A 57249-nucleotide genomic window follows, 5' to 3' on the forward strand; every position below is an offset into this window, starting at 1 on the left:
CGGCTGGACGCCCAGCCGGTCCCAGTCGACGATCGCGGTGGGTTCCGTGCCCCGGTACAGCACATTGAGCGGGTGGAAGTCGCCGTGCACCCAGCCGGCGGGGGGTTCCGCGCCCGGGGCCGGCCGGCGGTGTGCCTGCTGCGCCAGCAGGGCCCGGCGCTCCAGCAGGCGGTGTTCGGCGAGCTCGTCGAAGCTGGTGCGCGGCCGGGCGCCACGGGCCAGGGCCAGCAGCTCGTCGATCGTTTCGAAGGTCCGCTCGGGGTCGGCGCCGGCGTCCGCGCAGGGGGGCCGGGGCGGATGCGGTTCGTCCGCCATGACCTCCTCCAGTGCGGTGTGTGCGAGCCCGAGCAGGGCGCCGAGCCGCCGGGACTGGTCGCGGGTCAGCGCGGCGCCGCCGAGGTGGCGGCCCTCGACCCAGGGGTGCAGCGCGTAGCAGCGGCCGTCGAGGACCGTGACGGTGCGGCCGTCCGTATGGGCGACGGGTGGGGCGACCGGCAGTCCCAGCGCGGCGAGGCGGTAGGTGGCGCGGTGCTGGCGGGTGAGGGCTGCGTGGTCGCCGTCGAGGTGGTGCTTGAGGAAGTAGCGGCCGCGGGTGGTGGCGAGGAAGTAGCCGTGGTTGAGCAGGCCCTCGGCGACGGGTTCACAGGACAGCGGCGCACCGGCGCCTGCGTAGTGGCGGAGCAGGGATCCGAGGGTGTCTCTGTCGGGCGTCGCCGCCGTCCGGACTACAGATGAGCGCAGCACGCGCCAGATGTTAGATCAACTACGCCCGTCGGAGTGGGTGTGCCGGAAGGCCTTACGCAGAGTGCGCGTGGGGGCGGAAGGCGCCTCGGCTCGCATTCTGCGGGGTGTGCCGGTGGCTGTGGTCGCAGGGAATCCGCGGGATGGTGCGCCGGGGTGCGCGCCGTCATTCCGCGAGCTGTTCAGTGCCGTTCCGCCTGCATTCGGGCGACATAGGCGGCGGCCTGGGAACGGCGCTCCATTCCGAGCTTGGACAGCAGACTGGAAACGTAATTCTTGATCGTTTTCTCGGCGAGATGGAGCCGTTCGCCGATGGCGCGATTGGTCATTCCCTCGCCGATCAGATCGAGGATCCGGCGTTCCTGGTCGGTGAGGCTCGCCAGCCGGTCATCGCCCTTCGCGGCGTTGCCGTCGCGCAGCCGCTCCAGCACCCGGGCGGTGGCCACGGGGTCGAGCAGTGACTTCCCGGCCGCCACCTCGCGTACCGCGGAGAGCAGTTCGTTCCCCCGGATGGCCTTGAGGACATATCCGGACGCACCGGCCATGATCGCATCGAAAAGGGCCTCGTCATCCGCGAACGAGGTGAGCATCAGGCATTTGATGTCCTCGTCCTGCGAACGGATCTCGCGGCAGACCTCGACCCCGCTCCCGTCCGGCAGCCGGACATCGAGCACCGCCACGTCCGGACGGGTCGCCGGGATCCTGACCAGGGCATCTGCGGCAGTGCCGGCCTCGCCGACCACCTCGATGTCCTCCTCGACCGAGAGCATTTCGTGGACGCCGCGCCGGACAACTTCGTGGTCGTCGAGCAGGAATACCGTGATTTTTCCGTCTTCGTGCACCCCACCAGTCTCACACATCAACCCTTCCCGTGCTCCAGGTCACCGATATAACGTGCCGTTGTCCCGGCGGCCTGCAACGCTGTGACCAGGAGTTGTTCCAAACCTTCGCGATTTACTTGGAAATCCAAGCAAAATCGCAGGTCAGCGCCGTTTCCACTTCGGCTTTGACAATGGGTAACGTGCAATGAGCAGGCCACTGTCCGGGAGCTTTGTTCCACCCGGAGCCGGCCGCGATCGCACACACCCCGTGCGCCGTATCGGATACCGGGTGAGCCGCAATACGGCCACCGGCGGACCCCGGGGGCCGGACAGACGGAGGAGCAGCACGTGACCGTGGAAGGCACTGCGCAGCGGAAAAACGCCCGCGGCAGCAGCAAGCGCACCACCGCCAAAAAGGCGACGTCGGCAAAGAAGGCGTCCCCGGCCAAGGCCCGGAACTCCGGCCGGCCGGACGAGGCGGAGCAGGATCAGCTCGTACAACTGCTGACGCCCGAAGGCAAGCGGATCGAGCACCCGGATTACTCGATCGACCTTTCCGCCGAAGAACTGCGCGGCCTCTACCGCGACATGGTGCTGACGCGGAAGTTCGATGCCGAGGCGACCACCCTCCAGCGCCAGGGCGAACTGGGTCTGTGGGCCTCGCTGCTGGGCCAGGAGGCCGCTCAGATCGGCTCCGGGCGCGCGCTGCGCGATGACGACTACGTCTTCCCGACCTACCGCGAGCACGGTGTGGCGTGGTGCCGCGGAGTCGACCCGACGAACCTGCTGGGCATGTTCCGCGGGGTCAATCACGGCGGCTGGGACCCCAACAGCAACAACTTCCACCTGTACACGATCGTCATCGGCTCCCAGACGCTGCATGCCACCGGCTATGCGATGGGTGTGCAGAAGGACGGCGCGGATTCCGCGGTCATCGCCTATTTCGGTGACGGTGCGTCCAGCCAGGGTGATGTCGCGGAATCCTTCACCTTCTCCGCGGTCTACAACGCCCCGGTCGTCTTCTTCTGCCAGAACAACCAATGGGCGATTTCCGAACCCACCGAGAAGCAGACCCGGGTGCCGCTCTACCAGCGCGCCCGCGGGTTCGGCTTCCCCGGCGTACGGGTCGACGGCAATGACGTACTGGCCTGTCTGGCGGTGACCAAGGCGGCGCTGGAGCGGGCGCGCACCGGCCAGGGTCCGATGCTGATCGAGGCGTTCACCTATCGCATGGGCGCGCACACCACCTCCGACGACCCGACGAAGTACCGGGCGGACGAGGAGCGGGCGGCCTGGGAGGCCAAGGACCCGATCCTGCGGCTGCGGACGTACCTGGAGGCCGAGGGCCTGGTCGACGAGGCGTATCTCGCGTCGATCGACGAGGAGAGCGAGGCCCTGGGCAAGCGGGTCCGCGATGCCGTACGCGCCATGCCCGACCCGGACACCATGGCGATCTTCGAGAATGTCTATGCCGACGGGCATGCGCTCGTCGATGAGGAGCGCGCGCAGTTCGCCGCGTACCAGGCGTCGTTCGCCGATGCCGATCTTGTCGCGGAGGGGAACTGACCATGGCCGTCTTCGAGAAGATCACCATCGCCAAGGCGATCAATGAGTCGCTGCGTGCCTCCATGGAGGCCGACCCCAAGGTCCTCGTCATGGGCGAGGACGTCGGCAAGCTCGGCGGCGTCTTCCGCGTCACCGACGGACTGCAGAAGGACTTCGGCGAGGACCGGGTGATCGACACCCCGCTCGCCGAGTCCGGCATCGTCGGCACCGCCATCGGCATGGCGCTGCGCGGCTACCGCCCGGTCGTCGAGATCCAGTTCGACGGCTTCGTCTTCCCCGCCTACGACCAGATCGTCACCCAGCTCGCGAAGATGCACGCCCGCGCGCTGGGAAAGGTCAAGGTGCCGGTCGTCATCCGCATCCCGTACGCGGGCGGCATCGGTGCGGTCGAGCACCACTCCGAGTCCCCCGAGGCGCTCTTCGCGCATGTCGCGGGTCTCAAGATCGTTTCTCCCTCGAACTCCTCCGACGCCTACTGGATGCTCCAGCAGGCCATCGCGGGCGACGACCCGGTCATCTACTTCGAGCCCAAGCGCCGCTACCACGACAAGTCGCGGCTGGACACCGAGTCGATCCCGGACCCGCTGCACAAGGCCCGGATCGCCCGGAGCGGCTCCGACCTCACGCTGGCCGCCTACGGTCCGATGGTCAAGGTCTGCCAGGACGTCGCCAATGTCGCGGCCGAGGAGGGCAAGTCGCTCGAGGTCATCGACCTGCGCTCGCTCTCCCCGATCGACTTCGACACCGTGCAGTCCTCGGTGCAGAAGACCGGCCGGCTGGTCGTCGTCCACGAAGCCCCGGTCTTCTTCGGCGCCGGTGCCGAGATCGCCGCCCGGATCACCGAGCGGTGCTTCTACCACCTGGAGGCCCCGGTCCTGCGGGTCGGCGGTTTCCACTCCCCGTATCCGCCCTCCCGTCTGGAGGACGAGTACCTTCCGGGACTGGACCGGGTGCTCGACGCCGTTGATCGTGCGTTGGCGTACTGAGGGTTTGAGGAGAGTTCGTGACCATGACTGCAAGTACCGCCAACGCTCAGCGCTTCCGCGAGTTCAAGATGCCCGACGTCGGTGAGGGGCTGACCGAGGCCGAGATCCTCAAGTGGTACGTCCAGCCCGGCGACACCGTCACCGACGGCCAGGTCGTCTGTGAGGTCGAGACCGCCAAGGCCGCCGTCGAACTGCCCATTCCCTACGACGGGGTGGTGCACGAGCTGAACTTCGGCGAGGGCGTCACCGTCGATGTCGGCACCGTCATCATCTCCGTGGACACCGACCCCGGTGCCGGGCCCGCCACGGCACCGGCGGCGGTCGAGGCGCCGCAGGAGGCCGCCAAGGCCGAGGAGGAGGCCGAGCCGCAGGGCCGGCAGGCGGTGCTGGTCGGCTACGGCGCTGCGCCGTCCTCGACCAAGCGCCGGGCCCGCAAGCCCCAGCCGGGGGTTCCGGCCCAGCCGGAGCCCGTGAGCGCCGCGCTCCAGGCGGAGCTGAACGCGCGCACGGCGCCCGCACCGGCCGCGCCCGTGGCGCCGGCTGCCAACGGCACGAGTGCCGGGTCCGCAGGCCGGCCGCTGGCCAAGCCGCCGGTGCGCAAGCTGGCCAAGGACCTCGGGATCGATCTGGCGACGATCGTCCCGAGCGGGCCGGACGGCATCATCACCCGCGAGGACGTGCACGCGGCCGCCGCCCCGGCCCAGGCTCCGGCCGCACCGGCCGAGGCTCCGGCCACCGTGGCCGAGGCGGTCGCCCCGGCGGAGACCGGGGTCGTCAACGCCGCCGCCCGTGAGCGGCGGGTGCCCGTCAAGGGCGTACGCAAGGCCACCGCTCAGGCGATGGTCGCCAGCGCCTTCACCGCGCCGCATGTCACGGAGTTCATCACCGTCGATGTGACCCGCACGATGAAGCTCGTCCAAGAGCTCAAGCAGGACCCGGACATGGCGGGGCTGCGGGTCAATCCGCTGCTGCTGGTCGCCAAGGCCTTCCTGGTGGCCCTCAAGCGCCACCCGGAGGTCAATGCGGCCTGGGACGAGGCGCGGCAGGAGATCGTCTACAAGGACTACGTGAACCTCGGGATCGCGGCGGCCACCCCGCGCGGGCTGATCGTCCCGAACATCAAGGACGCCGGAGTCAAGACACTGCCCCAACTCGCCGCGGAACTGGGCGATCTGATCGCCACCGCCCGCGAGGGCAAGACCTCGCCGGCGGCGATGACCGGTGGCACGGTCACCATCACCAACGTCGGCGTCTTCGGCGTCGACACCGGTACGCCGATCCTCAACCCGGGGGAGTCGGCGATCCTCGCCTTCGGCGCGGTCAAGCTCCAGCCGTGGGTCCACAAGGGCAAGGTGAAGGCCCGCCAGGTCACCACCCTCGCGCTGTCCTTCGACCACCGGCTCATCGACGGCGAGCTGGGCTCCAAGCTCCTCGCGGACATCGCGGCGGTGCTGGAGCGGCCCAAGCGGCTCATCACCTGGGGATGAGCCGGAATGCGGGGCCGGGCGGTTCGGAGCGGCGTTTCACGTGAAACGCCGCCTCGGGTCCGCGCCGGCCCTGTGGACGAGCAGTCGTGCGTGCGCCCCGCGTCGCCGCTCCAGCCATACGTCAGCGAGTACGCCGGATACCGGCAGGCCGGGCTGCCGCCGGGCCGGCACCGTGGGCTTCCCTCACCCCGGCTGACCCTGATCTTCACCCTCGATGAGCCGCTCACGCTGGCCGGTCACCCCGACCCCGGGCAGGCCCCTGGCACCTACGAGACCCTCATCGGCGGTCTGCACACCCGCCCTGCGCTGATCGACCACCAGGGCCGCCAGTCCGGCATCCAGATCGGTCTGCATCCGCTGGGCGCCCGCGCCCTGCTGGGGCTGCCGGCCGGCGAGCTGGCGAGCCTCGACCTCCCCGCGGAAGCCGTCCTCGGACGATGGGGCGCGGACCTCGGTGAGCGGCTGCGGACGGCCCGCGGCTGGCCGGAGCGGTTCGCGCTGCTGGACGCCGCTCTGCTGCGCCGCCTGTCGCGGGAACCGGGCGGCCCCGGCCCCGGACCGTCGCCCGAAGTCGTCCGCGCCTGGCAGCTGCTGGCGCGGTCGCGGGGCGCCGCACCGGTCGCGACGCTCGCCGAGGACGTCGGCTGGAGTGCGCGCCATCTGACCGCCCGCTTCCGGCAGGAGACCGGTCTGACGCCCAAGGCTGCCGCCCGGGTCATCCGCTTCGACCACGCACGCCGGCTGTTCGGCGCCGAGGCCCGTACCGGCCGCCCACCGCTGCTGGCCGATCTGGCCGTGCGCTGCGGCTATTTCGACCAGGCCCATCTCGCCCGGGAGTTCCGCTCACTGGCCGGCTGTCCGCCCAGCCAGTGGCTCGCCGAGGAGTTCCGAAACGTCCAAGCCGCTGGGGACGCCCTCGGGGAACGCTGAAGTCGGCGGCCCACCGGGGGCCGCCCACCGACCCAGGAGGTCCGGCGATATGCCCGAGAACCAGTCCGACACCACCCCCGCACCCCAGGTATGGCCGACGCTGCGGGCTCGCGATGCCCGTGGGCTGATCCGTTTTCTGGTCGAGGCCTTCGGCTTCGAGGAGACCGTGGTCCACGGAGCGGGCGAGCGCGTCGAGCACGCCCAGCTTTCCTGGCCGGAAGGTGGCGGCATCATGCTCGGCTCCGTCAGGGAGGCCGAGGACGACCACTGGCCGCTGCGGCCCGGGACGTTCGGGGGCTATGTCGTCACCGACCGCCCCGATGAACTGTGCGCCCGCGCCAGAGCTGCCGGAGCGGAGATCATCGAGGAGCTGAACGACACCGACTACGGCTCGCGGGGCTTCGGCGCCCGCGATCCCGAGGGCAACCTCTGGTCGTTCGGTACGTATCGCGGCGAGCCGCGCAAGGTGTAGCCGGGGCCGTGCACGACCGGCGGGCCGGTCAGCCGCGGATGAGCTCCACCGCGCGGCTGAAGTGGCCCACCGGCCCGCCCGGACCGGATCCATCGGCGCGTGCGGCGCCGCGGGTCAGGGCGATGCCCGCCCACAGGCCGGCGACGATCAATGCCAGCACGACGGTGTTCCGCGTACGGCGGCCGGCGTTCGTCCTGGGCTGCATGGTCCACTCCCCTTGGGTGTCGGAGCCTCCCCGGCTCCCTGCCTCTATTCACCCATGAGATTCACCGCGGTCCGTACGCGCCAGGTACGGACTCCTCTCCGACTTGAGGTGGACCCGACATCCCTCTGGAGTTCCCCTGCGCCGGTGCCCGGGAAAGGGTTTGCCGCGGTCGGCCGCGCTGTTTACGGTCGGCGAAATGAGCAGCGAAATGATCATCAGGCCCTATCGCCCCTCCGACCAGGAAGTGGTTACCGATCTGTGGTCCCGGGCCGCGCGCGAGGCGCACCCGTTCCTCGACAGGGAGGGCGCGGGCGAACGGGCCCGGCTCCTCCGTGAGGTGTACCTGGTCCAAGCGGAGAATTGGGTGGCCGAACGCGAGGGCCGCGTCATCGGGCTGCTCGGACTGCTGACCGGCCGGCCCGGGGACGGGGACCTGGCCGGGGCCGAGGTCGGTGGGCTGTTCGTGGCGCCGGAGGCCCAAGGAGGCGGAGCCGGGCGGGAGTTGCTGGAGCATGCGGCGGCCCTGCACGGCGCGCTGACCCTGGAGGTCTTCGAGGGCAACGGCCGGGCCCGCGGTTTTTACGCGCACCTCGGCTTCACGGAGCGCGGGCGGCGGACGGACGAGGAGACCGGCCATCCGCTGATCGCCCTGGAGCGCGGCGCACCGCTGAAGTCGGTGAGCTGGCTGCATCTGCGCGAGGGGCGGCTGCTGAGCGTACGGACGCGTGGGAACGACACCTTCTATCTCCCGGGCGGCAAGTACGAGCCCGGCGAGACCGCCCGGGAGGCGCTGTCGCGCGAGCTCGGTGAGGAACTCGGCCTGGAGGTGCCCGCCGAGGAGCTGTCGGAGGCCTTTGTCATCCATGCCGTCGCCCACGGGAAGAACGGGCGGCGACTGCACATGACCTGCTTCACCGGCGGGCCCCAGGACATCGCACCGGCCCCCGGCCGGGAAATCGCCGAGTACGCCTGGTTCGACCGCCAGGAGGCGCGGGAGCGCTGTGCCCCCGCACATGCGCAGGTCGTGAACCGGTTGGTCGCGCAGGGGCGGATGCCGGGCTGAGGCCCCCGGCGGCGGACGGGCCGGGGCGCACATCGGGCGCTGACCGGCCCACCGCCGCCATGACGCCCCACAAAGCCTCCACCAGCGAAAACGTGCCCGTCCTGTCCGGATCGCGGACTGCGGTGTCGAACGCATACCTGTTGTATCTATCCTGTGTGCATGCCCTCAGCGCCCACGCCCACCGCTCCTGCCAGAGAGTCCGCCGCCAAGCAGCCACCCGCTGCCGAGCGGGTCTACGCCCATATCAAGGACGCCGTCCTGGAGCGCCGCTACGAGGGCGGCATGCTGCTCACCGAGGGCGAGCTGGCCGACGCCGTGGGGGTGTCGCGGACTCCGGTGCGCGAGGCGCTGCTGCGGCTGGAGGTCGAGGGGCTGATCAAGCTCTATCCCAAGAAGGGCGCGCTGGTGCTGCCGGTCTCCGCGCAGGAGATCGCCGATGTTGTCGAGACCCGGCTGCTGGTGGAGAAGCACGCCGCGGCCAAGGCGGTGCCCGCCAGTGAGGCGCTGGTCGGTGAGCTGACGGAACTGCTGGAGACGATGCGGGAGCAAGCCGCGTCCGGTGATCTGGCCGCCGTGTCCGTCACCGACCGCGCCTTCCACGCCGCCATCGTGCGCAGCGCCGGCAACCAGATCCTGGACCGGCTCTATGAGCAGCTGCGCGACCGTCAGCTGCGGATGGGCGTCGCGGTGATGCATGCCCACCCGGACCGGATCGCCAAGAACATCACCGAGCATGCGGAGATCCTGGAGGCGCTGCGCGCCGGTGACGCGGACGCCGCGACCGACGTCGTGCAGCGCCACGTCAGCTGGGTGCGCAACCTCGCGCAGGGGGAAGTGCGATGAGCGCCGGCAGCGGAAGCGCCGGTGACTCCCTCGGTTCGGACGGCGCCGGCGGCTCCGGTATAGGCGGCGGCACGGCCCGGCTGATGCCCGCGGACCCGCCCGGCGGCCGCCGGGCGATGGCGGTCTGGGGCATCGGCGTCGCTGTCTACTTCGTCGCGATCACCTACCGCACCAGCCTCGGCGTGGCCGGGCTGGACGCCGCCGACCGCTTCCACATCAACGCCTCGGCGCTGTCGACGTTCTCGATCCTCCAGCTGCTGGTGTACGCGGGGATGCAGATCCCCGTCGGTCTGCTGGTCGACCGGCTCGGCGCCAAGAAGGTGCTGACGCTCGGCGTTGTGCTCTACACCGTCGGCCAGTTCGGCTTTGCGCTCTCCTCGTCGTACGCCATGGCGCTCGGTTCGCGTGCGCTGCTCGGCTGCGGGGACGCGATGACCTTCATCAGCGTGCTGCGGCTGGGCGCCCGGTGGTTCCCCGCCCGCCGCGGCCCGATGATCGCCCAGATCGCCGCGCTGGTCGGGATGGCGGGCAACCTCGTCTCCACGCTCGTCCTCGCCCGCTTCCTGCACTCCTTCGGCTGGACCCCGACCTTCGCCGCCAGCGCGGCCGGCGGCATCGTCGTGCTGATCGTGCTGCTGCTCTTCCTCAAGGACCACCCCGAGGGCTTCGAGCCGCCGCCCGCGTCCGCCGCGCACACCGGCGCCGGGTTCGTGCGCCGGCAGATCGCGGACGCCTGGCGGGAGCCCGGTACTCGGCTGGGCATGTGGGTGCACTTCACCACCCAGTTCCCCGCGATGGTGTTCCTGCTGCTCTGGGGCCTGCCGTTCCTCGTCGAGGCACAGGGGCTGTCCCGCGGCACCGCCGGTGAACTGCTCACTCTCGTGGTGCTCTCCAACATGGCGGTCGGGCTGGTCTACGGCCAGATCATCGCCCGCCACCACGCGGCCCGTACGCCGCTGGCACTGGGCACCGTGGGCGCCACGGCGCTGATGTGGGCGCTCGTGCTGGCCTGGCCGGCCGATCATGCCCCGATGGCACTGCTGATCACGTTGTGTACGGTGCTGGGCGCCTGCGGCCCCGCCTCGATGATCGGCTTCGACTTCGCGCGGCCCGCCAACCCGCCCGAGCGCCAGGGCACCGCCTCGGGCATCGTCAACATGGGCGGCTTCACCGCCTCGATGACGACCCTGCTCGCCGTCGGAGTGCTGCTGGACGCGACCGGCGACAACTACCGGATCGCCTTTGCCTCGGTGTTCGTCCTGGAGGCGCTCGGCGTCTCGCAGATCCTGCGGCTGCGCCGGCGTGCGGCGCGACGCGAGCGCGAACGGCTGGTCGTCAGCCGGGTCGAGGCAGTTCACGTGCCGGCCTGAGGCGGCCGAGCGGTCGGCGGCCGAGTCCGTTTCACGTGAAACGGACAGGGCTGTTTCACGTGAAACGGCTCATACTCCGGGGCCGGCTCTCTTTCTCCGGCCGGCTGACGGGCAGCGGCGCGGAGAGGCGGATACCCGCCGGGAGGCCGTCCGCCCACCTCTGGTGCTACGGCGTGACCGCGAAGTGGTCCAGGATCGCCGCGGCCAGTTCGGCATCGCCATCGATCTTGATCTGCTCGGTGACGGCCGACGGACGCACCCGGCCGCAGGCGAGCTGGTGGAAGGTGTCCCAGTCCAGGGCGAGCGTCAGGGTCGGGCCGAGCGAGACACTGCCGTCGATCGTGGCGTTGCCCTCGCCGTCGATCCGGACCGTCCGCAGGAATTCCAGCGGCCCACTGACGTCGAAGACCACCGCTGAATCGGCGGGCGCCTGGGCCCGCTTGGCGACGATGCCGGGCAGCACCTTCACCAGCAGATCGCGCGTCACATGCGCGCCGGGAGAGTCGAGATTGCCGGGCTTTCCGAGCGCCCGGCGCAGGTCCTGCTCATGCACCCAGACATCGAACGCCCGCTGCTGAAGCACGAATTCCAGCGTACGGTCCTCGCCGAGCGGGCTGCGCACCTCGGCGTCCGGCTGGCGGGTCTCGTTGCGCAGCTGCCGGGAGCGGCGGATGACGGTGTATTCGAGCTCGCTGAGCATCTCCGGCGCGGTGTGGTGCCGACGGACGTCGACCTGCACCTCCATCCGCCGCGCCGACTCGCTGCGTACGTGGTAGAGATCGCGCGGCAGCGTGTGAATCGGCCGTGGGTCGCCCAGCATTTCGCATTCCAGGCCGATGACATGGGAGACCACATCACGCACGGACCATCCTGGGAGGCCCGTCGCCCTGTTCCACTCGCCTTCGACGAGCGGAGTCACCAGCTCGGTTATCGCTTCTATGGAGTGAGTCCAGGCATCGATGGAGGACTGAAGGCTGGGATGGACGGTCACGGGACCCCTCGGACGGTTCGTACGCGGGCTGCTGTCTGTGCAGTTAAGTTACGCTGCGCACGGGCACCCCGGCAGTGCTTTCGGACGACCATCGTAGGCCGATGTTTCCCGGCCGCAGAGGGGTGCGCCGTACGCCCGGAACGCGTGCTTCTCAGTCCTCCCCGCGCTCCCGCTCCGCCAGCCGGATCACACACACCGCGATGGCGATCAACAGCGGCGGATCCGCGTCCTCCCGGACGACATTGACCGCATAGGTGTCGCGCACGGTCAGCCAGCGCCGCGAGATCTCGGCGAGCAGTTCGCCCTCGTACTCGATGGCGAACTCCCGGTCCAGGATCTTTCCGCTGACGTCCAGCTCGGTGCCGTCCACCAGCTCGACGCGGTAGTGGTTGCGCAGCAGCGAGAGCCGCTTGCGCCGGATCGTGGCCAGCGGTTCGTCGCCCCGCTCGATGGTCATCGTGTCGCGCAGGCTGAGCATCTTCTTGCGGATGGTGATCAGCACCCGCCGTTCGGGGTCCTTCAGCTCGAAGGTCTCCCGCAGCCGCAGTGCTTTCCCGTCCACCAGGTAGGCGTGCCGTCCGTGCTCGTCCTCGATCCAGTAGTCGTCACCGATGCCGAAGATGCGGTCACGAACCACGTACTTACCCCTGCGCGGGGACCCGTCCCCGGGAGATTGCTGCATGGCTGACGTGTTCCCCCGGGGCCCTGCGGAATGCGCACGCACTGGAGTGACGTTGAATGTCCACATGGCTTCACGTGCACGCGTCCGCGCCCCCGAGCTGACCGGCAAGGGCGGCTGGCTGAACACCGGCAACAAGGATCTGACCCTCTCCGACCTGCGAGGACGCATTGTCGTCCTGGATTTCTGGACCTTTTGCTGTGTGAACTGTCTGCATGTTCTGGACGAGCTGCGGGAGCTGGAGGAGCGGCACCGCGACACCGTCGTGATCATTGGCGTGCACTCCCCGAAGTTCGTGCACGAGGCCGAGCACCAGGCCGTCGTGGACGCCGTGGAGCGCTACGGCGTCGAGCACCCGGTCCTCGACGACCCCGAGCTCACCACCTGGAAGCAGTACGCGGTACGGGCCTGGCCGACGCTCGTGGTGATCGACCCCGAGGGGTATGTCGTCGCCCAGCACGCCGGCGAGGGCCATGCGCACGCCATCGAGAAGCTCGTCGAGGAGCTGGAGGCCGAGCACGAGGCGAAGGGCACCCTGCACCGCGGCGATGGTCCCTACGTACCGCCGGAGCCGGTGGCCACCGATCTGCGTTTCCCGGGCAAGGCGGTCCGGCTGCCGGGCGGCAGCTTCCTCGTCTCGGACACCACCCGGCATCAGCTGGTGGAGTTGGCGGCGGACGGTGAGCGGGTGCTGCGCCGGATCGGTACCGGCGAGCGCGGGCTGACCCCGGACTCCTTCAACGAGCCGCAGGGCCTGGCGCTGCTGCCGGACGGCAAGGTGGCCGTCGCCGACACGGTCAACCACGCCATCCGCGTCCTCGACCCAGATAGCGGCGCACTGGAGACGGTGGCCGGCACCGGCAAGCAGTGGTGGCAGGGCTCGCCGACCTCGGGTCCGGCGCGCGAGGTGGACCTCTCCTCGCCATGGGACCTCGCCTGGTGGGAGGACCGGCTGTGGATCGCGATGGCCGGGGTGCACCAGCTGTGGACGTACGACCCGGCTGCCGGCACGGTCGAGGTCGCGGCCGGCACCACCAACGAGGGCCTGGTGGACGGCCCGGCCGCCGAGGCGTGGTTCGCCCAGCCGTCCGGGCTCGCGGCGGCCGGCGACCGGCTGTGGATCGCGGATTCGGAGACCAGCGCGGTCCGCTGGGTGGAGCCCGCCGAAACGGGCGACGGTTATGTCATCCGGACGGCCGTCGGCACCGGCCTGTTCGACTTCGGGCACCGCGACGGCGCTGCCGACCAGGCGCTGCTACAGCACCCGCTGGGGGTGACCGCGCTCCCTGACGGCTCGGTCGCCATCGCGGACACCTACAACCACGCGCTGCGCCGCTTCGATCCCGCGAGCGGCGAGGTGACGACGCTGGCGAAGGATCTGCGCGAGCCGTCCGACGCGGTGCTCGTCGACGGCGACCTCGTGGTGGTGGAGTCGGCGCGGCACCGGCTGACCCGGCTGCGGCTGCCGGAGGAGGCGATCCGCGTCGAGTCGGTGGCGCATCGCACCCAGCGCGCGGCCACCGAGGTCGCTCCGGGCGCGCTGCGGCTGGAGGTGGTCTTCCAGGCCCCGGCCGGCCAGAAGCTCGACACGCGCTACGGTCCCTCGACGCGGCTGCTGGTCAGTGCGACACCGCCGGAGCTGCTCGCCGAGGGCGCGGGTGCCGGCACCGACCTCACCCGGGATCTGGTGCTCGCGGACGGTATGACCGAGGGCGTGCTGCATGTCTCGGCGATGGCCGCGTCCTGTGACGACGCCCCGGACATCGAGTACCCCGCCTGCCATGTGCACCAGCAGGACTGGGGCGTCCCGGTCGAGATCGCCGAGGGCGGGGTGGCCCGGCTGGGTCTCGTCCTGGCCGGGCTGGACGCCGAGTAGGAGCGAGCGCCCCGGGACCGTCGACCGGGCCCGGGCCGAAGCCGGCCGGCCGTCATCCGGGGCCGGTCGGCGCCGCGGCTACTTGCCGACGCCGCCCGCCAGCTGCGCCCCGTGAATGCTGGAGCTCCAGTTGGTGACCTTGCTCTTGCCGACGGAGATGTGGAGCCGCTTCTCCGCGAAGTCGACGGTGACCGGGCCGTGCGTGACCGAGCTCGCCGAGATGCCCATGAAGTCGATGGTCACCGACTTCTGCTCGGTGCCCTTGGTGGCCGCGGTGTTGGTGGGAATGACCGCGTAGGCGTAGCCGTGGGCGGGCACCGTGATGCGGGTGCCGTCGAGGTGGCCGGGCGTGCCCTGGAGCAGCGGCAGCGGCTTCTTGGCGTTGTTGAAGCGCAGCAGCGGCGCGTTGTAGAGCTTGCAGTCGCGGCTGGTGGAGTTCTTGAACTTCACGGCCACATGGCTCTTCGGGCCGGTCTGCTGGGAGAACGTGACCTTGTACGTGCTGGGGTAGCAGTCGGGCACCCGCTGCGATGCCGCTCCCGCGCCCGCCGCGGCCGCACCGCCACCGATGATCTTGCGCTTCTTGCTCTTGGAAGACGAGGAGGACGACTTCTTCGACTTCTTCGAGGAGTGGCTGTTGCAGCCGGTCAGCGCGAGCGAGCCGGCCAGCCCGAGGGCCAGCGCGGCGTATGCGGCGGAGCGGTGGCGGGAGCGGCGTGCGGTCATGGGTGGTTCCCCCAGTGAGTTGCTGCGGTATCAGCGAGGTGTGTCTGTCATGGCACGGCCACGATATCCATTGCCGGTGGATGCGCCAGGGTGGGTTTGTCGGAGGCCCCGGCGATATGGCGTTATCGCAGGTCATAGCGGGTGTATGAGGGTCGGCGCCGGCCCGCGACGGGGGTGAAGATCAACCTCTGGGTGGCGAAGCTCCGGTCCCGAACGGGGCGTCGAAACGTCAGTCCGGGCAGCCGGGCAGCGTGGTGTTCTCGACCTGTTCCGGGCGGATGCGGATGGCCGGCAACCACACCTGATCGCCGTCGTGCTCGACCCGGAACCACATGCTGCTGTGGCCGCCCACCTCATCCGTGACCGTGATCCCGTTGGCGATCCGGCAGACCGCGCGCAGCACCTCGCCGTGCCAGACATGGCCCACGACATTGGAGCGGCGATAGAGCCGGTACGGATCGCGGGCCAGCCCGAGTGCGCAGTTCTCGGTCCGCCGGTGCTGACAGTCCCGTTCGACGTTGTGGACGGTGAGCCGGGCGGAACCGGTGGCTGACGCGGCGCTCTTCGCGCCCGGCGCCCGGCCGTCACTGCCACTCTCCGGCGACCCGTTCGAGCTGGTCAGCGCCGGTACGGCCAGCGCCGCGGCGGTGAGCACCGCGGCGGTCCCGAGCCCGGCGAGCACCAGCCGCCGGCGCCGCCCGCCCGTCGCCGCGGCCCCGCCTTGCGTCTCCACGTCGGCCGAATCGTCGGCGCCCGCCCGGGCCTTCCCGCCGGGCGCACCGCCCCGCTCCGTCGCCCGCGCTCCCGCGTCCGCTGCTTCCTGGGCGCGGTGCAGCAGGTCGACGAGGGCGGGCAGCCGGTCCTCACCGGTGAGGGAGAGTGTGCACCACTGCACCAGCAGCCGTTCGTCGGGCAGGCTCTGACCGCGCAGATAGCGGGAGAGGGAGGAGCGGCTGGCGGGCAGCCGGCTCTCCAACTCCTTCAGGCTGTAGCCGAGTTCGCCGTGCATACGGCGTAAGGAGCTGACGAAGTCCCGTACCGGGCCGGAGAGTTCGTCGGGAAGAGGGGCCAATGGCTTACGGCGGACACGATCGGCGTGGTTCTGGTGGCCAGGCACGTCTCGCATTCCAGCACAGCGGGCATGCGCGCGCGAGGGGCACTTCCGCTCCCCTGTGCCGGAAGTGCCCCTCGTTACACGATCCGGATCGCGCCCGGATCAGATGGTGACGTTTCACGTGAAACAGCGTGAGATCTTCCCTCGGACCTCAGACCTCGCGCCGCCGGTGAGCGTCAGTCGCCGAACTTCACCGGACGGTAGGGCTTGAACTCGGCGTCGCCGCCGGGCAGGCCGTAGGTCAGTGTCCGGTGGTCGGTGCCGTGGTCGCCGCGCTGTTCGTAGGCGGTGTACGAGGTGTGGGCGTCGTCGTTCCACTTCTCGAAGATCACTACATGGCGGGTGTTGTTGTCGCCGGAGGCGTCGATGAGCAGGTCACCGGGCTTGAGCTCGTCGAGGGAGATCGGGCGGGTGATGCCGCGGTCGGTGGCCAGCCCCACGGTGTTGGTGCCGGGCGTCGGCAGCCCGAGCGCCATCGACACATAGCCCGAGCAGTCCTGGCGGTAGCCGTCCTTCCAGACCTTGGCCTGGCTGTACGGGACCTGGGCGCCATTGTTGGCGGTCAGCCAGGTGGCGGCGCGGTTCAGCATCTCCCCGCGCGAACCGCCGGGTTGTGGCTGCGGCTGCCCGCCGCCCTGGACCGGTACGCCCGGCAGCCGGTCCTGCGCGATGTCCACCGCGACCACGCTGAGGAAGCCGCTGACCGGCCCGGTGAGGTGTGCCATGAACGTCGAGCAGGAGCTGCCTTCGCACACCTTGCGGCCGGTGTCGACCTGGTAGTCGGCGGTGATCCGGTCCTGACCCGGCGCCGTCTTGTTGATCATTCCGACGGCGGGGGAGCCGGTGTCCGCGGTGGCGTGCACCACCCAACGGGTGCCCCACGTGGGGAAGTCGGCAGCGGCGGCCTGCCGTACGGAGTGGGCGCGGGCGGGGCCGTCGTGGGCGCGCCCGGTGGTGGCGGCGGACTGCCCGCCGGTGGTCGCGCTGCCCACGTCACTGCCGTGGGCGAGCCCCGCGAACCCGGTCACGCCGATGCCGGCCGCAGCCACCGTGGGCAGGACCCTGCGCCACACGGTCCTGCGGAATGGGGACCGCCGACGCGTCGTGCGGGCGGTCTGGTCCGTGGGGGTGGTGGTGTCCGCCGGGTGCGTGCTGCTGTGCTCGTACATGCCGATTCCCCTCCGTTTAGGGCCGGTTGGCCGGTCGGTACGCCGCCGGTCGGTCTGCTCACGGCGACGGGGACCAGCGTGGAGCGGGGCATCGCGGCGGCCCGGAGGTTCCTCGTCCCTTGGGATGTCCCAGCCGTACGCACACCTGTGACCTGCAAAGACGTCAGGAGCCCGGGACAGGGCGGGGCGCGGGATGAGACATGACGGGACAGCGGCGGCGGACAACGAAAAGGGCGCCCGCTGGGGGATGCGGGCGCCCTGGTTCAAGGGGGCTCTGCGGCCGGTCTCTTCAGCCTGCGTCAGACGGCTGACGGCCTGCCGGGCACGGGGTGACCGGGCCACGGCTCGCAGAGCGCGAAGTGACGCGTCACCGGACGGGGCTCACCACGCCGTCGCGGCGCTCACGTCCGACTGCCAGTAGGTCACCCAGGCGCTGTCGTCGAGGTACACGGAGCCGCCGGGCAGCGCCACCGTCTTCGAGCCGCCGATGCTGCCCTTGCCGTCGCGGCCGGGGAGGCTGACGGACAGCGAGGTCATGGTGTGGCCGTTCGTGCCGGAACCGTCGGCGGACGAGGTCATCACAGCGGCGTAGCCGGACTGGCCGGGGGCGAGGGTGACCACGGACTGCGGCTTGCTGTCCGGCAGTTCGGCCAGCGGGCTCTGGGCCTCGTCGAAGCGCAGGTAGGGGGAGTAGTAGAGATCGCAGGTGGCGCCGGAGGTGTTGGTGGCTTCCAGCAGAAGATGGTTGACCGGCCGCTTCAGCGGCTTGGCGACGATCTGGATCTTCGCGGCGTCGCAGGCGGTGTGCCGGGTGCCGGCGGTGCTGCCGCTCTTGCCCGCCTTGCCGGCGCTCGCCCCGGTGCCGCTCGCCCCGGTGCCGCTGGCTCCGGCACCCGCCTCGGAGCCACCGTGCCGGGCCGAGGTCTGCTCCGCGCGGCCGCCGTCGGGCCGGGTACCGCCCTGGGGGTCGCCGTCGCCCTTCGCCACCGGCTCCTCGGCGCCCTGCGGCGCCGGGTTGTACGGCTTGGCGGCGCCGGTCTGGAGCGGGTTGTCCTGGCCGCCGCAGGCGGTGAGCGTGAGCGCGGCGACGGCGGTGAGGCCCGCCGCGGCGACCCGCAGCGTACGGCGGCGGACCGCACGGGACGGCCGGGAGGCGCCGGTCTCGATGACGGTCTCGGAGCGGTGGTGGCTGCGCGGCATTCCGGTCTCCCCCGGTCGGTGGCCCGTGCCGCGCCGGCGCTACGCCCTGCGGTCTGGCCTGTGGTCTGTCCTGCGGTGTGACCACCACCTTGCCGCTCGCCGCTGGCGTGCCACTAACGTGCGCCTAACGCCCCCGCACAAGGACGGCCGCGGGTTCGGCCGCGCCCGTCACTCCTTGCTCCCGTCACCCGTACCGTGCTTGCCCCCTTCGCCGCTCTCCCCGCGCTCGTCCCGTGCGAACAGCTGGGTCAGCGTGCTGATCGTGTAGACATCGGTGGCCTCCTCGTCCACCAGATGCATCTCCGCGAGCCGGTCCAGACCGTCCTGGGTGCGCTCCGGGTCGTATCCGGCGAGCGCCGCCGCCAGCGACGCGTTGAGGTGTCCGTCCGCGCTGGTCGCCAGCGCGCTGAGCAACTGTGCGTCGTCGGCCGACAGCCGGGCGACGGACATCCGCAGGGCCGCCGCGATGCCGGTGTCCTCCGCGGACAGCAGCGCCAGCCGCCGCCGCTCGTCCCGCAGCGCCGCGGCCAGCCGGGCCAGCCGCCAGCGCGGCCGGGCGGTCAGCTGGGCGGCCGCGGCCCGCAGCGCCAGCGGCAGCCCGTCGCACAGATCGACCAGCTCACGTGCGGCTGCCGGGTCCTCGGCGACCCGCTCCGGGCCGAGCATGGCACCGAGCAGCGCCGCGCCCTCCTCGTGGCCGAGCGTCTGGAGGCCGACCGGCCGGGCGCAGTCGGTGGCGACCAGCCCGTCGAGACGGCTGCGGCTGGTGACAACCGTGGCGCAGTGCGGGCCGCCGGGCAGCAGCGGCCGTACCTGCGCCGAGCTGCGTGCATTGTCGAGGACGACCAGCAGCCGGCGCTCCGCGACCAGCGATCTGAACAGCGCGGACGCGGCCTGCGCCGAACCGGGCACCCGCTCCGGCGGTGTGCCGAGCGCCAGCAGGAAGTCCCGCAGGATCTCGGCCGGCGCTGCCTCGTCGCCCTCGCCGAAGCCGCGCAGATCGGCGAAGAGCTGGCCGTCGGGGAAGGCGTCGGCGCGCAGATGCGCCCACTGCACGGCACAGGCGGTCTTGCCGACGCCTGCCGGTCCCGCCACCACTGCGAGCGGGCTCTCCCCGGTCCCACCGTCCGTCAACACGGCCGTCAGGGCGGCGAGTTCCTGCTCCCGTCCCAGGAAGCGGGCCGGAGCCCGGGGCAGCAGCCGCGGCGCCGCACTGGCCCGTCCCGAGCCGGCCCGGGTGCCGTCCGTCGCGCCCGTCCGCGCCCCGTCGCCGCCTGGCACGGCACCAGGGACGTCCACCGTGCCGGTGCCGTCCGGTACGGGTCCCCGGTCCGCGCCCGCAACGGGCCGCGGCCCACGGTCCGCCGCGGAACGGCTTCCTCCGGGAGCCCCGGCGGCCCCGGCGGGAGCGGCGCCCGCCGGCCGCGCCCCGCCCGCCGGCTTGGCCCGGCCCCCGCCGGCCGCCTCCGCGCGCAGAATCTCCTCGTAGGCGCCGCGCAGCCGCTCGCCGGGATCGACGCCCAGCTCCTCGTTGAGCAGCCGGCGGGTGCGGTGGAACCACTCCAGCGCATCGGACTGCCGTCCCGTACGGAACAGCGCCCGCATCAGCCCGGCGATCAGGCCCTCCCGCAGCGGGTTGTTGACGGCCGCGGAGTAGAGGATGGCCGCGGCCTGTTCATGCTCGCCGAGCGCGCCGTGCGCCCGCCCCAGCGCCTCCACGGCCGTCAGCCGCCGCTCCTCCAGCGCATGGGCGGCGGCCGCGAACGGCGGGCTGGTGACCGTGCCGGTCAGCGCGGGCCCGTGCCACAGGCCGAGCGCCTCGCGCAGCAGGGGTACGGCATCGCCGGGCGCCGCCTCCGGGCGCGCCAGCGCCACCAGCTCACCGAACCGGTGAGCGTCGATCAGTTCCTCCGGAAGCCGCAGGAGATAGGCGGAGCCGTGCGTGGTCAGCTCGATGCCGTACGCCTCCGCACCGCCCTCGGCGAGCGTGGCGCGCAGCCGCGAGACATGACCCTGGACGACCGTACGGGCGTGTTCGGGTGGCTCGTCCTCCCACAGGGAGTCGATCAACTGCTCCAGTGGGACGGTGGTGTTGGGCTGCAACAGCAGCAGTGCCAGCACACTGCGCCGCTTGGCGGGCCCGAGCGACAGCTCCGCGGAGCCGGTCGTCACGGCGATCGGGCCGAGCAGTGAGAACTCCAACTCAGCCCTCCAGGAAGGCCGTCAGGGCGTTCGCCAGCAGATACGGGTCCTCGGCGCCGCACAGCTCACGCGCCGAGTGCATGGACAGGATGGCCACGCCGATGTCGACCGTCGAGATGCCGTGCCGGGCCGCGGTGATCGGCCCGATGGTGGTCCCGCACGGCATCGAGTTGTTGGACACGAAGCTCTGCCACGGGACCCCGGCCCGCTCGCAGGCCGCCGCGAAGACGGCCCGTCCGCTGCCGTCCGTGGCATAGCGCTGATTGACGTTGACCTTGAGGATCGGTCCTCCGTTGGGCATCGGGTGGTGGCCCGGGTCGTGCCGCTCACCGTAGTTGGGGTGTACGGCGTGCCCGGTGTCGGACGACAGACAGAGGGTGCCGGCGAAGGCCCGCGCCCGGTCCTCGTACGAGCCGCCGCGGGCGAAGACGGAGCGCTCCAGGACGGTGCCGAGCAGCGGACCGTCCGCGCCGGTGTCGGACTGGCTGCCGTTCTCCTCGTGGTCGAAGGCGGCCAGCACCGGAATGCTGGTCAGGGCGCTGCCGGCGGCCGCCGCGGCGGTGAGCGCGGCCGTACCGGCGTGCACGGAGAGCAGGTTGTCCATCCGCGGGCCGGCCATCAGCTCGCGGTCGCGGCCCAGATAGGCGGGTGGTTCGATGCTGTGGACCATCAGATCCCAGCCCTTGATGTCGCCGGCCGACAGGCCGGTCTCCTCGGCGACGAAGGAGATCAGATCGCCCTCGGCCACCTCGCCCAGGCCCCAGATCGGCGTCATATGGCGCTGCTTGTCGAGCTTCAGACCCTCGGAGTTCACCGAGCGGTCGAGGTGCACGGCCAGCTGTGGCACCCGCAGCAGCGCCCGGTCGACATGGACGAGCCGATGGGTGCCGTCGGCCAGCGTCACCCGCCCGCTCAGCCCCAGATCGCGGTCGAGCCAGGTGTTGAGCAGGGTGCCGCCGTAGATCTCCACGGCGATCTGCCGCCAGCCGCGGGCGCCGGTGTCCGGAATCGGTTTGACCCGCAGATTGGGAGAGTCGGTGTGAGCCCCCACAATTCGGTACGGAGTGGCCGCGTTCGCGCCCTCGGGAACGAACCAGGCAACGATCGCGCCGCCGCGCAGGACGTACTTGCCGCCGCTCTCGCCGTCCCATGCGTCGACCTCGGCGACCTGCCGGAAACCGGCCTTCTCCAGCCGCTCCGCCGCATTTGCCACTGCGTGGTACGGCGACGGACTGGCGGCGAGATAGGACATCAGGTCGTCGGTGTGGCCGCGATCGAAGCGGGCGGAGTTGGTCATGGATTCAGCATAAGGAGCCGGACCCCCCATTCCCCGTGTGCATGCGGTGCGACTGCGCACCCTTCCGGCCAGGATTTCTGCCTTCCGGACCGGGAAGCATTGCGGAGTGGTGGATTCCGGGTGTAATGGGCCGCGGTCCCGGCATGCGGAGGCGCGCCCGCTGCGATGTCCTGGCATGTGGCCCGCCTTCCCGGACATGACAGAGCCCGCCTCTCCGGGGGAAGAGAGGCGGGCCCCGCCAGTCTGAACGGTCAATCTGAGAGACCTCTAAGAGAAACGCCGCAGCCGGGCCGCGGAATTCGCTCTCAGAACGCGGCCTCGTCGAGCTCCATCAGCGACTGGTCGACGGACTCGGCCAGACCGCGCTGGACGCCGACGCCCGGCAGGACGTTGTGCGCGAAGAACTTCGCCGCGGCGATCTTGCCGGTGTAGAAGGGCTTGTCCTTCGCCGAGGCGCCGGCCAGCTTCTCGGCGGCCACGGCCGCACCCTTGAGCAGGAGGTAGCCGATGACGACATCGCCGGAGGCCATCAGCACCCGGGTGGTGTTCAGGCCGACCTTGTAGATCGACTTGACGTCCTTCTCGGTCGCGGCGAGGTCGGTCAGCATGGCGCCGACGATCGCCTCCAGGTCGGCGGCCGCCTTGGCCAGCTCGCCGCGGGCCTGCTCCAGCTCCTCGCCGCCGGTGTTGTCGGCGAGGAACTTCTTGATCTCGTCGGAGAGTGCGGTGAGCGCCTGGCCCTGGTCACGGACGATCTTCCGGAAGAAGAAGTCCTGGCCCTGGATCGCGGTGGTGCCCTCGTAGAGGGTGTCGATCTTGGCGTCCCGGATGTACTGCTCGATCGGGTATTCCTGGAGGTAGCCGGAGCCTCCGAAGGTCTGGAGCGACTGCGCCAGCTGCTCGTAGGACTTCTCCGAGCCGTAGCCCTTCACGATCGGCAGCAGCAGGTCGTTGAGGCGGATCGCGGCGCTCGCGTCCTCGCCGGCGGCCTCCTTGACGAGGATCTCGTCCTGGACGGTGGCGGTGTACAGCACCAGGGCGCGCATGCCCTCGGCGTACGCCTTCTGCGTCATCAGCGAGCGGCGCACATCGGGGTGGTGGGTGATGGTGACGCGCGGCGCGGTCTTGTCGGTGAAGGCCGCCAGGTCCGGGCCCTGCACACGCTCCTTGGCGTACTCCAGCGCGTTGAGGTAGCCCGTGGAGAGGGTGGCGATGGCCTTCGTGCCGACCATCATCCGCGCGAACTCGATGATCTTGAACATCTGGCGGATGCCGTCGTGCTTCTCACCGAGCAGCCAGCCCTTGGCCGGGTGGTTGGCGCCGAAGGTCATCTCGCAGGTGTTGGAGGCCTTCAGGCCCATCTTGTGCTCGACGTTGGTGGCGTAGGCGCCGTTGCGCTCGCCCAGCTCGCCGGTCTCCCAGTCGAAGTCGTACTTCGGCACGATGAAGAGCGACAGGCCCTTGGTGCCCGGACCGGCACCCTCGGGGCGGGCGAGGACGAAGTGCACGATGTTCTCGGACATGTCGTGCTCACCGGAGGTGATGAAGCGCTTGACGCCCTCGATGTGCCAGGTGCCGTCCGCCTGCTGCACGGCCTTGGTGCGCCCGGCGCCGACGTCCGAACCGGCGTCCGGCTCGGTGAGCACCATGGTGGAGCCCCACTGCTTGTCCACCATCAGCTGGGCTATGCGGTGCTGCTCCTCGGTGCCCTCCTCGTAAAGGACGCCGGCGAAGGCGGGGCCGGACGCGTACATCCACACGGCCGGGTTGGCGCCCAGGATCGTCTCGGCGAAGCCCCAGAGCAGGGAGCGGGGCGCGGTGGTGCCGCCGAGCTCCTCCGGGATGCCCAGACGCCACCACTCGGCGTCCATGAAGGCCTGGTAGCTCTTCTTGAAGGTGTCCGGAACCGGCGCGGTGTTGGTCTCCGGGTCGAAGACCGGGGGGTTGCGGTCGGCGTCGGCGAACGACTCGGCCAGTTCGTTCTCGGACAGCCGGGCGATCTCGGACAGGACGCTCTTGGCGGTGTCGACATCCATCTCCGCGAACGGTCCGGTGCCGTACACGCTGTCACGGCCGAGCACCTCGAAGAGGTTGAACTCGATGTCGCGGAGATTCGACTTGTAGTGCCCCATGGATACGGCTCCGTAAGGGTTCGGGAGGGAGGACCTCAAACGCAATACCAGCAAGTAGCAAGTGCCTACGATGATGCTACCCACCGGTAATAAGAATCAACCCCTACCGCCCATCTGTGACGAGCGTCCCCCGGCGAATCGCTGACTCAGTACGCTGTGGCGCATGTACGGCTACGACCAGAACGCGGGTGCCGGGCAGCAGCAGTACGGAGCGCCCCCGCCGCAACAACCGGCCCCCGGGGGTTACGGCGAGCAGCCGCTGTATCCCGAGCCGTCCCCGCCCTCCCTCGCCGACGCGGTGCGCGCCTTCACCACCGGCTCGATGTCCGCCGAGGACTTCCAGGGCATCTTCTCCACGTCCAAGGTCTACTGCCCCCGCGGTGACAACCCCGGATTCCTGGCGCTGCACAACACCCAGCAGCCGGTGATCCCGATGTTCACCTCGCTCAAGGAACTGCGGCGGTACGCGGGCAAGGAGTCCAAGTACTTCGTGATCACCGGTGCCGAGGTGCTCGACCTGCTGCCCACCGGCTACGGCTTCGTCCTCGACATGGAGGGTGATCACCGGATGGTCTTCGACGCGAAGGCCGTGGAGCAGATGGTCGACTTCGCGATGCGGCGGATGTACGGCTAGCCGTCCTGGCGTACGGCGGGCCGATGCCCGCTGTCGCCGCTGAGTCACGGGCCGGTCCCTCGGAGGGGCCGGCCCGAGGTGTGTCGGGGCCCTTGCGGACTCAAGGAGCCCTTTTGACCTGGGGAAATGCGGGCGGGAATACCGTGGGCCTTGCGGGTTGTTCACCATTCAACTAAGTTGGTCGCGACCGAGGAGGCCGTCATGCCCGCAGTGACCGTTGAGAATCCGCTGACCTTGCCGCGTGTGGCGGCGCCCGTCGCGGCGCAGGCCCGTCCCGTGCGGGCCGTAGCCACCGCTCCGAGCGGGTTCGAGGGCGAGGGGTTCCCGGTGCGCCGTGCGTTCGCCGGGATCGATTACACGTACCTCGACCCGTTCATCATGATGGACCAGATGGGTGAGGTGGAGTACGCGCCGGGAGAGCCCAAGGGCACGCCCTGGCACCCGCACCGGGGCTTCGAGACCGTGACGTATCTGATCGACGGCACCTTTGTGCACCGTGACTCGCACGGCGGCGGTGGCGTCATCAACGACGGTGACACCCAGTGGATGACGGCCGGTTCGGGGCTGCTGCACATCGAGGCACCGCCGGAGTCGCTCGTCATGTCCGGAGGTCTCTTCCACGGCCTCCAGCTGTGGGTGAACCTGCCGAAGAGCGACAAGATGATGGCCCCCCGCTACCAGGACATCGGTGGCGGCAACGTGAAGCTGCTGACCTCGGCCGACGGGGGCGCGCTGCTGCGGCTGATCGCCGGTGACCTCGACGGTCACCAGGGTCCGGGCATCACGCATACGCCGATCACGATGATGCATGTGACGGTGAACCCGGGCGCCGAGCTGACCCTGCCGTGGCGCAAGGACTTCAACGCCCTCGCCTACGCCCTGGCCGGACGCGGTACGGCCGGTGCGGAGGGACGCCCGTTCCGCATGGGACAGGCGGTCGTGTTCGGGAGCGGAGACTCGCTCACGATCCGGGCGGACGAGTCCCAGGAGTCGCGCAGCCCTAACTTCGAGGTGGTGCTGCTGGGCGGGCTGCCGATCCGCGAGCCGATGATGCATTACGGCCCGTTCGTGATGAACACCCACGCCGAACTGGCCCAGGCCTTCGAGGACTTCCAGGCCGGCCGACTCGGCACCATCCCCGCCGGCGAACGCTGACGCCACGTCGGCAGCGGGGCGGCGTTTCACGTGAAACGCCGCCCCCGACGCCTTCCCGGAGCCGTCCCGGGCCTGCGGCCATGGTGGACTGTCCGGGTGCGAAACGACTCGGACGAGAACCGGCGCGGCGCCGAGGGTGAACGGCCGCAGCCTTCCAGCCCGTTGCTGCCGATCGCGGCCCGCCGTGCCGCGGCCTGGTGTCTGGTGGCGTTGCTGATCGCGGCTGTGCTGGCCGTCGGGGTATGGCTGTGCGTCGAACTGAGCGCGGCCGTGACGCCCGTACTGCTGGCGCTGCTCGGCAGCGGGCTGCTCGGGCCGCTCTACCGGCGGCTGGTGGCGATGAAGCTCAACCGGTCCCTGGCGGCCGGACTGACCTGTGCGGTCCTCGTGGTGGTGGTCGGCGGCGCCGGATACATCGTCGTCAGCGCGCTGGTCGACACCGGGGACCAGATCATCGCCTCGCTCAGGAACGCCGCCCAGGACCTCTCCCGGCACTTCGGGGCGGCCGGTACCTCGCTCGACGATCTCGCCGCCAAGTCCAAGGAGCTGGTTGCCAAGTTCGGGGGCACCGCGGCCTCCGGGCTGCTGGCCGGTGTCAGCGTCGTCGGCCAGTTCCTCGCCGCCTCGGTGCTGGCCCTGCTGCTGACCTTCTTCTTCCTGCGCGATTCCGACAAGGCCGTACGCGCCCTGCGGGACTGGGCGCCCGGTGCCTCGGCACCGCAGCTGGAGCGGATGGCCCGCCGTGGCTTCCAGAGCATCGAGGGCTTCATGCGCGGCACCACCTTCATCGCACTGATCGACGCCATCTGCATCACCGTCGGACTGCTGATCCTTCAGGTGCCGGGCGCCGTGGGGCTGGGTGCGCTGGTCTTCGTCGGCGCCTACATCCCCTACCTCGGCGCCTTCATCTCCGGCGCGGTGGCGATCCTGGTGGCGCTGGCCGACCGCGGCTTCGTGATCGCGCTGTGGGCGCTTGGCGTCGTCCTGGCCGTGCAGGTGCTGGAGGGGCACGTACTCCAGCCGATGATCCAGAGCCGTACCGTCCAGATGCATCCGGCGACCGTGATGCTGGCGATCACCGCGGGCGCCAGCGTCGCCGGAATCCTCGGCATGCTGCTGTCCGTACCGCTGACCGCCGCCGCGACCGGCGTGCTCCACGAGCTACGGGTGCACTACGCCGCGGACTCGGACTCCGACGACAGCGGGCCCGCCTCCGCTGCCGCCTCCTCGTAGAGCTCGAACCACGTCGACTTGCCGTCCCCGCGCGGATCCACGCCCCACGCCCCGGCCAGCAGCTCCAGCAGCATCAGACCGCGCCCCGACGACGCCAGTTCGCCGGGGCTGCGGCGGTGCGGCAGCTCATCGCTGCTGTCGGCGACATCGACGCGGATACGCCGGGTGCCCCGCTCACCGGTGATCTCGACGACCAGCAGCGCATCCCCGTCGGTGTGCAGCAGGACATTGGTGACCATCTCGGAGACCATCAGCACCGCCGAGTCCACCTGGTCCGGGTCGGCCCAGTCGTGCAGCACGTCCCGGACCTGCCGGCGTGCCTCGGCTATCCGCTCCGGCTCGGCCTGGGCGACGGAGAGCACGGTGCGCCGCACGGGCTGCGGCGTCAGCAGGCCGCCGGTGCCGACCCCGCAGCCGGCGCCCTCGCGGCGCAGCAGCAGTACGGCGATGTCGTCCTCGCGGCGGTCCACCAGCGGACCGGTGGTGTGGTGCGACGGCGGCCCGTGCACGGCCTGGACCAGCGCGTCGGCCAGTCGCTCCAGACTCTCGCCGTCCTCGTCGGCCTCCCATGCCTCCAGGACGTCGCGCAGCCGCGCCCAGCCGGTCTCCAGATCGTGGCCGCCGGTCTCGATCAGCCCGTCGGTGCACACCAGCATGGTCTCGCCGGGCTCCAGGACGAGCCGGGTGGTGGGGTAGTCGGTGTCCGGGACAATGCCCAGCGGCAGCCCGCCGGCGGTGGGCCGGACCAGCGTCGTGCCGTCGCTCATCCGGATCGCCGGTTCGGGGTGGCCGGCCCGGGCGATGTCCAGCAGCCCCGTCGCCGGATCCACCTCGATGTAGAGGCAGGTCGCAAAGCGCTGGTCCTCGCCGTGGCCGCGGAGCTCGGTCTCATTGATGCCGGCCAGGAAGCGGGAGGCGCGGGAGAGCACCGCATCGGGGTGATGGCCCTCGGACGCGTAGGCCCGCAGCGCGATCCGCAGCTGCCCCATCAGGCCCGCGGCCCGTACGTCATGCCCCTGGACATCCCCGATGACCAGCGCGATCCGGCCGGACGGCAGCGGGATCATGTCGTACCAGTCGCCGCCGACCTCCAGTCCGCCGCCGGTCGGGACATAGCGGGCCGCGACCGTCATCCCGGGGATGTCCGGCTGCACGGTCGGCATCATGCTGCGCTGTAGTCCCAGCGCCAGTTCCTGCTGTTCCTCCTGCATCCCGGCCCGGGCCAGCGCCTGGGCCAGCATCCGGGCGACGGTGGTCAGCACTGAACGCTCATCGGGGGTGAACGCCACCGGCTGGGCGAACGCCGCCATCCAGGCGCCGATCGTCCGGCCCGCGTTCACCAGCGGCAGGAACGCCCACGAGGTCCGGCGGAAACGGGCGGCCAGCGGCCAGGTGGCGGGGTAGCGGCGGCGGTAGTCCTCCGGGGTGGGCAGATAGCTGGCCCGGCCGGTGCGGACGACCTCGGCCGCCGGGTGGTCGGCCGTCAGCGTCATGTCGGCGAACGGCCGCTCGTCGCCGGACGCGTAGCCGTGCTGGCCGATGACCGGCAGCCGGTCGCCCTCGATGCCGAAGACCGCCAGCCCGTCCGGCATGAACCCCGGCATGGACAGCCCGGCCGCGACCCGCAGTACCTCGGCGGTGGACCGTGCCTCGGCCAGCGCCCGGCCCGCGTCCAGCAGAAACGCCTCCCGGGAGCGGCGCCAGTCACCGGTTATCGGGGTGTGCGCGGCGGAGGTCCCGGGCTGCGGTTCGGGCACCTCCTGGAGGGTGCCGACCAGCTCGAAGTCGCCGTCGACGATCCGGGGGCGGGAGCGGGAGCGGACGATGCGCTGCACCCGCCCGTGCTCGTCCACGATGCGCAGCCGGGCCTCGGCGAGCGTCTGCTCGGCGACCGCGAGCTGCACGATCCCGTTGATCTCGGCGAAGTCGACGGGATGAAAACGGGAGCGCACCGCGGCCTGGGTCAGTTCCGCCGGTGCGGCGGGCAGCCCGAGCAGCCGGGCCGCTTCGGCGTCGAGGGTCACCCGTCCCGATGCGTGGTCCCAGCGCCACAGGCCGGTCGCGATGGCGGCCAGGAGATCCTCGGTGCGCATTGCCTCACTTTAGGTGCGTTTGGCGGCGCCCCACCAGCGAGCCGGAACGTGACCATCGTCCCAGTCGGGAGGCCCCGGGCCGGTCCCCATGGCGCTGATGCGTATATGTCAACGAAGGCGTGCGGGCCGGGACGGTAACCTGGAGCGGTTATGTCAATCCTGGGGTGGCCTTTCGGGTGATCCACGGGGAGAGCGACCGGGCGCATGAGCCCGTACTCCTTTTCCTCTCCCTCTCCCGACAACTCCTCACCTCGACACTCGCGACGACTTGGATGAGCGATGCATCGGTACCGGTCCCATAACTGCGGCGAGCTCCGAGCCACGGACGTCGACACCGACGTCCGCCTCAGCGGCTGGCTGCACAATCGACGTGACCTGGGCGGCATCCTCTTCATCGATCTGCGCGACCACTACGGTCTGGTCCAGCTCGTCGCCCGCCCCGGTACGCCGGCCAACGAGGCCCTCGGCTCGCTGACCAAGGAGACCGTCGTCCGCATCGACGGCAAGGTCAGCGCGCGCGGTGCCGACAACGTCAACCCCGACCTGCCGACCGGCGAGATCGAGATCGAGGTCTCCGACGTCGAGGTGCTCGGCGCCGCCGACCAGATCCCCTTCACGATCAACGCGGATGACGGCGTCAACGAGGAGAAGCGCCTCGAATACCGCTTCCTCGACCTGCGCCGCGAGCGGATGCACCGCAACATCATGCTGCGCACCGCGGTCATCTCCGCCATCCGTCACAAGATGGTGGCCCTCGGCTTCAACGAGATGGCGACCCCGATCCTGTCCGCGACCTCCCCCGAGGGCGCCCGCGACTTCCTGGTCCCCTCCCGCCTGCACGCCGGCAAGTTCTATGCGCTGCCGCAGGCCCCGCAGCAGTTCAAGCAGCTGCTGATGATCGCCGGGTTCGACCGCTACTTCCAGATCGCGCCCTGCTTCCGCGACGAGGACGCCCGCGCGGACCGCTCGCCGGGCGAGTTCTACCAGCTCGACGTCGAGATGAGCTTCGTCGAGCAGGAGGATGTCTTCCAGCCCGTCGAGAAGCTGATGACCGAACTGTTCACCGAGTTCGGCAACGGCCGTACGGTCACCTCCCCGTTCCCGCGCATCCCGTTCCGCGAGGCGATGCTCAAGTACGGCTCCGACAAGCCGGACCTGCGCGCCGAGCTGGAGCTGGTGGATGTCTCCGACGTCTTCGCGGGCTCCGGCTTCAAGGCCTTCGCCGACAAGCACGTCCGCGCCCTGGCCGTGCCGGACACCGCGGACCAGCCGCGCAAGTTCTTCGACCAGCTGGGCGACTTCGCCGTCCAGCAGGGCGCCAAGGGCCTGGCCTGGGTCCGCGTCGGCGAGGACAACGCGCTGACCGGCCCGATCGCCAAGTTCCTCACCGAGGACGACATCAAGTCGCTGGTCGTCGCCCTGGACCTCAAGCCCGGCCACGCCGTCTTCTTCGGCGCCGGTGAGTTCGACGAGGTCTCCAAGATCATGGGTGCGGTCCGCGTCGAGGTCGCCAAGCGTGCCGGCCACTTCGTCGAGGACGAGTTCCGCTTCTGCTGGATCGTCGACTTCCCGATGTTCGAGAAGGACGAGGACACCGGCAAGATCGAGTTCTCGCACAACCCCTTCTCCATGCCGCAGGGTGGCCTGGAGGCGCTGGAGACCAAGGACCCGCTGGACATCCTGGCCTGGCAGTACGACATCGTCTGCAACGGCACCGAGCTGTCCTCGGGCGCGATCCGTAACCACGAGCCCGAGGTCATGTACAAGGCCTTCGCGATCGCCGGCTACGACAAGGAGACGGTCGAGGCGGAGTTCGGCGGCATGCTCCGGGCCTTCAAGTTCGGCGCCCCGCCGCACGGTGGCATCGCCCCCGGCGTCGACCGCATCGTCATGCTGCTGGCCGACGAGCCCAACATCCGCGAGACCATCGCCTTCCCGCTCAACGGCAACGCCCAGGACCTGCTGATGGGCGCCCCGAGCGAGGTCGAGGAGGCACGCCTCAAGGAGCTGCACCTCTCCCTGCGCAAGCCGCCGGTGAAGTAGGCGCCACTGACGGCGAGGGGCCTCGGACAGGCTGAGGGGCGGCGTTTCACGTGAAACGCCGCCCTGGCCCGTTCGGGGCCTCTGTGCTGCCGGACCGGCCTCGGCGGCCCGGCGATCCCGGGGCGGGGACGGACGCCGCGGGCCGGCCCGGGTGCCCCGACCGCTCCACTCGTGTGGCCGGGCTCCGGCGGCGCCCGCACTGTGGTGCTCATGCAGCAAGCCAGCCTCCTCTCCGCTCCGGCCGGCCCGGGGCCGCGGACCCGCGCGACGCGCTCCGTCGCGGCCCATGACCTGTGGTGGCTCATCGCCGTGGCCGCCGTCTTCACCGCCCTCCTGGTCTATGGCGCCCTGACCACCCCCGGTCTGGGATGGGACGAGACGGTCTACGTCAGCCAGGTCGACCGCCATACGCCGGCCGCGTTCTTCAGCGCGCCCCGCGCCCGCGGCGTCAGCTTCCTCCTCGCCCCGGCCGCCGCGCTGACGACCTCGGCCACCGTGCTGCACTGCTACCTGGCGGTGCTCTCCGGCGCCGGGCTCCTGATCAGCCTGTGCGTCTGGCGGCATCTGCTGCCCGCCCCCGTACCGGCGCTGGGCGGCGCGCTGTTCGCCGGTCTGTGGATCACGCTCTTCTACGGCCCGCAGGCGATGCCCAACCTGTGGGTCGCCTACGCCGCGCTCGTCGCCACCGGCTGCTTTCTGCGCGCCGTACGGCAGCCGTCCAGGCAACTGGCCCCCCGCGCCGGCTGGGGCGCGGCGGCCGGACTCGGCGTCGCGGGGGCGCTGGCCGCGCTGATGCGCCCCACCGACGCCGTCTGGCTGGCCGTGCCGCTCTTCGCCGCGGCACTGTGCGTCCCGTCCTGGCGGCGCCCCGCCGTGCTGCTGACACTGCCGGCCGGACTGGCCCTGGGATGCGCCGAGTGGGTCGCGGAGGCGTATCTGTCCTACGGCGGGCTCGTGGCCCGGCTGCGGCAGGCCGGACGGATCCAGGGCGGTCTGGGCTGGCATCTGTCCTTCGACGACCACGCCCGCTCGCTTCAGGGCAAGACGCTGTGCCGGCCCTGCCAGCTGGCCTGGGACCACCCGGTGACGGCGGTGTGGTGGTTCCTGCTGCCCCTGGCGGTCATCGGGGCGGTATGGGTGGCGCTGCGGGCCCCTGATTCCGGTCGTGCGCTGTACCGGTACGGTCCGGCGTGGGCGTCCGCGGAGCGCGGCGGTGGCCCGCAGCCGCTCGGGCTGGCACCGGTCCGGCCCGGCAGCCGCGAGCCCGTCGGTGAGCCGGACCACCACGGCCCGGTGTGGCCCGCGGTGCGGCTGCGCGATCCGGTCGGCCCGCTGCACCGCAACGGACCGGCACCGCTCGTCGTCCCGGCGCTGGCCGGCCTCTGCCTCGCCGCTCCCTACCTGCTGACGGTGAATTACGCCGCGCCGCGCTTCCTGCTGCCCGCGTACGCCCTGCTGCTGATGCCCGCCGCGTGGTTCCTGTACTGGCTGACCCGGCTGCCGCGCCGCCGGCACGCCTGGGCGGTGGCCTTCCTCGTCCTCGCGCTGACCGGCCATGAGGCCATCCAGCTGGCGATTCTGCACAAGATGGTGCGGAGCACCGCACGCGCCCAGACCGGTATCGGCCGGATCTCCGAGACGCTGAAGGAGGCCGGTCTGCGGCCGCCCTGTGTGGTGAGCGGCGAGGAGGCGGTACGGGTGGCGTACCTGGCGGGCTGTGCGTCCCGCCAGCCGCAGGGCCACGACGCCGGCATCACCCCCGCGGGCCTGGCCCGGCTGGCCGCGTCCCGGCCCGCCGCCGTCCTCGTCGACGGCCGTAAGCCGCCGGCCTACGCCCGTGGCTGGCGCCCGGTCCCGCTGCCGCCGGCGCCGGGCCTGACGTCACTGCACGCCTTTGTGTCCCCGCCGACCCGGCCCTGAGCCGCGGCGTCCGGGCCGCTGAGGGCCCCACACATGCGGGCGCCCGCCCGGCCTGAGGGCCGGACGGGCGCGCTTGCTTGCTGCTCTGGCCGCGGAGCCGGCCGCGGTCAGGCGGGGATCACTGCTCCGCGCCGCCGAAGCGCTCGCGGTAGGCCTCCAGGTCGTCCTCGGTGATCTTCGCGAAGAGCACCGGCGGCACCGTGAAGGGAGTTCCGGCCGGCACCGAGGCCAGCGCCTTCGCCTCCTCCTGGGAGACCCACACCGCCGTGTCGTTCTCCAGCGCGAAGGCGCCCCGCATCGCCTTGGCCGACGACGGGATGAACGGCTCGGAGACGATCGCGTACAGATGGATCAGGTTCATCGCCGTACGCAGCGTCAGGGCCGCGGCGTCCTTGTCGGTCTTGATCTCCAGCCACGGGGCCTTCTCCTCCAGGTAGGAGTTGCCCGCGCTCCACAGGGCACGCAGCGACGCCGCGGCCTTGCGGAACTGCAGGGCCTCCATGTGGCCCTCGTACTCCGCCAGCAGCCCGGCGATCTCCTCGCCCAGCTTCTGCTCCGCGGCCCCGGCCTCGGCGCCCGCGGGCACCTCGTCACCGAACCGCTTCCGGGAGAAGGACAGCACCCGGTTGACGAAGTTGCCGAGGGTGTCCGCCAGGTCCTTGTTGACCGAGGACGCGAACAGCTCCCAGGTGAAGGAGGTGTCGTCGGACTCCGGGGCGTTGGCGATCAGGAAGTAGCGCCAGTAGTCGGCCGGCAGCAGCTCCAGCGCCGCGTCCGTGAAGATGCCGCGCCGCTGGGAGGTGGAGAACTTCCCGCCGTAGTAGTTGAGCCAGTTGAAGGCCTTGAGGAAGTCGACCTTCTTCCACGGCTCGCGGGTGCCCAGCTGGGTCGCCGGGAACATCACGGAGTGGAACGGCACATTGTCCTTGGCCATGAACTCCGTGTACCGGACGTCCTCGGCCTCGTACCACCACGACTTCCAGTCGCGGTTCTCCGGGTCGACGTCCGCCCACTCCTTCGTCGAGCCGATGTACTCGATCGGCGCGTCGAACCAGACGTAGAAGACCTTGCCCTCGGCCGCCAGCTCCGGCCACACATCGGCCGGCACCGGAACGCCCCAGTCCAGGTCACGGGTGATGGCCCGGTCCTGGAGGCCCTCCGTCAGCCACTTGTGCGCGATGGACGAGGCCAGCGTCGGCCATTCCTTGCTGCCGTTGCCCTCCAGCCAGCCCTCGACCTCGTGCTGAAGCTTCGACTGGAGCAGGAAGAGGTGCTTGGTCTCGCGCACCTCCAGATCACCGCTGCCGCTGATCGCCGAGCGGGCATCGATCAGGTCGGTCGGGTCGAGCACCCGGGTGCAGTTCTCGCACTGGTCGCCGCGCGCCTTGTCGTAGCCGCAGTGCGGACACGTTCCGACGATGTAGCGGTCCGGCAGGAAGCGGTCGTCGGCGATCGAGAAGACCTGGCGGATCGCCCGCTCCTCGATGAAGCCGTTCTCGTGCAGCTTGCGCGCGAAGTGCTGCGTCAGCTCCACGTTCTCCCGCGACGAGCTCCGGCCGAAGTAGTCGAATTCGAGGCCGAAGCCCTCGTAGATGGCCTTCTGCTTGTCGTGCTGCTCCGCACAGAACGCGTCGACCGACTGGCCCGCGTCCTTCGCCGCCAGCTCCGCAGGGGTCCCGTGCTCGTCCGTCGCGCAGATGTAGAGGACATCGTGCCCGCGCTGCCGCATATACCGGGCATAGACATCGGCCGGGAGCATGGACCCCACCATGTTGCCCAGGTGCTTGATCCCGTTGATATACGGAAGGGCGCTGGTGATGAGGTGTCGAGCCATTGCCGGCTGCTCCCAAGTCGCTACGGTGAGTGAGGATTTGCTTTACGGAACGTCAATATCGTACTGGACGGGGCAGGGGTGACCGCGCGGGTATTTCGGCGCCGGACCGAGTCCCTGCTCACCCCCTCCGCCGTCCGCCGCGGCCCGCGCTCACACGGCCGCGTCCGCCGACTCGGCGCCGTCCGCCGCCGGGGACCGGCCGGGCTTCGCCGCCCGGCCGTTGACCAGGAGTCCGGCGACGAGCGCGGCGAGCAGCATGATCGCCGACGCCACCCCGATGGCGACATTGAACCCGTGCACCACCCCGTCCTTGACGATCTGGTCCCGCACCGCCGGGGTGAGCCCGAGCCCGTCGCCCTTCCGGGCCGCCTCCGCCAGATGATCCGCGATGAACACCGCACTCGCCGAGGTGGCGATGGTGTTCAGCAGCGCCGTACCGATCGAACCGCCCACCTGCTGCGCCGTGTTGACGGTCGCGGAGGTGACTCCGGAGTCGTGCGGGGCCACCCCGGACGTGGCCGTCGCCATCACCGGCATGAAGATCAGGCCCATGCCGAGCCCGACGAGCAGCATGGCCGGCAGCACATGCGACACATACGCGGGCTCGGCCGTCAGATACCGCAGGGTGAAGAGCCCCGCGGCGGCCAGCAGCGCGCCCGGGACCATCAGGAAGCGTGGCGGGATGCGGTGCAGCAGCCGCGCCGAGATCTGCGTCGAGCCGACCACGATCGCCGCCACCATCGGCAGGAAGGCCATCCCGGTCCGGACCGGTGAATAGCCGAGCACGGTCTGGAGGTAGTAGGTCATGAACAGGAACATCCCGAACATCGCGATGACCGCCAGCGCCATGGTCAGGAAGGCGCCGCCGCGATTGCGGTCCCGCACGATGTGCAGCGGCAGGAGGGGATGCGGCGCCCGCGACTGCCACCAGCCGAAGACGGCCAGCAGCGCCACCCCGCCCGCCAGCAGACCGATGACCAGCCCGTCTCCCCACCCCCGTGGCTCCGCCTCACTGCACCCGTAGACGATCGCGACCAGACCGCCGCAGCCCAGCACCGCACCCGGAATGTCCAGCTGTACGCGGTCCCGCTCCGGCTTGTCGTGCAGAAACACCGAAGCGCCCAGGAAGGCGATCACCGCGATCGGTACGTTCACGTACAGGCACCAGCGCCAGTTCAGGTACTCGGTCAGCAGCCCGCCGGCGATCAGTCCGATGGCCGCGCCACCGCCCGCGATGGCCCCGTAGATCCCGAAGGCCTTGCTTCGCTCCTTCCCGATGGTGAACGTCGTGGTGAGCAGCGACAGCGCGGACGGTGCCAGCAGCGCACCGAAGGCGCCCTGCAGCGCCCGCGCCCCGAACAACAGCCCGGACCCGGTGGCCGCACCTCCCAGCCCCGACGCGACGGCGAACCCGACCAGCCCGATCATGAACGTCTTCTTCCGTCCCACCAGGTCGGCGATCCGCCCGCCGAGCAGCAGCAGCCCGCCGAACGCCAGCGTGTACGCGGTGATCACCCACTGCCGGTTGGCGTCCGACATCCCCAGATCCCGCTGGGCCGACGGCAGGGCGATGTTCACGATGGTCGCGTCCAGCACCACCATCAACTGCGCGATCGCAATCACCACAAGGCCCCACCAGCGCCGTGGATCGGGCTTCGCCGGTGCGGCCCAGCGGGGAGTAGTGGTCCGGGGAGGGGGAGCGGGTCCTCCCTCTTGGCTCGCGTCACTCATCACGACCCGCCTCGCTCGGCTGGTACGGCCACCCCGGCCACCCCGCCGCTCCCGCCCGGAGCAACCGGATCAAACGGAGCACTTCACCCATTCAGCGTAGGGAGGGGCGCGGGGCCTCGCCTCTTGTGGTGCGCATCGGCGCCGAGGTCAGGAGTGCGCACACGACAGCGGCCGCGGCCGGGCCCGTGGGAGCCCGGCCGCGGCCGGTGAGGTGTCGGGTGTGGTGGTGGCGAGGCGGTCAGCTGTCCTTGAGGACGCCGGCCGCGCGGGCCTCGGTGAGCCACTCGGGGAACTCGACCATCAGCTGCTGGTAGAGCTCGTCGTGGGAGAGGCTGCGCGGGTCGCGGCCGGCGTGGAAGAAGCCGGCGTTGTCGACGGCGCGCTTCTCCGGGACGGCCAGGTCGTCGAGCTTGCGGAGGAAGTCGAAGCCCTTGGCGTCCGGGTCACCGAAGCCGATGAACTGCCAGAAGATGGGGAGCCCGGCCGCCTCGCAGAGCGCCTTCTCGGCGGCCGGCTTGGAGGTCGGGGCGCCGTCCGTCTGGAAGATGACGAAGGCCGGGGCGGTGGCGCCGGACTTCTTGTAGTGGTCGACGACCGCGTTGATGGCCCAGTGGTAGTTCGTACGGCCCATGTGGCCGAGACCGGCGTGCAGTTCCTCGATACGGCCCTCGTAGTTGGTGAGGTCGAGGTCGGCGGTGCCGTCGATGTCGGTGGAGAAGAAGATCACCGGCACGGTGGCGTCGTCGTCGAGGTGCGCGGAGAGGCCGAGGGCCTGCTCGGCGAGGTTCTGGACGGTGCCGTCCTTGTAGTAGGGACGCATCGAGCCGGAGCGGTCCAGGACCAGGTAGACGGCGGCGCGCTGGGTGGCGAGGCCGTGCTTCTCCAAGGTGCTGCCCGCGGCCTTGTAGAGGCTGACGAGGGCGGGGGCGGTAGTGGGGAGCGAGGCCGCGGCGGTGGAAGCGGTGACGGCCTCGGCCTGGGGCTGGGGCTGGTCGGCGGGGGCCTGGTCGGCCTTCGGTGCTGCGGGCTCCGGCTCGGCCTTCGTGGGCTCCGCCGTCTTGGGGGCGTCCGTCTTGGGCGCTGCGGCCTTCGGCTCGTCCTTGGGCTCCGGCTCGTCCTTGGGCAGGTCCGTGGCCTTCGGCTCGTCCTTGGGCTCCGGCTCGTCCTTGGGCAGGTCCGTGGCCTTCGGCTCGTCCTTGGGCTTCGCGTCGGCCGCGGGCTTCGCCTCGGCCTCCGGCTCCTTCACGGGTTCCGGCGTGGCCGCCCCCTTCTGCTCCGGCTCCGCCGCCACCTCGGGCTCCGGCTCGACGGCGTCGGCCGCCGGCTCGGCCTTCGCGGCCGGCTTCGCCTCGACCTCCGCGACGACCTCCGCCTCCGCCTCGACCTCAGCCTTTGCCTCGGCCTCCGGCTCAGCGGCCTCCGCCTCCGCCTCGGTGCCGGCCGCCGCCGCGCCCGGGTTGTCGAAGGCCTTGCTCACGAGATCAGCGACGGTGTCGCCGGTGGCCTGCTCGGTGGCGGGGGCCGGTGAGACGTCCGCCGCGGGCTCGTCCTTGTCGCTCGTACCGGCCGCGACGGCCTGCTCGGCGGCTTCTTCGGTAGCGGCAGTCTCGGCCGCAGCCGCCTCCCCGGCGGCCTCCGCCGCAGGGTCCTCAACCGCTTCGGCCGTCTCGATGGCCTCGACCGGTGCGGACGGGGTGGCCGCCGCGGTCGCGTCGTCGGCCGCCGGCTCCTCCCGTACCCCGGCCGCGTCCCGACCGGCGGCCTCCTCGGCCGCCGCGGGCTCCTCCCGGACCGGGGAGCTCTCCGCCGCCCGCTCCGCACGGTCCGCGCGGCTGCCCTGGGCGGGCAGCGTCGGGGTCGTCGGTGCCGGGTCGGCGGCGGGGGCCTCCGTGGGGGCCGTCCGGGCGGCCGGAACCTCGGCTTCCGGGGTGGCGGGGGCCGGTGTGGACTCCTCGCGGGCCTCCGGGATGGTCGCGGACTCCGGCTTGTCGGCGCCGCTCGGGGCCGCGCCGGTTTCTTCACGGGTCGCCTTGGAGCGACCGAAAGCGTTGCGCAGCAGACTCCGAATGCCCATCGGCGAACCTCTCTTGCGGGTGCTGGGTGCGGCGTATGTCCGTGACGCACGGACATGTCCCTGACCAGGACGGATACGTAAGGGTAGCGGCCGGGACCGGCCTCATCGTGGGACCCCGCGCCTTGTGTGGTGGGCCATCCGGGGGCTGTGACGGGCCAGTGGGTTTCGGCCGGGGCGCCGGAGTTCCGCCGGGGAGACATCGGTCCTGCGTACGAGGTTGATCGGCCGTGTGCACACCTCCGCGGCGCACGGCCCGGTGCGGAATTTTCGATACCGGACTGAATCCTTACCGCGCTCCGGGCCGCCGTCGTTTGCGTCGTTTTGCCCTCTCTGGAACTGGGATTGACCCCTCGTACGGTGCCGGGCGGGCCTGCCGTCCCCTTGGATTCACCGTCTGTTCATGTTTGCGTCGTCATGCGGCGGATCGGCCCGTTTAGCGTCACGGCGAACCATGACCGCGAACCGAACGACGGCGCGCATCCTTTTGTCCGCGCCGCACACCGTTCGACCTCGTTCGACTCCGCTAAAGAGGGGGAAATGTGCGCAAGTTCCTGCCGTTGATCGGCTCGCATCCTGGTGGGCGTTCGGCCATGACGTGCCGGTACCGCTGTGGTGACGCCTGCTTCCACGAGACGCCGAACACGAGCGACAACGCCTACGTCGGTGAGGTCATCGCCGGTGCGCTGTCCCGGCGTTCGATGGTGCGGGCCGCCGCGGTCGTGACAGTGGCGGCGGCGGCCGGCGGCGCGGTGGGCGGCGTGGGGGCGCCGCCGGCCGTCGCGGCGTCCAAGCCCGGTCAGGAGTCCCGGGGCGGGAAGGGCCACAAGGCGGCGCGCGGGCTGCGGTTCGCCACCGTGGCGCCGAACACGGCCGACGCGGTGGTCGTCCCCGAGGGGCACGCGCAGAACATCGTCATCCGGTGGGGCGACCCGATTTTGCGCGGGGCGCCGGCCTTCGACCCGGACCGGCAGTCGGCGAAGGCGCAGGCGGGGCAGTTCGGTTACAACAACGACTACATGGCCGTGCTGGACGTGCCGGGCGAGCGGCACCGGCAGCTGATGGTGATCAATCACGAGTACACCGACGAGCAGCTGATGTTCGCCGGGTACGACGCGGAGGCGCCGACGCGGGAGCAGGCCGAGATCGGCTGGGCGGCCCACGGGCTGTCCGTACTGGTCGTCCAGGAGGAGCGGCACAGCGGGCGGCTGGCGGCGGTGTCCCGGCACCGGCTCAACCGGCGGATCACCGGCACCACGCCGTTCGAGGTCACCGGCCCCGCGGCGGGCAGCGACCTGCTGAAGACGTCCGCCGACCCCGAGGGGACGCGCATTCTGGGGACGCTCAACAACTGCGGCGGTGGCATCACCCCGTGGGGGACGGTGCTGTCCGGCGAGGAGAATTTCAACCAGTATTTCGCCAACGGGGGCAGTGTCACCGATCCGACGGCGGTGGCCCGGCTCAAGCGGTACGGCATCACCGGCGGGGCGAGCCAGCGCAAGTGGGAGCGTTTCGACAAGCGCTTCGATGTCGTGCGGGAGCCGAATGAGCCGCACCGCTTCGGCTGGGTTGTGGAAATCGACCCGTACGATCCCGAGTCGACACCGCGGAAGCTGACGGCGCTGGGGCGGTTCAAGCACGAGGCGGCCGAACCGAGGCTGACGGCGGACGGCCGGCCCGTTCTCTACATGGGCGATGACGAGAAGTTCGATTACTTCTACAAGTTCGTCTCCGCCCGGCGGATGAAGCGCGGGACGTCACGGGCCGCGCGGGAGCACAACCGGACGCTGCTGGACGAGGGGACGCTCTATGTCGCCAGGTTCACCGGTGACAGTGCGGCGGGGGAGATCGACGGGTCGGGCAAGCTGCCGAAGGACGGCGAGTTCGACGGGTCGGGGGAGTGGATTCCGCTGGCGAGCGGCGACACCTCGCATGTGCCGGGAATGACGGCGGAAGAGGTCTATGTCTTCACCCGGATGGCCGCCGACAAGGTGGGCGCCACGAAGATGGACCGGCCGGAGGATGTCGAGCCCAGCCCGCGGACCGGGCGGGTCTATATCGCCCTGACCAATAACAGCGACCGGGGGAAGACGGGCAAGGCTCCGGCGGACGAGCCCAATCCGCGCAAGGAGAACAAGCACGGGCAGGTCCTGGAACTGAGTGAGCGGTGGGACGATCCGGCGGCGGACCGTTTCGACTGGCGGCTCTTCCTGGTCTGCGGTGATCCGGAGGACCCGGCGACCTATTTCGGCGGATTCCCCAAGGACCAGGTCAGCCCGATTTCCTGCCCGGACAACATCACCTTTGATGTGCACGGAAATCTCTGGATATCGACCGACGGAAATGCGCTGGGGAGCCATGACGGACTGTTCGGGGTGGCGACCGCAGGAGAACGGCGGGGTGAGGTCCGGCAGTTCCTGACGGTGCCCACGGGGGCCGAGACCTGCGGGCCGGTCGTACAGGAGCGGCGGGTGCTGGTCGCCGTGCAGCACCCGGGTGAGGTGGACGGGGCCAGTGTGGAGCGGCCCGCGTCGCAATGGCCGGACGGGGAAGGGGAGTTGGTCCGACCCTCCGTGGTGGGTGTGTGGCGGAAGGACGGGCGGGACATCGGCATGTGAGGGAAGGGCAGGTGCCCATGGGGGCGGGGACCGGCTCCTGCCCCCATGGGCGCCGTCCCGTCCCGTGACCCCCGTGCCCGCCCCGCGAGGCTCCCCGGCGGTTCCTCCCGCCCCGCCACATCACGCCGCGGAAACGATGTGGCAAGAGCAGGGTAAGAAGTGTGTCGCTCAGGTATCCGATGCGCAGGTGTGCCCGTCTTCTCCGGTGACCATTGTCCGGAGCCGTCCGTTGTGCCTAAGGCGGCCGGTTAAGAAGGCAAGAACCCTTCCGAGGGTGACGGGAGATGTGGGCGCATGGGGCTGACCAGTCAGTCGCTCGAATACACGGTGATCGTGCTGGCGGTGCTCTGTGTCGCCGCCACGGTCTGGCTCTGGCCCCGGCTGGCGCGGCGCGGCGTGGCGGCCGTCCTCGGCCGGCTGGGCGCGATCGTGGTCACCCAGGTGTCGATCGTGTGTGCGCTCGCCCTCGCCGTGAACACGAACTACGAGTTCTACGGCAACTGGGACGAACTCCTGGGCAACACCGATGAGGCGCCGGCCTCCCTGAGCCAGGGCGGCGGCCAGTACACCTCGGTCGGCAACCTCAAGGGCGGACTGGTCCAGCCGGCCGGTCCGCAGGGGCTCGACCGGGTGACCGGACTGCCCAAGGGGCCCGCCGACCGGGTGGGCAAGGTCGAGTCCGTGAAGATCATCGGCCGTCGCAGCCGGGCCATCAACCCGGGCTTCGTCTATCTCCCGCCGCAGTACTTCCAGCAGCAGTTCCGCCGGCAGCGGTTCCCCGTCATGGTCGTCATCAGCGGCTACCCCGGCGGGATCATGAACCTCGCACAGCACCTCCAGGTGCCGCAGAACGCCGGCCGGCTGATCGCGCAGGGCAAGATGCAGCCGACCGTGATCGTGATGGTCCGGCCGACGATCGCCCCGCCGCGCGACACCGAGTGTGTGGATGTGCCGGGCGGGCCGCAGGCCGAGACGTTCTTCACCAAGGACCTGCCGGACGCCATGAAGTCGGCCTACCGGGTGGGCCGGGACCCCAGCGCCTGGGGCGCGTTCGGCTACTCGTCCGGCGGCACCTGCTCGTTGCAGCTGGCGATGCGGAACCCGAAGGTCTACACCTCGGCGGTCTCGCTCTCCGGTGACTACGCGATCAAGGACGACCTGACCACCGGCAGCCTCTTCGGCCCCGGTCCGGAGGGCGCCCGGCGCGAGCGCGAGCACGACCTGCTGTGGCGGCTGAAGCACCTGCCCGCGCCGCAGATCTCCGCGCTGGTCGCCAGCAGCCGTAAGGGCGAGGCGGACTACGGCGACACCATGAAGTTCCTGCGGGCGGCCAAGTCGCCGATGACGACCGAGTCGATCATCCTGCCGCAGGGCAGCCACCAGTTCACGACCTGGCGGCGGGAGGTCGTGCCCGCCCTTCAGTGGCAGAGCCAGCAGCTGACGTTCCCCCAGGACACGGAGGCGCTCCCGCAGCGCAAGCCGGGTGTGGGGAAGGGCGGCGCCCCGGGGCAGCGGACCACGCCGTCCCCGGCACCGTCGGCGTCCGACGACAACAAGGGCCGCCGACGGGTGGAGGCGGAGCGCCCCCAGAGGTGAGCCGCGAGTGAGCTGAACAGGGGCGCCGGAGCTGTCCGGCGCCCCTGTCGCATGTGTGTGCCGAGAGCCGGCGGCGGGCGGGGAGTGGACCGTTCCGCATGATCCGGGGTGCCTCGGGTAACCGCCATTCCCTTGGACGCACCGTCCGTCACGCACACCGGGGAGTTCTCATGGCGCGTACGCGAGAGGGCGAGGAGGCGGCCTGGTCACCAGCGGCCGCGCGGGCCCCGCTGGCCGTCCGGATCCTGCTGCTGGTACTGGCGTTCGCCGCGATGGTGGCGTTCGCGGCGGCGCTGGCACGGGTCACGCTGACCCCGTCGGCGGCGTCGGTGCCGCTGACCCACCCCAACCTCCGCCCCGGCGACTCGATCCGGGGCTACCTGGCGCAGCCGCACCTGGCCGACACCGTCAAACAGCTCGGCGGCAATGTCGTGCTGGGTCTGCCGTTCGGGGTGCTGCTGCCGGTGCTGGAGCCGCGGGCCCGCGGGCTGCTGCGGGTGGGGGCGGCGACCGCGCTGGTGATGCTGCTGGTGGAGCTGGTGCAGGGAGCGCTGATCACCGGCCGGGCCTTCGACATCGACGATGTGATCCTCAACTGCGCCGGTGCGCTGCTCGGCTATCTGCTGCTGGGGCGGCGGTTGGGCCGGGCCGTGCATCCGCGGCGCCGGCACTGGTGGCACCGGCTCGGCGGCAAGGGGACGGCGGGGCCGGCCAAGGCCCCCGGGGCCGGGTCGGCGTGACGTAGGGCCCGGCCGATTCCGGCCGTGGCGCGCACCTCGTGCCGCGCGCCCCGGCCGCGCTACGGGCGGTAGACCATGCCTGGTTCCGGCTTCGCCGGGGAGAGCAGCTGGGAGACCGTGACGATCGTGTAGCCGCGCTTCTTCAGCTCCTTGAGGATGCCGGGGACGGCCGGCACGGTTCCCCGGTAGATGTCGTGCAGCAGGATGATGCCGTCGCGCTCGGTCTGTTCGAGCACCCGCTTGGTGATCAGGGCCGAATCGTTGGTCTGGTAGTCCTTGGCGGTCACGCTCCACAGGACCTGCGCCAGGCCGAGGTCCTTGCTGATTTCGGAGACCGTCTCATCGGTCCTGCCCTGCGGCGGGCGCATCAGCCGGGGTGTCTTGCCGGTGATCTTGCGGACCGCGTCCTGGAGGCGGGACATCTCGCGCTTGGCCGATGTGGCCGGGATGTCGGTCAAAATCTGGTGCGACCAGGTGTGGTTGGCCGGTTCATGGCCCTCGGCGTCGATCCGCTTCACCTCGGCGGGCCGCTTTACCACGTGGTTCTCGCCGAGCATGAAGAAGGTCGCGTGGACCTTCTCCTTCTTGAGGATGTCCAGCAGGCGGTTGGTGTGCTCGCTGGGGCCCGCGTCGAAGGTGAGCGCGACGCACTTGGCCTTGCGGCAGTCGACGGCGTCACCGGCCGTGCCCCGCGGGGCCTTGCCGTCCTCGGCCGCGGCGTCCGCGGTGTCCTTCGCCCGGACGTCGGCCGCCGGTGCGTCGGCGCGGGCGTCGGCCGGGGTGGTGACGTCGTAGGTGGCGCAGCCGCTGAGGGCCAGGACCAGGGACGTGGCCGTCAGCAGCCCGGCGAGGAGGGTGCGGCGGGCCGCGGATATCGACTTCGGCATACGGGTCTCTCTTCGCGTGCGAGGGGTGCGACAGCGAGCCCGCGACCTGCGCTTTCGGGCATGACGAAGTCGACGCGTACGGAGCGTGGCCCCGCCGCGCCGACCCGCGGGAGCAGCTGTCGTAGGGATCCTGGGGACTATACATAGGCAGTACACACTGCGTGTATACGTGGGGTGTGTACGGGAAGGGACGTGCGGACGGAGGGGTGGCGGGAGCGGGTGGGACGTACGGCGACGGAGGCCGTCTCGCGCCCACCCCGATCGGACGCGTCCGCCGCGACACCCCGCCCCCACCGCGGTGGACTCGTACCGTGACCGCACCGCCGCCGGACGACTGCCTGGCGCACAACGACTGGATCTGCGGCGACTACCTGAGCACCCGTCGGCAGATCCTCCTCGACGCGCTCCTCCAGCACCTCCAGCTGACGGTGTTCTCGGTGGCGCTCGGGCTGGTGATCGCGGTCCCGCTGGCGCTGCTCGCCCGGCGCAGACGCTGGACGGTCGGGCCAGTGCTCGGCATCACCACGGTCCTCTACACGATCCCGTCGCTGGCGATGTTCTCGCTGCTGCTGCCGGTCTACGGGCTCTCCGCCACCCTCGTGGTGGTCGGCCTCGCGCTCTACTCGCTCACCCTGCTCGTGCGGAACATCCTGGCGGGCCTGGACGGGGTGCCCGCCGAGGCCACGGAAGCCGCCCGGGGCATGGGGTACGGGCCGATGCGCCAACTGCTGACCGTCGAACTGCCGCTGGCCGTGCCGGCGGCGATGGCCGGGCTGCGGATCGCCACGGTCTCGGCGGTCGCGCTCACCACCGTCGGCGCCATCGTCGGATACGGCGGACTGGGCAACCTCATCTACGCCGGCATGAACGCGTTCTTCAAGGCACAGGTGCTCACCGCGTCCGTGCTCTGTGTGCTTCTCGCGGTGGCCTTCGATCTGCTGCTGCTCGGGGTGGAACGGCTGCTCACCCCCTGGCGCCGGGCGAGCCGGCGGGCGGTGCGGGCCCGGGCCGCCACCGGACCGAAGCGCCTGGTCGCGGCCCTCGGGCGGCGGACATGAACACCGTCTCCGCGGTCTGGAGATGGCTGACCACCGCCGCCAACTGGTCCGGTGAGAACGGCGTCTGGCACCGCCTCGAACAGCACCTCGTGCTCACCTTCTGCTGTCTGGTCATCAGCGCCCTGATCGCGCTGCCGGTCGCCCTGACCCTCGGCCACCTCGGCCGCGGCGGGGCGCTGGCCGTCAACCTCGCCAACATCGGCCGCGCGGTGCCGACCTTCGCCGTCCTCGTCCTGCTGCTGCTCACCCCGATTGGACGGCACGGGCAGTGGCCGACCATCATCGCGCTGGTGTTGTTCGCGATTCCGCCGCTGCTGACCAATGCGTATGTCGGGATGCGTGAGGTGGACCAGAACGTGGTGCGAGCCGCCCGGGGCATGGGGATGACCGGCACCCAGCTGGTGTGGCGGGTCGAGGTGCCGCTCGCCTTTCCGCTCGTCCTGACCGGGATCCGGATCGCCGCGGTGCAGCTGGTGGCCACCGCCACGCTCGCCGCGCTGGTGGGCGGCGGCGGGCTCGGCCGGATCATCACCGCCGGGTTCAACCTGGCCAGCACCCCGCAGGTGGTCGCCGGAGCGGTGCTGGTCGCGGTGTTCGCGCTGCTGATGGAGGCCGCCTTCGAGCTGGCCCAGCGGTGGGCACCGGGGTGGGCCCGCGGACGGGCTCGATGAGGGTCACTGCCGCCGCCGTTGCGGCCGTCATCGCCCTCGGGCTCGCGGCCTGCACCAGCGGCCCCTCCCTGGAGACCCGCGCCGCGATCACCGCCTCCCCCGGCGACAGCCACGAACTGACCATCGGCTCGGCCGGCTTCACCGAGAGCGAGCTGCTCGCCCAGATGTACGCGGCGCTGCTCGACCACGCCGGGTACCGGACCCATGTCGTGACCGTCGGCAACCGCGAGCTGTACGAACCCGCCTTGGAGGTGGGGCAGATCGATGTCGTGCCCGAGTACGCCGCCACCTTCGCGGACTGGCTCAACGCCAAGAACAAGGGCTCCAAGGCGGCGCCGGTGGCCTCGCCCGACATCGGTGCCACCATGGCCGCGCTGCGCCGGCTCGCCGGCCCGCGCGGTCTGACCGTGCTCCCGGCCGGCCGGGCCGTCGACCAGAACGCCTTCGCGGTGAGCGCCGCCTACGCTCGCGAGCACCACCTCAAGACCCTCAGCGATCTGGGCCGCGCCAAGCTTCCGGTGCGGCTGGCCGCGGGCGATGAATGCGTCCAGCGGCCGTTCTGCGCGCCGGGGCTGAAGAAGCGCTACGGGATCAACATCACCGCCATCGACCCGAAGGGCGTCGGCACCACACCCGCCAAACAGGCCGTGCAGAACGGGCAGGACCAGATGGTGCTCACCACCAGCACCGATGCCACCCTCGACCGGTTCGGCCTGGTGCTGCTCACCGACGACAAGAAGCTTCAGAACGCCGATTACGTCCTCCCCGTCGTGAACCGCGCCCGTGCGGGCGGAGCGGGGCCGGCCGCCGCGCTCAACCGCCTCAACAAGGTGCTGTCCACTGCCGATCTGGCGTATCTCAACGAGCAGGTGGACAGCTGGCGGCGGCTGCCGGCGGACGTGGCGCGCAACTACCTGAAGTCCAAAGGGCTGTTGCCCAAGAGCTGACACCGCGCGGGCGGCGTGGGGGGGGGCGGTGCGCGGTGACCGTGCCTGTGATGCGCGCGGTGACAGGGCCGGTGTTTCACGTGAAACGCCGCGCAGGGAGGCAGGCCGGGCGTTTCACGTGAAACGCCCCTCCCGGCGCTTTCACTCCGTGGGGACCGAGTCCACCTCGGCCCGCTCCCGCGGTACTCCTCGCTCGTCCGAACCGATGGTGCGGCGCAAGGCCTCATGGAGCTTGGTCGGGGTGAGGACGCCCAGGAACCGGTGGCCGTCCAGGACCGCGATCCAGCCGGCGTCGTGCTTGAGCATCTCGCTGAAGGCCGCCTTGAGGGTGCCGGTCACCGGCACCCAGGCCTCCATCCGGCGGGCGTGACCGGCGACCGTGCCCTCCCCGCCGGTCAGCTCCTCGGTGGCCACCCAGCCGTGCAGTGCGCCGTCCTCGTCGAGTACCACCGCCCAGCGGGCGCCCTCGGCCCGCAGCCGTGCCCTGGCGCCCGCGGCGGGTTCGCCGAGCCGGACGAACGGCGGGCGTTCGAGGTCACCACGGTCGATCCCGGTGACCGAGAGCTGCTTCAACGCACGGTCGGTACCGACGAATTCGGCGACATAGGGGGTCGCGGGGGCACCGAGGACGCTCGCGGGGGTGTCGTACTGCTCGATCCGGCCGGCTCCGTAGACCGCGATCCGGTCGCCGAGCCGGATGGCTTCCTCGATGTCATGGGTGACCAGCAGCACCGTCTTGTGCAGATCGGCCTGAAGCCGCAGGAACTCCTTCTGGAGCCGGTCGCGGACGACCGGGTCGACCGCGCCGAACGGCTCGTCCATCAACAGCACCGGCGGGTCGGCGGCGAGCGCACGGGCCACCCCGACCCGCTGGCGCTGGCCGCCGGAGAGCTGCTCGGGGTAGCGCGGGCCGTAGACGGCCGGGTCCAGACCGACGAGATCCAGGAGTTCGGCGGCCCGTGCGCGGGCCTTGGCCCTCTTCCAGCCGGTCAGAAAGGGCACGGTCGCGGTGTTGTCGAGGACGGTGCGGTGCGGGAAGAGGCCGGTCTGCTGGATGACATAGCCGATCCCGCGGCGCAGGGTGACCGGGTCGACGCCGGCGATGTCCGCACCGTCGACGTAGATCCGCCCGTGCGTGGGGTCGATGAGCCGGTTGACCATCATCATGGTCGTCGTCTTGCCGCAGCCCGAGGGCCCGACCAGCGTCACCAACTCCCCCTCGCCGACCTCGAAGGAGAGGCCGTCGACGGCGGTGGTCCCGTCGGGGTAGCGCTTGGTGACCGAGTCGAACCGGATCATCGCCCCATTGAATCCCGCGGCCCCCGCCCGGACCTGTCATGCGGGCAATCGGGTGGGGCGGGCCCGGCGGCCATTGCCTGGCCCCCGCGCCCAGCCCCCAGTCCCCTGCCCCGGCCACCGGATCCGGAGTGACTGCCCCTCAGACCCCCGCCCGCCGGGCACCCGGCTCCGGCTCGCCGCCCGCCCCCGGCCCTTCCGTCCCCGGCCCGTCGGCCATCCGGTACCCGCCGCCCGGCACCGCCTCGATCACCGGCGGGTCGCCGAGCTTGGCCCGCAGGGCGCCGAGGGTGACGCGTACGGCGTTGCCGCCGTAGCTGGTGTGTTCCTCCCACACCTCCTCGATCAGCTCGTCGCCGCTGACCACCGCGCCCTGTGCGCGCAGCAGCACTTCGAGCACCCCGAACTCCGTACGCGACAGCGCCAGCGGGCGGCCGTCGCGGGCGGCCAGCCCGCGCGCGGTGTCGACGGTGACGCCGGCCCGCTCGATGATCTGCGGCTCGGCGCGGCGGGCGGGCCGGCCCAGCGAGACGACCCGGGCGAGCAACTCCTCGGGGACGAAGGGCTTGGCCAGCCAGTCGTCCGCGGCCGGTGCCGGGTCCGCCGCCCGGTCGTCCGGACCGGCCGCGGTGAGCAGCAGCACCCGGGTCGGCAGCCGCTCTGCCACCACATACCGGCGGAGGGCGGCACCGTGCGGTGCGGGCAGCTCGCGGTCCAGGACGAGCACGTCGTACCCGCCGAGCCGCAGTCCGGCCAGTGCCGCGCGGCCGTCGTGAGCGATGTCCACCACGATCGCGGCGCGGCGCAGCTCCGCGGCGATCATGTCCGCGAGGCACTCCTCGTCCTCCACCACCAGAACGCGCATGGCGTCATGTGTACCCGAGGCGGAGCCGCTGGCGAGCCGAACTCCGTGCGCCGCGACGCCGGGGCCGGGGAATTCACCAGGCTGGCGCCGAGCGGCACCCGGCGCGGGCCCCTGGGCCGCGCCGGTGACGCGGACCGCCGACCGGGTCGCTGCGGCCCGTGCGACCGCGCCACGGCGAACCTGGGCCGGACAGCCCCGGGGCGCGGGGCCGTACGAGTTGCTTCCGCCGCACCGCCTCTCCTCCTGCCGCCTCCGGCCCGGCCGGCGTGCTTACGATCCACTTCGGCCACCGGTCGGAAGGTGGAAGGGAGCGCCACGATGAGAGCCGTAGCAGTCAGCGCATTCGGTGAACAGCCGCAGCTCATGGAGCTGCCGCAGCCCGAACCAGGGCCCGGTGAGGTCCTGGTGCGGCTGGCCGCCGCCGGACTCAACCCCGTCGACTGGAAGCTCGCCGACGGGATGTTCGGCGATGCCGTGCCGGCCGCTTTCCCCCTCGTCCTGGGGTCGGACGGGGCGGGCGAGGTGCTCGCCATCGGCAGCGGGGTGCGGCGGTTCACCATCGGCGACGCGGTGTTCGGCCAGTTCCAGCGGCCGAAGCAGGGCGGCGGGTCGTACTGCGAGCTCGCCGTTGCCGACGAGGAGCGGATCGCGCACGCCGCCCGCAGCGTCACCTACGCCACCTCCGCGGCCGTGCCGACGGCCGGGATGACCGCGTACAACCTGGTCGAGGAGACCCGGATCGCCGAGGGCAGAAGGGTGCTGATCGTCGGCGCGACCGGCGGCGTCGGCACCTTCGTCACCCAGCTCGCGGCCGGCCGCGGTGCCGAGGTGATCGCCACCGCCCGCCCGGCCAAGGCGGAGCTGATGCGTACGCTGGGCGCCGCCGAGACCGTCGACCACACCGCGGGCCCGATCGCCGACCAGGTCCTCGCGATCCATCCGGACGGTGTCGATGTGCTGATCGACATGACCAGCGGCCCCACCGAGTTCGCCGCACTGACCCGGACCGTGCGCGACGGGGGCACCGCCGTCTCGCTGATCGGATCGGCCGACGCGGACGAACTCACCGAGCACAACCTCCGCGGCTTCAACTTCGTCAACCGCCCCTCCCCGCAGCTGTTGGAGATCCTCGCCGGCCAGGTCGACGCGGGCCGTCTGACGGTCCTCGTGGGCCGTGAGGTCTCCCTGGAAGAGGCGCCGGACGCCCTGGCGGCCAGCCGCACCGGCCGGGCACAGGGGAAGACCGTCCTGGCGATCTGAGCGGCGGTCAGGAGCCGGCGCCGATGCGCGCCGCGGACCGGCGGGCACGCAGCGCCCGGACCGCCGGCGGTCCCGCAGCGGCCAGCGCGGCGGTCAGCGTCCCCGCGCCGATGACCAGCCAGACCCCGGTGCGCAGCGGTCCGGTGAGCGCGTCGGCGTAGGCTCCCGCGGCCGGCCGGGAGACCATGGCGGGCAGCGCGTCCAGGGTGCGGCTGCGGACCAGCGCGAGCGCCGCGGCCAGCAGCCCGGCGGCCGCCGCACAGCCCAGCCCGGCCCAGATCAGCGCCCGCCGCCGGCGCCGCGCCAGCAGCAGCCCGCCGGTCAGACACAGGGCCGCGGCCGGCGGCAGCAGCAGCGCCCCGGTGCGGACGACCTCGTAGACGGCCCGGATCCGGGGCACGTCCGGGGCCTTCAGCAGCACGATCTCCACCCCGGCCCGCGGCACCCGCCGCAGGAGGTCGAGCCCCATGCCGTTGTGGGACAGCTGACGCTTGACGCGTTCCACGACCGGGGTGAGGTCCAGCGTGACCGGGGACCGGCCGGAAGCGGCCAGCCGGCCGTCCAGCGTCCGGTGGGCGGTCCGGTGCACCCCGTTCCACACCGCGCGAAAGCCGCGCCCGGTGACGACCTGCCGCACCTGCTTCTCCACGAACTGGCGGATCCCGCGGGTGAAGTGCCGGCGCACCGCGGGACGCTCGGCGCGCGGTACGGCCTTCAGCAGCCCGTCGAGCCGGACGTGCGCCATCACGCCGTCCGTCACATCGTCGACGACCGCCTCCTGGACGGCGGCGTTCCCGGCCAGCGGCGCCACCGCCGCCACATAGCCGTCGGTCTCGGTCAGCTCGGCCCGCGCCCAGATCGCGGCCAGGCTCAACGGCAGCAGCAACGCCCCCACCAGCAGCAACACCCCACCGGCCAGCGCCCGTCCGCGTCGTCGCGGCCCGTGCGAGGACCGCGGTGTCATTCGCCCGCCCGCGCGTACGGGTGCGCTCGCTGACATCGCGTCCGGTCCTTCCTGCACGGCGGACTGGGGCGCGTTCCACGGACCGGCCGGGCCGGCGGAGCTCCGCAGGACGCGCGCTACGGCCATCTCCCAGGCAAATGGGAACCTCCGTCGCCCGCGACCGGGGCCGGTGCCAATGGGTGACCGGGCGTGCGGCCAACCGCCCCGGCCCGCCCGTGCCCCCGCCTCAGCCCGCCCGCGCCACGCGCCGCCGCCGGACCGCCCGCACCACCCCCGGCCCGAGCAGCGCGGTGGCCCCGGCGCCCACCGCCCATCCCATCCAGCTGTCGCCCTCGCTCTCCGGGGTGCTCTCCGGCAGGTCGTCCACATCGCCCGAGCAGGCCGTGGGGGCGAAGGACTCGCCGACGTAGACACAGACCGTGGCGGCGGGGCGCCGGGTGCCGGGGGCGGCGGAGGCGGCGGGTTCTGCGTGGCCGCCGAGCACGGCCGTGGCGGTGAAGACCCGGATGTCGTGCGCGGGCAGATCGGAGCGCCAGATCACCTTCTGCTCGCCCACGCCGTCCCCTTCGACCCGGCCGCCGGGCGCGGTCGCCGAGGTCGTGGTGGCCGGCATCCGCTGCTCGATCCGGGCGTCGTGCACCTCCGAGGCACCCAGGTTGTGCACGGTGATGCGGTAGTCGAGCCGTTTGCCGGACTCGGGGGCGTCGGCGCCGTCGGTCACCGACACCGTGACCGAGACGGCGGGCGGGGCCTTCGCGGCGGACGCGGCGGCGGACGGTGCGTGGAGCGTGGCGGCGCACAGCAGCGCGCAGACAACGGCGGTTCTCATGCCGTCATCCGAGCATCGCGGCCGTCTCGACGGGCGGCAGGCGGCCCGCTCCCGGGCCGGGTTCACCCGAGTGAGGGGGCCGCGGGAGCGGCGCACGGCTCAGGCTTCCGCGGCGCACCCACCGCCCGGGCCGTCGCGGCCCGGGCGCTCAGTGCCGGTGCGGCCCCGGCCGGTGCACCGGACCGTGCGCGTCCTCGCAGTGGCCGGCCGGCTGCTCCGGGCCGGGACCGGGCCGCGGACTCAGCGTCAGCAGCTCATCGGGTGCGCCCTGTTCGCCGACATGATCGACCTGGAGGGTGGCGTGGGTGATGCCGTACTCCCCGCTCAGCAGCTCCTGAAGACTGCGGCGGACCTTGTGGCAGTCGCCGCCCGGCGCCACCAAGATGTGCGCGGAGAGCGCCGGCTGCCCGGAGGTGATCTGCCAGATGTGCAGGTCATGCACCTCGACGACCTCGTCCGCGGCCACCAGATGATCGCCCAGCGCGTCGGGATCGATGCCGGCCGGCGCGGCCTCCATGAAGATCCGGCCGGACTCCCGCACCAGCCCCGTACCGGCCCGCAGCATCAGCGCGACGACCACGAGCGTGGCGATCGCGTCGGCCCGCTCGAAGCCCGTCGTCAGCACGACCAGACCGGCGACGGCGGTGGCGACGAACCCGAACAGGTCGGTGAGGATGTGCTGATAGGCACCCTCGACGTTCAGGCTGGAGCGGTTGGCCCTGGACAGCAGCCAGGTGCAGATCAGATTGACCACGATCCCGGACAGCGCGGTCACCAGCACCAGCCCGCCGCCCACCTTCGGCGGCGAGATCAGCCGCTCGACGGCCTCGTACCCCAGCCAGGCCGACAGCAGCAGCAAGGTGATGCCGTTGGCCTGCGCGGAGAGGATCTCGGCGCGCTTGAGCCCGTAGGTGTAGCCACCGCGGGCCGGCCGCGCGGCCAGCCGCATCGCGATCAGGGCCAGCACGATCGAGACCGCGTCGGTGAGCATATGGGCGGCGTCCGAGATCAGCGCCAGGGACTGGGCCACCACACCGATGACGACCTCGACCGCCATGTACGCGGTGAGCAGGATCAGCGCGGCCCGCAGCCAGCGCCGGTCCGCGTCCGGTGAGACACCGTGCGCATGGCTGTGGCTGTGCCCGTGGCTATGGACGTGCTCGGTCATCGGCGCGCTCCTTCCTGGCTCCTCGCTGCGAAGCAAACCGCACTTCGGCGAAAGATCCAAAGGCTGCACCGGTGACCGTTGTCATTACCGTCGAACGGACGATCGTGCCTGGTCAGAGCGGTGCGGAGGAGGGCGGGACCGGAACCGGGAAACGGAGTTCGGCCATCCGCTCCCGGCTGGCGCGGTGCGCCGCCGCGGCCCCTCCTGCCGGGTAGCATCCGGCGCCATGAGCAACGCTACGGGGGAGACCCGGCGGCCCGCACCCGGCACGGGGCAGCTGCTGGCGCCGCTCGGCCTGCTGGCCGCCGTCGCCATCCTGTCCACCCACCACGACGGCCTCACGTTCTGGCTGGGCGCCCTGCTCGGCACCGTCGCCGTCCTCGGCTACCTGGCCTGCTTCGACTCCCCGCGCGGCATCTGGCAGTGGCTGCCGGCGCTGGTGGGCTTCTGTGCGGCGTTCCTGTTCGCGGGCCAGTTCCTGATCGCCCTGCTGGCGTGAGGGCGGCGGGCCTCCCCGAGGGACGGGGCGAGCCGACCGGTCAGTAAAGTTCGGCTCCCGTCCCCCGGACCGGTCCCCGTCCCCTCCCGACCTCTGAGGTATCCGGCAGTGAGCCCCGCACCACCCGCCCCGGCCGCTCCTGAACCGCTGTCCGTCGTCGGCATCGGGGCCGACGGCTGGGACGGACTGCCGCCCGTCTCCCGGCAGGCCCTGAGCGCCGCCGAGGTGCTGATCGGCGGCGCCCGCCAGCTCGCGCTGCTGCCCGCCGAGTGCACCGGCGAGCGCGTCCCGTGGCCGTCGCCGCTGCGGCCCGCCGTCCCCGGCCTGCTCGCCGCGTACGCCGGGCGCCGGGTGTGCGTGCTGGCCAGCGGCGACCCGATGTTCTACGGCATCGGACGGACCCTGACCGAGGTGATCCAGGAGCAGGCGGCCACCGGCGCGGGAGAGACGGCGGGCGGGCCCCCGGCCCCCGGGCTGCGCATCCTCCCGCACCCCTCCTCCGTCTCCCACGCCTGTGCCCGCCTGGGCTGGCCGCTGGAGGACACCGAGGTCGTCACGCTCGTCGGACGGCCCGCCGAGAACCTCCTCCGCGCGCTGTACGACGGCCGCCGGGTGCTGGTGCTGTCCGCCGGTGCCCGGACCCCCGCCGAGGTCGCGGCCCTGCTGCGCGCCCACGGCTTCGGCCCGACCCGGATACGCGTACTGGAGCAGCTCGGCGGCCCGCGGGAGAAGACGGCCGAGGGCACCGCCGAGGACTGGGACCTGCCGCCCGGTGATCCCCTCAACGTCCTCGCCCTCGACTGCCGTCGCGCACCCGGCACCCCGCCGCTCTCCACCGTCCCCGGTCTCCCCGACGCCGCCTACGAGCACGACGGCCAGCTCACCAAGCGCCATGTCCGCGCCGCCACCCTCGCCGCCCTGGCGCCCGCCCCCGGTGAACTCCTCTGGGACATCGGCGGCGGCTCCGGCTCCATCGCCATCGAGTGGCTGCGGGCACACCGCGGCTGCCGCGCCGTCAGCGTCGAGCGTGACCCCGTACGGGCCGAGCGGATCGGCCGGAACGCGCGCACGCTCGGCGTCCCCGGACTGCGCGTCGTCACCGGCCCCGCGCCCGCCGCGCTGGACGGTCTGCCGACGCCGGACGCGGTCTTCATCGGCGGCGGGCTGACCGCCCCCGGCCTGCTGGCCGCGTGCTGGGCGGCGCTGCCCGCGGGCGGCCGGCTCGTGGCGAACACCGTGACGCTGGAGTCCGAGGCGCTGCTCGCCGACTGGTACCGGCGGCACGGCGGCGAGCTGGTGCGGCTCGCGGTCGCGCACGCCGTGCCGGTCGGCGGTTTCACCGGCTGGCGGCAGGCGATGCCGGTCACCCAGTGGTCCGCCGTGAAGCCGCCGGCCACCTCCCCGTCCCCGACCGCCGTCCCCCAGGAGACCGAGCAACCATGACCGTCCACTTCATCGGCGCGGGTCCCGGCGCCGCCGACCTGATCACCGTGCGCGGCGCCCGTACGCTCGCGTCCTGCGGGGTCTGTCTGTACGCGGGCAGCCTGGTGCCGCGGGAGCTGCTCGCGGAGTGCCCGCCCGGTGCCCGGCTCATCGACACCGCGCAGCTGGACCTCGACGCGATCACCGCCGAGATGGTGCGCGCCCATGAGGAGGGCCATGACGTGGCCCGGCTGCACTCCGGTGACCCGTCCGTCTTCAGCGCGGTCGCCGAGCAGATGCGCCGGCTGGACGCGGCCGGTGTGCCGTACGACGTGGTGCCGGGCGTCCCCGCGTTCGCCGCGGCGGCGGCCGCCCTCAAGCGCGAACTGACCGTCCCCACCGTCGGCCAGACCGTCATCCTCACCCGCGTCGCCCAGCGGGCCACCCCCATGCCGGAGGGCGAGGACCTCGCCACCCTCGGGCGCAGCGGTGCGCTGCTGGTGCTCCACCTGGCCGCCATGTACGTCGACCGGGTCGTCGCCGAACTCCTGCCGCACTACGGCGCCGACTGCCCCGCCGCGGTCGTCGCGATGGCCTCCCGCCCCGATGAACTCGTCCTGCGCGGCACCCTCGCCGATATCGCGGATCAGGTGAAGGCCGCGGGCGTGGTCCGTACGGCCGTCATCATGGTCGGCCGCACCCTGGGCGCCGAGCAGTTCCGCGACAGCCATCTCTACTCGGCGGACCGCGAGCGGCCGCATCTGCCGTGCGCCGGGGCGCCGGAGACCCCGTAGCCGGCGCGTACGGGCCGTGGCCCGCGGCTGCGGACGTTCTTCCGCCCGGAATTCCGCCTGGATTGTGGCCCCGACATGCGTGAACCCCGGAACTGGAGGTTCCGGGGTTCCGGCCGGCCCTGCCGCGATGGCGAAGCACCGGTAGGGCGCGAGGAATTCTGCCGGCCGTCAAGCCGTGCCGTCGGCGTCGATATCAGCCGCGGTCAGCCGCTCTCAGAAGCCGGTGGTCTCCACCGTGGCCATACCGGAGACCTGGCCGACGGGCACGCTCGACGCGAGGGAGCCGGCGGTCTCGACGACACCGCCGACGCTCACGGCGGCACCGTGGCCGGCAACCTCGGCACCGGCGCTGGCGAGCCCACCGGCAATGTTGTCCAGCTCGTTGTCGGCGATCTCGCAGGTGTCGATCGCGGGGGTGAAGCCGTTACGCATGGCGTGCCCTTCCCTCAGGGTTACGGGGTTCTGAACTCACGCGGACTGAATTGCCGATAAAGCCGAATTGCCGACGGGGCGAATACGGCCGTAGCGGGGCCTCGGATGCCGGAAATGTGACGTCCATAATGGCGGTCCGTGTGCTCGCAGAATGCAATCACGTCACAGCTTTCCTGGGCAACTTACCGTTCGGTTTTCAACCGGTATGCAATTGGGCTCCATAATCGCCCTGACCTGCAAGTTTGCCCGCTTCTTGGCGATGAACCGACCGTGCGGCGGCTATCGGAAAACTATCCTGGGAAAGTCCTTCATGCACGCCCTCCGGGTATATCTGCGGTTACCGTCCGACGGGTCCGCGGTGAGTGTGATGGGGTGAGATGTCTACCTTCCCTGCTTTCCTCTCCATCGGGGGTGTCAATTCCCTCGGGTCCGGAAACGGTGTGCTGTGGTGCGGGAAAGGGCTTGCGTCCTTTCGCGAGTCGCCCCGCGACGAGCCGCCGTGACCAACTCACCGCCGGTGGCCGACCCTTGGTGAGCCGGCGTTCCTGTTGAACCGTCAATGACCTGTGTGCGGTGTGCGGGACCGAGCTGCTTGACACGGGCCGAGGTGCGGCGAAAC

General features: G+C 71.4%; 47 protein-coding genes (1 of these 47 only partly in view). 24 read left to right on the plus strand and 23 right to left on the minus strand.

The window, feature by feature from the left end; translation table 11 throughout:
* Together TU31_RS08110 and TU31_RS08115 are read right to left on the minus strand one after the other, a co-directional pair.
* A protein-coding gene (locus tag TU31_RS08110) for a phosphotransferase (protein WP_042151153.1) crosses the window boundary here: on the minus strand, positions 1-744 show its 5' portion. It extends 300 nt beyond the left edge of the window; the window shows 744 of its 1044 coding nt (coding positions 1-744); it begins with the start codon at positions 742-744; its stop codon lies off the left edge, out of view.
* 179 nt (positions 745-923) lie between these two features.
* A complete protein-coding gene (locus tag TU31_RS08115; protein ID WP_042151155.1) occupies positions 924-1583 on the minus strand; it encodes a response regulator in 660 nt (219 codons plus the stop codon).
* Positions 1584-1910: 327 nt separating this feature from the next.
* Here TU31_RS08115 and pdhA point away from each other — a divergent pair, with 327 nt between their 5' ends.
* The 5 genes from pdhA (at position 1911) to TU31_RS08140 (ending at position 7003) form a co-directional block, all read left to right on the plus strand.
* Entirely contained in the window at positions 1911-3128 is a 1218-nt protein-coding gene (gene pdhA / locus TU31_RS08120; protein ID WP_042151159.1) for a pyruvate dehydrogenase (acetyl-transferring) E1 component subunit alpha, read from the plus strand.
* Positions 3129-3130: 2 nt separating this feature from the next.
* Positions 3131-4114 carry an alpha-ketoacid dehydrogenase subunit beta gene (locus tag TU31_RS08125; RefSeq protein WP_042151164.1) on the plus strand — a complete coding sequence of 328 codons (984 nt, stop codon included), beginning with the start codon at positions 3131-3133 and terminating at the stop codon, positions 4112-4114.
* Positions 4115-4137: 23 nt separating this feature from the next.
* On the plus strand, positions 4138-5601 hold the full coding sequence (locus tag TU31_RS08130; RefSeq protein WP_042151867.1) for a dihydrolipoamide acetyltransferase family protein: 1464 nt from the start codon (positions 4138-4140) through the stop codon (positions 5599-5601).
* 90 nt (positions 5602-5691) lie between these two features.
* A complete protein-coding gene (locus TU31_RS08135) occupies positions 5692-6531 on the plus strand; it encodes a helix-turn-helix transcriptional regulator (protein WP_245698450.1) in 840 nt (279 codons plus the stop codon).
* A 49-nt stretch (positions 6532-6580) separates the two neighbouring features.
* Positions 6581-7003, plus strand: coding sequence for a VOC family protein (locus TU31_RS08140; RefSeq protein WP_042151170.1), 423 nt, complete (start codon positions 6581-6583; stop codon positions 7001-7003).
* Positions 7004-7031: 28 nt separating this feature from the next.
* On the opposite strand, the gene TU31_RS39075 is transcribed toward TU31_RS08140, so the two are convergent.
* A complete protein-coding gene (locus TU31_RS39075; protein ID WP_181018564.1) occupies positions 7032-7208 on the minus strand; it encodes a hypothetical protein in 177 nt (58 codons plus the stop codon).
* Positions 7209-7404: 196 nt separating this feature from the next.
* Here TU31_RS39075 and TU31_RS40215 point away from each other — a divergent pair, with 196 nt between their 5' ends.
* The 3 genes from TU31_RS40215 (at position 7405) to TU31_RS08155 (ending at position 10484) form a co-directional block, all read left to right on the plus strand.
* Positions 7405-8271, plus strand: coding sequence for a GNAT family N-acetyltransferase (locus TU31_RS40215; protein ID WP_042151870.1), 867 nt, complete (start codon positions 7405-7407; stop codon positions 8269-8271).
* A gap of 159 nt (positions 8272-8430) precedes the next feature.
* Positions 8431-9114, plus strand: coding sequence for a GntR family transcriptional regulator (locus TU31_RS08150; protein WP_042151173.1), 684 nt, complete (start codon positions 8431-8433; stop codon positions 9112-9114).
* A gap of 116 nt (positions 9115-9230) precedes the next feature.
* Positions 9231-10484, plus strand: coding sequence for an MFS transporter (locus TU31_RS08155; RefSeq protein ID WP_042151875.1), 1254 nt, complete (start codon positions 9231-9233; stop codon positions 10482-10484).
* A gap of 166 nt (positions 10485-10650) precedes the next feature.
* Here TU31_RS08155 and TU31_RS08160 read toward each other — a convergent pair whose 3' ends face one another.
* Positions 10651-11475: a maleylpyruvate isomerase family mycothiol-dependent enzyme gene (locus TU31_RS08160; RefSeq protein ID WP_042151176.1), complete on the minus strand. Its 825-nt coding sequence runs from the start codon at positions 11473-11475 to the stop codon at positions 10651-10653.
* A gap of 151 nt (positions 11476-11626) precedes the next feature.
* Positions 11627-12157 (minus strand): LURP-one-related/scramblase family protein, encoded by a 531-nt coding sequence (locus TU31_RS08165; RefSeq protein WP_042151179.1) that lies wholly within the window; start codon positions 12155-12157, stop codon positions 11627-11629.
* A 64-nt stretch (positions 12158-12221) separates the two neighbouring features.
* Between TU31_RS08165 and TU31_RS08170 the strand changes: the two genes are divergently transcribed.
* A complete protein-coding gene (locus TU31_RS08170; protein WP_042151181.1) occupies positions 12222-14030 on the plus strand; it encodes an NHL domain-containing thioredoxin family protein in 1809 nt (602 codons plus the stop codon).
* A 78-nt stretch (positions 14031-14108) separates the two neighbouring features.
* On the opposite strand, the gene TU31_RS08175 is transcribed toward TU31_RS08170, so the two are convergent.
* The 7 genes from TU31_RS08175 to TU31_RS08205 all read right to left on the minus strand — a co-directional run bounded on the left by TU31_RS08175 (position 14109) and on the right by TU31_RS08205 (position 23870).
* Entirely contained in the window at positions 14109-14756 is a 648-nt protein-coding gene (locus TU31_RS08175) for a DUF4232 domain-containing protein (protein ID WP_042151184.1), read from the minus strand.
* 229 nt (positions 14757-14985) lie between these two features.
* Positions 14986-15882 (minus strand): helix-turn-helix domain-containing protein, encoded by an 897-nt coding sequence (locus tag TU31_RS08180; RefSeq protein ID WP_042151187.1) that lies wholly within the window; start codon positions 15880-15882, stop codon positions 14986-14988.
* A gap of 164 nt (positions 15883-16046) precedes the next feature.
* Positions 16047-17039, minus strand: coding sequence for an NlpC/P60 family protein (locus TU31_RS08185; protein ID WP_042151190.1), 993 nt, complete (start codon positions 17037-17039; stop codon positions 16047-16049).
* A gap of 381 nt (positions 17040-17420) precedes the next feature.
* A complete protein-coding gene (locus TU31_RS08190; RefSeq protein ID WP_052718848.1) occupies positions 17421-18239 on the minus strand; it encodes a DUF4232 domain-containing protein in 819 nt (272 codons plus the stop codon).
* A gap of 168 nt (positions 18240-18407) precedes the next feature.
* Positions 18408-20441: an AfsR/SARP family transcriptional regulator gene (locus TU31_RS08195; protein ID WP_042151193.1), complete on the minus strand. Its 2034-nt coding sequence runs from the start codon at positions 20439-20441 to the stop codon at positions 18408-18410.
* Position 20442: 1 nt separating this feature from the next.
* Positions 20443-21738, minus strand: coding sequence for a M18 family aminopeptidase (locus TU31_RS08200; protein ID WP_042151196.1), 1296 nt, complete (start codon positions 21736-21738; stop codon positions 20443-20445).
* 305 nt (positions 21739-22043) lie between these two features.
* Complete coding sequence (locus TU31_RS08205; protein WP_042151199.1) at positions 22044-23870, minus strand: acyl-CoA dehydrogenase; 1827 nt, start codon at positions 23868-23870, stop codon at positions 22044-22046.
* A 163-nt stretch (positions 23871-24033) separates the two neighbouring features.
* Between TU31_RS08205 and TU31_RS08210 the strand changes: the two genes are divergently transcribed.
* The 3 genes from TU31_RS08210 (at position 24034) to TU31_RS08220 (ending at position 26892) form a co-directional block, all read left to right on the plus strand.
* Positions 24034-24504 (plus strand): SseB family protein, encoded by a 471-nt coding sequence (locus TU31_RS08210; protein ID WP_042151201.1) that lies wholly within the window; start codon positions 24034-24036, stop codon positions 24502-24504.
* 201 nt (positions 24505-24705) lie between these two features.
* Entirely contained in the window at positions 24706-25659 is a 954-nt protein-coding gene (locus TU31_RS08215) for a pirin family protein (protein ID WP_042151203.1), read from the plus strand.
* A gap of 96 nt (positions 25660-25755) precedes the next feature.
* Positions 25756-26892 carry an AI-2E family transporter gene (locus TU31_RS08220; RefSeq protein ID WP_042151206.1) on the plus strand — a complete coding sequence of 379 codons (1137 nt, stop codon included), beginning with the start codon at positions 25756-25758 and terminating at the stop codon, positions 26890-26892.
* Here TU31_RS08220 and TU31_RS08225 read toward each other — a convergent pair.
* Positions 26832-28985, minus strand: coding sequence for a SpoIIE family protein phosphatase (locus tag TU31_RS08225; RefSeq protein WP_042151208.1), 2154 nt, complete (start codon positions 28983-28985; stop codon positions 26832-26834). The two genes, TU31_RS08220 and TU31_RS08225, sit on opposite strands and share 61 nt — an antisense overlap.
* A gap of 279 nt (positions 28986-29264) precedes the next feature.
* Here TU31_RS08225 and aspS point away from each other — a divergent pair, with 279 nt between their 5' ends.
* Both aspS and TU31_RS08235 read left to right on the plus strand, forming a co-directional pair.
* A complete protein-coding gene (aspS, locus tag TU31_RS08230) occupies positions 29265-31028 on the plus strand; it encodes an aspartate--tRNA ligase (protein ID WP_042151210.1) in 1764 nt (587 codons plus the stop codon).
* Positions 31029-31238: 210 nt separating this feature from the next.
* A complete protein-coding gene (locus TU31_RS08235) occupies positions 31239-32948 on the plus strand; it encodes a hypothetical protein (RefSeq protein WP_042151881.1) in 1710 nt (569 codons plus the stop codon).
* A 118-nt stretch (positions 32949-33066) separates the two neighbouring features.
* On the opposite strand, the gene metG is transcribed toward TU31_RS08235, so the two are convergent.
* From metG to TU31_RS40220, 3 genes are all read right to left on the minus strand, one after another.
* Positions 33067-34782 (minus strand): methionine--tRNA ligase, encoded by a 1716-nt coding sequence (gene metG, locus TU31_RS08240; RefSeq protein WP_042151213.1) that lies wholly within the window; start codon positions 34780-34782, stop codon positions 33067-33069.
* 150 nt (positions 34783-34932) lie between these two features.
* Positions 34933-36408 carry an MFS transporter gene (locus tag TU31_RS08245; protein WP_042151216.1) on the minus strand — a complete coding sequence of 492 codons (1476 nt, stop codon included), beginning with the start codon at positions 36406-36408 and terminating at the stop codon, positions 34933-34935.
* Between the two features lie 343 nt (positions 36409-36751).
* On the minus strand, positions 36752-38587 hold the full coding sequence (locus tag TU31_RS40220) for a VWA domain-containing protein (protein WP_042151218.1): 1836 nt from the start codon (positions 38585-38587) through the stop codon (positions 36752-36754).
* Positions 38588-39126: 539 nt separating this feature from the next.
* Here TU31_RS40220 and TU31_RS08255 point away from each other — a divergent pair.
* From TU31_RS08255 to TU31_RS08265, 3 genes are all read left to right on the plus strand, one after another.
* The gene (locus TU31_RS08255; protein ID WP_042151221.1) at positions 39127-41202 is read left to right on the plus strand and encodes a PhoX family protein; all 2076 of its coding nucleotides are present in this window, start codon (positions 39127-39129) and stop codon (positions 41200-41202) included.
* A gap of 294 nt (positions 41203-41496) precedes the next feature.
* Positions 41497-42798 carry an alpha/beta hydrolase gene (locus TU31_RS08260; protein ID WP_042151223.1) on the plus strand — a complete coding sequence of 434 codons (1302 nt, stop codon included), beginning with the start codon at positions 41497-41499 and terminating at the stop codon, positions 42796-42798.
* A 170-nt stretch (positions 42799-42968) separates the two neighbouring features.
* Entirely contained in the window at positions 42969-43538 is a 570-nt protein-coding gene (locus TU31_RS08265; protein ID WP_245698451.1) for a VanZ family protein, read from the plus strand.
* A gap of 59 nt (positions 43539-43597) precedes the next feature.
* Here TU31_RS08265 and TU31_RS08270 read toward each other — a convergent pair whose 3' ends face one another.
* Entirely contained in the window at positions 43598-44425 is an 828-nt protein-coding gene (locus tag TU31_RS08270) for a polysaccharide deacetylase family protein (protein WP_042151226.1), read from the minus strand.
* Positions 44426-44736: 311 nt separating this feature from the next.
* Between TU31_RS08270 and TU31_RS08275 the strand changes: the two genes are divergently transcribed.
* The 3 genes from TU31_RS08275 to TU31_RS08285 are packed head-to-tail and all read left to right on the plus strand — an operon-like array spanning position 44737 to position 47101.
* Positions 44737-45483 carry an ABC transporter permease gene (locus tag TU31_RS08275; protein ID WP_042151228.1) on the plus strand — a complete coding sequence of 249 codons (747 nt, stop codon included), beginning with the start codon at positions 44737-44739 and terminating at the stop codon, positions 45481-45483.
* Positions 45480-46154, plus strand: a complete 675-nt coding sequence (locus TU31_RS08280) for an ABC transporter permease (RefSeq protein WP_042151231.1) — start codon at positions 45480-45482, stop codon at positions 46152-46154. Before TU31_RS08275 ends, TU31_RS08280 begins: the two co-directional genes overlap by 4 nt.
* The gene (locus tag TU31_RS08285; protein WP_042151886.1) at positions 46151-47101 is read left to right on the plus strand and encodes an ABC transporter substrate-binding protein; all 951 of its coding nucleotides are present in this window, start codon (positions 46151-46153) and stop codon (positions 47099-47101) included. Before TU31_RS08280 ends, TU31_RS08285 begins: the two co-directional genes overlap by 4 nt.
* Positions 47102-47242: 141 nt before the next feature.
* On the opposite strand, the gene TU31_RS08290 is transcribed toward TU31_RS08285, so the two are convergent.
* On the minus strand, positions 47243-48400 hold the full coding sequence (locus TU31_RS08290; RefSeq protein WP_042151233.1) for an ABC transporter ATP-binding protein: 1158 nt from the start codon (positions 48398-48400) through the stop codon (positions 47243-47245).
* A 139-nt stretch (positions 48401-48539) separates the two neighbouring features.
* The gene (locus TU31_RS08295) at positions 48540-49262 is read right to left on the minus strand and encodes a response regulator transcription factor (RefSeq protein WP_042151235.1); all 723 of its coding nucleotides are present in this window, start codon (positions 49260-49262) and stop codon (positions 48540-48542) included.
* Positions 49263-49580: 318 nt separating this feature from the next.
* Here TU31_RS08295 and TU31_RS08300 point away from each other — a divergent pair, with 318 nt between their 5' ends.
* Entirely contained in the window at positions 49581-50522 is a 942-nt protein-coding gene (locus TU31_RS08300; protein ID WP_042151238.1) for an NADP-dependent oxidoreductase, read from the plus strand.
* A 7-nt stretch (positions 50523-50529) separates the two neighbouring features.
* Here TU31_RS08300 and TU31_RS08305 read toward each other — a convergent pair whose 3' ends face one another.
* The 3 genes from TU31_RS08305 to TU31_RS08315 all read right to left on the minus strand — a co-directional run bounded on the left by TU31_RS08305 (position 50530) and on the right by TU31_RS08315 (position 53483).
* Positions 50530-51522 carry a hypothetical protein gene (locus TU31_RS08305; protein ID WP_042151889.1) on the minus strand — a complete coding sequence of 331 codons (993 nt, stop codon included), beginning with the start codon at positions 51520-51522 and terminating at the stop codon, positions 50530-50532.
* A 190-nt stretch (positions 51523-51712) separates the two neighbouring features.
* Positions 51713-52315: a hypothetical protein gene (locus TU31_RS08310; RefSeq protein ID WP_042151241.1), complete on the minus strand. Its 603-nt coding sequence runs from the start codon at positions 52313-52315 to the stop codon at positions 51713-51715.
* A 148-nt stretch (positions 52316-52463) separates the two neighbouring features.
* The gene (locus tag TU31_RS08315; protein WP_042151244.1) at positions 52464-53483 is read right to left on the minus strand and encodes a cation diffusion facilitator family transporter; all 1020 of its coding nucleotides are present in this window, start codon (positions 53481-53483) and stop codon (positions 52464-52466) included.
* A 226-nt stretch (positions 53484-53709) separates the two neighbouring features.
* Here TU31_RS08315 and TU31_RS08320 point away from each other — a divergent pair, with 226 nt between their 5' ends.
* From TU31_RS08320 to cobM, 3 genes are all read left to right on the plus strand, one after another.
* On the plus strand, positions 53710-53982 hold the full coding sequence (locus TU31_RS08320; protein ID WP_042151247.1) for a hypothetical protein: 273 nt from the start codon (positions 53710-53712) through the stop codon (positions 53980-53982).
* A 108-nt stretch (positions 53983-54090) separates the two neighbouring features.
* Complete coding sequence (locus TU31_RS08325) at positions 54091-55425, plus strand: bifunctional cobalt-precorrin-7 (C(5))-methyltransferase/cobalt-precorrin-6B (C(15))-methyltransferase (RefSeq protein WP_042151251.1); 1335 nt, start codon at positions 54091-54093, stop codon at positions 55423-55425.
* On the plus strand, positions 55422-56198 hold the full coding sequence (cobM, locus tag TU31_RS08330; protein ID WP_042151255.1) for a precorrin-4 C(11)-methyltransferase: 777 nt from the start codon (positions 55422-55424) through the stop codon (positions 56196-56198). Before TU31_RS08325 ends, cobM begins: the two co-directional genes overlap by 4 nt.
* Positions 56199-56411: 213 nt before the next feature.
* Here the strand turns inward: cobM and TU31_RS08335 are convergent, their stop codons facing one another.
* Positions 56412-56630, minus strand: coding sequence for a hypothetical protein (locus tag TU31_RS08335; RefSeq protein ID WP_042151258.1), 219 nt, complete (start codon positions 56628-56630; stop codon positions 56412-56414).
* Positions 56631-57249 lie beyond the last annotated feature (619 nt).

It is taken from the genome of Streptomyces lydicamycinicus (assembly GCF_000829715.2).
Classification (GTDB): Bacteria; Actinomycetota; Actinomycetes; order Streptomycetales; family Streptomycetaceae; genus Streptomyces; species Streptomyces lydicamycinicus.

Bases quoted from the DNA above. Each gene is read 5' to 3' on its own strand.
- TU31_RS08125 (WP_042151164.1), top strand. From the start codon at position 3,131: ATGGCCGTCTTCGAGAAGATCACCATCGCCAAGGCGATCAATGAGTCG.
- TU31_RS08130 (WP_042151867.1), top strand. From the start codon at position 4,138: ATGACTGCAAGTACCGCCAACGCTCAGCGCTTCCGCGAGTTCAAGATG.
- TU31_RS08140 (WP_042151170.1), top strand. From the start codon at position 6,581: ATGCCCGAGAACCAGTCCGACACCACCCCCGCACCCCAGGTATGGCCG.
- TU31_RS39075 (WP_181018564.1), bottom strand. From the start codon at position 7,208: ATGCAGCCCAGGACGAACGCCGGCCGCCGTACGCGGAACACCGTCGTG.
- TU31_RS40215 (WP_042151870.1), top strand. From the start codon at position 7,405: ATGAGCAGCGAAATGATCATCAGGCCCTATCGCCCCTCCGACCAGGAA.
- TU31_RS08150 (WP_042151173.1), top strand. From the start codon at position 8,431: ATGCCCTCAGCGCCCACGCCCACCGCTCCTGCCAGAGAGTCCGCCGCC.
- TU31_RS08155 (WP_042151875.1), top strand. From the start codon at position 9,231: ATGGCGGTCTGGGGCATCGGCGTCGCTGTCTACTTCGTCGCGATCACC.
- TU31_RS08165 (WP_042151179.1), bottom strand. From the start codon at position 12,157: ATGCAGCAATCTCCCGGGGACGGGTCCCCGCGCAGGGGTAAGTACGTG.
- TU31_RS08170 (WP_042151181.1), top strand. From the start codon at position 12,222: ATGGCTTCACGTGCACGCGTCCGCGCCCCCGAGCTGACCGGCAAGGGC.
- TU31_RS08175 (WP_042151184.1), bottom strand. From the start codon at position 14,756: ATGACCGCACGCCGCTCCCGCCACCGCTCCGCCGCATACGCCGCGCTG.
- TU31_RS08180 (WP_042151187.1), bottom strand. From the start codon at position 15,882: ATGCGAGACGTGCCTGGCCACCAGAACCACGCCGATCGTGTCCGCCGT.
- TU31_RS08185 (WP_042151190.1), bottom strand. From the start codon at position 17,039: ATGTACGAGCACAGCAGCACGCACCCGGCGGACACCACCACCCCCACG.
- TU31_RS08190 (WP_052718848.1), bottom strand. From the start codon at position 18,239: ATGCCGCGCAGCCACCACCGCTCCGAGACCGTCATCGAGACCGGCGCC.
- TU31_RS08200 (WP_042151196.1), bottom strand. From the start codon at position 21,738: ATGACCAACTCCGCCCGCTTCGATCGCGGCCACACCGACGACCTGATG.
- TU31_RS08205 (WP_042151199.1), bottom strand. From the start codon at position 23,870: ATGGGGCACTACAAGTCGAATCTCCGCGACATCGAGTTCAACCTCTTC.
- TU31_RS08210 (WP_042151201.1), top strand. From the start codon at position 24,034: ATGTACGGCTACGACCAGAACGCGGGTGCCGGGCAGCAGCAGTACGGA.
- TU31_RS08215 (WP_042151203.1), top strand. From the start codon at position 24,706: ATGCCCGCAGTGACCGTTGAGAATCCGCTGACCTTGCCGCGTGTGGCG.
- TU31_RS08225 (WP_042151208.1), bottom strand. From the start codon at position 28,985: ATGCGCACCGAGGATCTCCTGGCCGCCATCGCGACCGGCCTGTGGCGC.
- aspS (WP_042151210.1), top strand. From the start codon at position 29,265: ATGCATCGGTACCGGTCCCATAACTGCGGCGAGCTCCGAGCCACGGAC.
- TU31_RS08235 (WP_042151881.1), top strand. From the start codon at position 31,239: ATGCAGCAAGCCAGCCTCCTCTCCGCTCCGGCCGGCCCGGGGCCGCGG.
- metG (WP_042151213.1), bottom strand. From the start codon at position 34,782: ATGGCTCGACACCTCATCACCAGCGCCCTTCCGTATATCAACGGGATC.
- TU31_RS40220 (WP_042151218.1), bottom strand. From the start codon at position 38,587: ATGGGCATTCGGAGTCTGCTGCGCAACGCTTTCGGTCGCTCCAAGGCG.
- TU31_RS08260 (WP_042151223.1), top strand. From the start codon at position 41,497: ATGGGGCTGACCAGTCAGTCGCTCGAATACACGGTGATCGTGCTGGCG.
- TU31_RS08265 (WP_245698451.1), top strand. From the start codon at position 42,969: ATGGCGCGTACGCGAGAGGGCGAGGAGGCGGCCTGGTCACCAGCGGCC.
- TU31_RS08270 (WP_042151226.1), bottom strand. From the start codon at position 44,425: ATGCCGAAGTCGATATCCGCGGCCCGCCGCACCCTCCTCGCCGGGCTG.
- TU31_RS08280 (WP_042151231.1), top strand. From the start codon at position 45,480: ATGAACACCGTCTCCGCGGTCTGGAGATGGCTGACCACCGCCGCCAAC.
- TU31_RS08285 (WP_042151886.1), top strand. From the start codon at position 46,151: ATGAGGGTCACTGCCGCCGCCGTTGCGGCCGTCATCGCCCTCGGGCTC.
- TU31_RS08290 (WP_042151233.1), bottom strand. From the start codon at position 48,400: ATGATCCGGTTCGACTCGGTCACCAAGCGCTACCCCGACGGGACCACC.
- TU31_RS08295 (WP_042151235.1), bottom strand. From the start codon at position 49,262: ATGCGCGTTCTGGTGGTGGAGGACGAGGAGTGCCTCGCGGACATGATC.
- TU31_RS08300 (WP_042151238.1), top strand. From the start codon at position 49,581: ATGAGAGCCGTAGCAGTCAGCGCATTCGGTGAACAGCCGCAGCTCATG.
- TU31_RS08305 (WP_042151889.1), bottom strand. From the start codon at position 51,522: ATGTCAGCGAGCGCACCCGTACGCGCGGGCGGGCGAATGACACCGCGG.
- TU31_RS08310 (WP_042151241.1), bottom strand. From the start codon at position 52,315: ATGAGAACCGCCGTTGTCTGCGCGCTGCTGTGCGCCGCCACGCTCCAC.
- TU31_RS08315 (WP_042151244.1), bottom strand. From the start codon at position 53,483: ATGACCGAGCACGTCCATAGCCACGGGCACAGCCACAGCCATGCGCAC.
- TU31_RS08320 (WP_042151247.1), top strand. From the start codon at position 53,710: ATGAGCAACGCTACGGGGGAGACCCGGCGGCCCGCACCCGGCACGGGG.
- cobM (WP_042151255.1), top strand. From the start codon at position 55,422: ATGACCGTCCACTTCATCGGCGCGGGTCCCGGCGCCGCCGACCTGATC.
- TU31_RS08335 (WP_042151258.1), bottom strand. From the start codon at position 56,630: ATGCGTAACGGCTTCACCCCCGCGATCGACACCTGCGAGATCGCCGAC.